The sequence below is a fragment of the Streptomyces sp. NPDC002520 genome (assembly GCF_053595235.1).
The window spans coordinates 1-49,149 of sequence record NZ_JBSFXG010000054.1; the positions used below are offsets into that span (position 1 = coordinate 1).

Here is a 49,149-nt window from a genome sequence, read left to right on the forward strand (position 1 = left end):
CCACGCCGCGCCCGCTGCCGCCGCGCCCCCCGCCGCCTTGCCCGGTGTCGATGCGACCCGCGTCGCCGCGCCCGCTGCCGCCGCGCCCCCCGCCGCCTTGCCCGGTGTCGATGCGACCCGCGTCGCCGCGCCCCCCACCGCCTCGCCCCATGCCGGCGCGACATCCCGTTCCCGCCGCGTCCGCCTGAGCCCCTCACGCCCCTCACGCACCTCACGCACCGCACGCGCCCCGCGTCGCCCGCGTCCCTCGCGGATCCGTCCCGCAGCCGCCGCGGCGGCGCTCCTCGCGTTCTGTCTTCTCGGCGGGGCCCACCTCATGCGCCCAGCCCCCTACGGCGACCGCCTCACGACCAGCCGGCCGGCGCCCGCGCCGCCGCACCCCGACGACGGTTCGCCGCGGGTCCGGGGAGACGCCGTCGAGGCCCACGACCCCCGCACCGGGGCACTGCGCTGGCGCTACGCGCGCGCGGGACAGCGCCCGCTCGCGGTGGTGCCCGCGGGCGGGCGGACGGTCACGCTCTGGGACGACGGTCTCGTCACCGGTACCGACGGCAGCGCCGTGCGCTGGCACCGCGCGCTCCCCGACGCGGCCGGCTGGCTCGCCCGACAGGGCGGCGCCGGCGTCCTGCGCCCCCTCGGCAAGGGCATCCTCGCCGTCGTCACCCCGCACCGCGTCACCGCGTACCGCACCGGCGACGGCGACCTGCGCTGGGTGCTGCCGGCCCACCCGGACTGCGTCTTCGCACCCGAACGTGCGGTACGCCACACCGCGGCCCTGCTGCTCGCCCAGCCCTGCGCCGAAGGCGCCTGGACGGAGCAGGTCGTGGCCCTGGACGACCTGGGCCGGATCGCCCCGGACCGCACACCGCTGGGCAACGAGCGCCCGGCCGGCCGGTCCGAACAGGCGCGCGTAGAAAAACCGCTTGCCCGGCCCCGTTAGACTTGGCCCCATGGCCATTCTCCTCGCGCATTAGACGGCGGGAACGTCCTCAGCCGCCCACCGCCCCTCTGTACGCCCTGGAGCCTGTCCGTGATCTCCGCCTCCGGTATCGAGCTGCGCGCCGGTGCGCGCGTCCTCATCGAGAACGCAACCTTCCGCGTCGCCAAGGGCGACCGCATCGGCCTCGTCGGCCGCAACGGCGCGGGCAAGACCACCCTCACCAAGTGCCTGGCCGGCGAGGGCATCCCGGCCGCCGGCCAGATCGCCCGCACCGGTGAGGTCGGCTACCTCCCGCAGGACCCGCGCACCGGTGACCTGGACATCCTCGCCCGCGACCGCATCCTCTCCGCGCGCGGCCTCGACGTACTGATCCGCAAGATGCGCGACAACGAGCAGCGCATCGCCAACGGCCTGGGCGCCACCCGCGAGAAGGCCCTCAAGCAGTACGAGCGCCAGGAGACGGAGTTCCTCACCAAGGGTGGGTACGCCGCCGAGGCCGAGGCCGCCACCATCGCCGCCGCGCTCAACCTGCCCGACCGCGTCCTCGGCCAGCCGCTGCACACGCTCTCCGGCGGTCAGCGCCGCCGTATCGAGCTGGCCCGCATCCTGTTCTCGGACGCCGACACCCTGCTGCTCGACGAGCCGACGAACCACCTCGACGCGGACTCGATCATCTGGCTGCGCGACTACCTGAAGACGTACCGCGGCGGCTTCATCGTGATCTCCCACGACGTCGACCTGGTCGAGACGGTCGTCAACAAGGTCTTCTACCTGGACGCCAACCGCGCCCAGATCGACGTCTACAACATGGGCTGGAAGCTCTACCAGCAGCAGCGCGAGGCCGACGAGAAGCGCCGCAAGCGTGAGCGTGCCAACGCCGAGAAGAAGGCCGCCGTGCTCAACGCGCAGGCCGACAAGATGCGCGCCAAGGCCACCAAGACGGTCGCCGCGCAGAACATGGCCCGCCGCGCCGACAAGCTGCTCTCCGGCCTGGAGGCCGTCCGGCAGTCCGACAAGGTCGCCAAGCTCCGTTTCCCGGATCCCGCGCCCAGCGGCAAGACCCCGCTGATGGCCGAGGGCCTGTCGAAGTCGTACGGCTCCCTGGAGATCTTCACCGACGTCGACCTGGCCATCGACAAGGGCTCCCGGGTCGTCATCCTCGGCCTCAACGGCGCCGGCAAGACCACCCTGCTGCGCCTGCTCGGCGGGGTCGAGAAGCCCGACACCGGCAAGGTCGTCCCCGGTCACGGACTCAAGCTCGGCTACTACGCCCAGGAGCACGAGACCCTCGACCCCGAGCGCACGGTCCTGGAGAACATGCGCTCGGCCGCCCCCGACATGGACCTGGTCGAGGTCCGCAAGGTGCTCGGCTCGTTCCTGTTCTCCGGCGACGACGTCGACAAGCCGGCCGGTGTCCTCTCCGGCGGCGAGAAGACCCGCCTGGCCCTCGCCACGCTGGTCGTCTCCTCCGCCAACGTCCTGCTCCTGGACGAGCCGACCAACAACCTCGACCCCGCCAGCCGCGAGGAGATCCTCGGAGCCCTGCGCACCTACAAGGGCGCGGTCGTCCTGGTCACCCACGACGAGGGCGCCGTCGAGGCGCTCCAGCCGGAGCGGATCATCCTGCTGCCGGACGGCGTCGAGGACCTGTGGGGATCCGACTACGCGGATCTCGTCGCCCTGGCTTGATCGAAAGAATGATCCACTGCGTATGGATCATTCGGCCGATCCGTGATCCATCATCTGTGTGAGATCTCCTCGTACCGAGGTGTGTCGTACATCGATTTCGCGGCCGATCCCTTGACTCCCAAGGGATCGGCCGTTTTGCGTCCCTGACCTGGCACTTCGCGAATCCACCCGTTCGGCCCCGCGGGCGCCACACGCTGGAACCATCAATTCCGCATGTGGGGATGCGCTCCTGTCGTCACAACGATGTCTCACGGACCTTGCCGAATGGGTGGCCATCACGCCCGGGAGGGGTGATCATGAGGAGACCAGAGCGCACTTCCCATGAGGAGGCACGGGTGGCCGAGACTCTGAAGAAGGGCAGCCGGGTGACCGGCGCCGCGCGCGACAAGCTCGCGGCAGACCTGAAGAAGAAGTACGACTCCGGTGCGAGCATCCGGGCGCTGGCCGAGGAGACCGGCCGCTCGTATGGCTTCGTGCACCGGATGCTCAGCGAGTCGGGCGTCACGCTTCGTGGGCGTGGCGGAGCGACCCGGGGCAAGAAGGCCGCATCGTCCTGACCCCGGGCGGCCCATCGGCTTCGATGGTGGCCACCCGGTCGGTGATGTGATCGACCGGGTGGTTACTGTGCAGTCGCTTAGCATGTCTTAAAGGCAATGCGTGACGACCGCACCCCTCGGAGGCGCTCCATGGCTTCGCTCGACCAGGACCTCACTCCTGCACTCGACAAGGACGGCGTACGGCTCACCGTCGACGACGCACTCGCCACGGTGACGCTGACCAACCCGGCCAAGCGCAATGCGCAGAGCCCCGCGATGTGGCGGGCGTTGGCCGAAGCGGGCCGGCTGCTGCCGGGCTCCGTACGCGTCGTAGTGCTGCGCGGCGAGGGCCAGTCCTTCTCCGCCGGGCTGAACCGCCAGATGTTCACCCCGGAGGGAATCCCGGGCGAGTCGACCTTCGTGGATCTCGCGCGCCTTGACGACGCCGGGATCGACGGGGCCATCGCCGAGTTCCAGGAGGCGTTCACCTGGTGGCGACGCAGCGACATCGTGTCCATCGCCGCCGTCCAGGGGCATGCCATCGGTGCCGGCTTCCAGTTGGCGCTCGCCTGTGACCTGCGCGTCGTCGCGGACGACGTGCAGTTCGCCATGCTCGAGACCAGCCTGGGTCTCGTCCCCGACCTGACCGGCACACATCCGCTGGTCGGCCTCGTCGGGTACGCCCGCGCGCTCGAGATGTGCGTCACCGGGCGCTTCGTCCAGGCGGAGGAGGCGGTCGCCACCGGGCTGGCCAACCTCGCCGTGCCCGCCGACGAACTCGACGGCGCCGTACGGGACTTGGCCATCGCGATGCTGGCCGCGCCGCGCGACGCCGTGGTGGAGACCAAGGCGCTGCTGCAGGGCGCCGGCGACCGGACCTACGACGAGCAGCGCGCTGCCGAGCGCGGCGCCCAGGCCCGACGCCTGCGGGACCTGGCAGGCCTGGGCGAATGAGCCGCGTGCGGAGGCTGAGCGGCCCGCGTCCGTGAACGCGCCGGAACGCGCCGGCCGCTTGACCCGTGTCACCGAAGCCGGTCACCCGACGGGCCGGGCATCGGTCACCCACGGCCGGTCCGGTCGCCCGACGGGCCGGGCATGGGTCACCCACGGCCGGTCCGGTCGCCCGACGGGCCGGGCATGGGTCACCCACGGACGGTCCCGGTCGCCCGACGGGCCGGGCATGGGTCACCCACGGCCGGTCCCGGTCACTCGACGGGCCGGACATCCGTCACCCACGGCCGGGTCCCGGTCACCCCACAGCCGTGACCAGTACCGCCACCGTCGGGTGATCGTCCAGCGCGTCCCCGACGGCCGCACGTACCCGCCGGGCCACCTCGACGGCCCGGTGGTCCGTGCTCGTCGCCACCTCCACGCGCACGTGCCGGCGCGGCAGGGAGGCTGCCTCGGCCCCCTCCGCGTCCTCCGTGCGCCACTCGATGCGCACCGCCCGGCCCAGGCCGCCCAGTGAGCCGGTCAGCCCGGTCACCCCGGGTACGGAGAGCGCTGCGGTGGCCGCGAGGGACTCGTCTGGGTCAGCGGCCTCCCGGGCGCGCGGCGGCCGCGGTGCTCGTACCTCCGCGGGCGGCACGTCCGCCGCCTCCAGCAGAGCCGTCACCCGCAGATCCACCTCCGTGACCCGCAGACCCAGACGCCGCGCGGACGCCGCCAGGGCCGCGCGCAGCCGCGACGCCGTCGCCGGCAGCGGCTCGGCCGCGGTGGCCGCGAAGTCCGCCGTCACCCGCAGCGCACCCGGCGCCAGCGCGCTCGGCGGCGGCGGTACGACTGCCTCGTGGACCTCCTCCGGCTCCTCCGGATCGGCGAGGGTGATCCGCAGTGTCCCCAGCCGGACGTCCGGCACCTCCCGGGTCACCGCGTCCTCCAGGACCGCCCGGGCCGCTCCCTCCGCGATCCACGCCCCGTCCCGCGGGCCGCCCAGCGGCAGCAGCCTGCCCAGCCCCAGTTGCTGTCCGACTTCCCGCGCCCACCGGTCCGACGTCGACGTCATTCCTCCAGCCTGCCGCATACCTGCGCGCAACCCGGCAAGCTTGCATACGGTGGGCGCAGGACGACCACCGAAAGGGACGTACGGCGATGACCGAGATGACGACGACCCCAGACGGCGACAACGAAGCGAACGAATCACCGGTGTCGACCCGCAAGGCCACCCGGCGCGGCGGCGGTGACCCGGCGACCCGCGGCCGGACGACCATCGCCGACGGTGTCGTGGAGAAGATCGCCGGCATGGCGGCCCGGGACGTGCTCGGTGTCCACGCCATGGGCAGCGGTCTGGCCCGCACCTTCGGGGCCGTGCGCGACCGTGTGCCCGGCGGCGCGAAGTCGGTGACCCGGGGTGTGAAGGCCGAGGTCGGTGAGGTGCAGACCGCGCTCGACCTGGAGATCGTCGTGGACTACGGCGTCTCCATCGGCGATGTCGCCCGCGCCGTGCGGGAGAACGTCATCGCCGCCGTGGAACGCATGACCGGACTCGAGGTCGTCGAGGTCAACATCGCGGTGAGCGACGTCAAGCTCCCCGACGAGGAGGAAGAGGAGCCCGAGCCGCCCCGCATCCAGTGAGACGGGCGGGGCGACGGCGACCGGCACGGCACGCCCGACGAGTGACGAGCGACGAGCACAACCGGCACAGCACGCCTGACGAGAAGAGGAGCGCCGCATGAGCATGGCCGTGGTCGGCATGATCGCCGGAATGGCGCTGGCATTCGCCGGGTACTTCGGCGGGTTCGGAGCCTTTCTGCTGGTGGCGGCGCTGGGGGCCATCGGGTTCGTCGCCGGCCGGTTCCTGGAGGGCGACCTGGAACTGGGAGACTTCTTCCGCACCCGCGACGACCGGCGCGACCGGCGGCGGTGAACGCCGTGAGCGCGGACACCGGCGCGCGACGACAGCCCCCGGCCCTCGTTCCGCCGGGCGAGCGCGGCGCCCTGCGGATCGCCGACCGCGTCGTCGCGAAGATCGCCGCACAGGCCGCACGCGAGGCCCTCGCCCCGCTGCCCGAGGGCGCCGCACCCCCGCACGCCACGGTCGTCGTCCTCCCCCACTCCCGGCAGCGCCCGAGCGGGGGGAGCGCCGTCGCCACCGTCCGCGTCCGCGTCGTCCTCGAACTCGGTTACCCCGCCGACATCGGTGCCCGTTGCGCCGCCGTGCGTCGCCAAGTGGTGGAGCGGGTAGGCGCGTTGGTGAGCATGGAAGTGCCGGAGGTCACCGTGCAGGTCGAGCGCCTGCACCTGACACCGGCACCCGGCGCGCCCCACGGGAGGACGCCATGAGCGAGCCCCGGCCATCCGGCACCACCCATCGACTGCCCGTCCTCGACACCGAGAAGCCCTCCGACGATCCACCGGCCCCGCCGGCCGCCGGCAGCGGCCGCTTCTGGTCGCCGCGCCGGGTCCCCGCGGCCCTCGTCGCCCTGGTCCTGCTGGCCGGCGCGGGTCTCCTCATGTACGACATCGCCGCCGTACGCGCCCACCGCCCGGCGATGCACTGGCGCCGTGCGCTGGCCCGGCAGCTCGCCGAGCGGCCCCTGGACGACACCTGGGTGCTGGCCGGCGCGGGCGTCGCCGCCGCCCTCGGCCTCTGGCTGATCCTCCTCGCCGTCACCCCGGGGCTGCGCCGGTTGCTGCCCATGCGGCGCCCGCACCCCGACGTCCGCGCCGGTCTGCGCCGCGAGGCCGCCGCCCTGGTGCTGCGCGACCGGGCCATGGAGATCTCCGGCGTACGCGCGGTACGGGTGCGGATGCGCCGTAAGCGGGCCGCCGTCGATGTGGTCTCGCACTTCCGCGACCTGGACGACGTACACGCGGACCTGGACACCGTGCTCGCCGACGCGGTCCGCGGGTTCGGTCTCGACCACCCGCCCGCGCTCTCGGTACACGTGCGCCGGCCCGGACGGAAGAGGTGAGCGCCGTGCGCAGGGGTGCCGTCAACCGCGTCCTGCTCGCACTCGTGGGCCTGGTGCTGCTCGCCCTCGGCGGCGCGGTACTCGCCGTGGGCCTCGGCGCGCCGCCGCCCCACTGGTGGCTCCACTCCGGCCCGCACGACGTCCTGCTCAGCAGCGCCGAGCGCACCCGCTGGCGGGAGGCCGGCTGGTGGTGGCCCGCGGTCGTCGCGGCGCTGGCCGTGCTGCTCCTGCTCGCCCTGTGGTGGCTGACATCCGCGCTGCGCTCCCGCCGCCTGGCCGAGATCCGGATCGACACCGGCGACGGCGGCAGCGCCCTGCTGCGGGGCCGGGCCCTGGAGTCCGTCCTGGCCGTCGACACGGCCCGGCAACAGGGCGTGGCCCACACCGAACTCCTGCTGACGGGCCGCGGTACGGCCCCCGTGGTGCGTGCCTGGCTCCAACTGGAGCCCCACGTCGACCCGGCGACGGCCCTGTCCGAATTCACGGCCCGGGCACTGACGCACGCGAGGGAGTCGGCGGCTCTGCCGTCACTTCCGGCCGAGGTACGCCTGCGAGAGGTCGGACATCGTGCGGAGAGGGTGACGTGAGAGCCCCCACGAGGCCGCCCGATTGGCGGGCGCGGGGAGCCACGCGCCCCGCCCCCACCGTCCGCCCCCACGCCCCGCCCCCACCGTCCGCCCCCACGACCCGCCCCCGCAGACGGGCCCTCAGAACCCGTGCCTCATGCCCCCGTCCACCGGCACCATGATCCCCGTCAGGTAGGAGGCCGCCGGAGACAGCAGGAAGGCGGCGACCCGCCCGAACTCCTCCGGCGCCCCGTACCGGCGCAACGGGATCCGGGACTCGTTCGCCGCCCGGGCGGCCTCGGGATCCGCGGACATGCCGTCCAGCTCGCGCACGCGATCCGTGTCGATGCGCGCCGGCAGCAGTCCCACCACCCGGATCCCGCGCGGCCCCAGCTCGTCCGCGAGGGACTTGGCGAAGCCGGCGAGCCCGGGGCGCAGTCCGTTGGAGATCGTCAGCCCCGGAATCGGCTCGTGCACCGAGCCGGACAGCACGAACCCGATGACACCGCCCGCCCCCAACTCGGCCGCCGCTGCCCGCGCGAGGCGCACCGCGCCCAGGAAGACGGACTCGAACGCGCCCTGCCACTGCTCGTCCGTGTTGTCGGCGACGAACCCGGTCGGCGGCCCGCCGACGCTGACGAGGATGCCGTCGAAGCCGCCGAAGTGCTCCCGGGCGGCAGCGATCAGCCGCTCGGGAGCGCCCGCGTCCGCGTTGTCGACGGCCACGCCCACCGCGTTCCCGCCCAGTTCGGCGGCCGCGTCGGCCACCCGCTTCTCGTCGCGGCCGGTGATGACCACCTTCGCCCCGTCGGCGACCAGCTCCCGCGCGGCGGCGTTGCCCAGGCCGCGCGTAGCGCCGGTGACGATGTACACCTGGTCCTTCAGTCCAAGATCCATGGCCCCTATCCTGCCCCGAGCGTGAGCGCCTCGTCGCCGAACAGGGTGAGGGCGGTGTTCACCAGCGCGATGTGGCTGAACGCCTGCGGGTAGTTGCCCAGCTGCCGGCCCAGGTCCGGGTCGTACTCCTCGGCCAACAGCCCCACGTCGTTGGTGACGTCCAGCAGCCGCGCGAACAGCTCCCGGGCCTCCTGGGTACGGCCCGTCATGTGAAGGGCGTCCGCGAGCCAGAACGAGCAGGCGAGGAAGGCGCCCTCGCCGCCCGGCATGCCGTCCACGCCGACGGCGTCGGTGTCGTAACGGCGGACGAAACCCCCGTGGCCGAGGTCCGCGCGGATCGCGTCGACCGTGCCGACGACCCGCGGGTCGTCCGGCGGCAGGAAGCCGACGCGGGGGATCAGCAGCAGGGAGGCGTCCAGCTCGCGTGATCCGTAGTACTGCGTGAAGGTCTTGCGCAGGGGGTCGTACCCCTTCTCGCACACCTCCCGGTGCACCTCGTCGCGCATCGCCCGCCAGCCCTCCCGGTCCCCCTTCATGTGCGGATGCTGTTCCAGCGTCCGTACGGCGCGGTCGGCGGCCACCCACACCATCACCTTCGAGTGCACGAACTGGCGCCGGCCGCCGCGCACCTCCCACAGCCCCTCGTCGGGCTGTCGCCATGCCGTCCGCAGGAAGTTCATGAGCGCGCACTGCAGCGCCCACATGTGCGGCTTGGTGCTCAGGCCCGAAGTGCGGGCCAGCGACAGTGCGTCCATGACCTCGCCGTACACGTCCAGCTGGAGCTGGTCCACCGCGCCGTTGCCGACCCGTACCGGCATGGAGTCGGCGAAGCCGGTCAGCCAGGGCAGCTCCCACTCCGGCAGTCGGCGCTCGCCCGCCAGGCCGTACATGATCTGCAGGTCCGCCGGGTCGCCCGCGACCGCGCGCAGCAGCCAGTTGCGCCAGGCCGCGGCCTCCTTCTGGTAGCCCGCCGACAGCAGGGCGCCGAGGGTGAGGGTGGCGTCGCGCAGCCAGCAGTACCGGTAGTCCCAGTTGCGCACCCCGCCAAGCTCCTCGGGCAGCGAGGTCGTCGCCGCGGCGACGATCCCGCCCGTGGGCGCGTAGGTGAGGGCCTTGAGCGTGATCAGGGAGCGTACGACGGCGTCCCGGTGCGGCCCTTTGTAGCTGCAGCGCGCCGCCCACTGCTGCCAGTCGCGGGTACTGGCCGCCAGCGCCTGGTACGGGTCGACGAGCGGCGGACGCTGCTCGTGCGAGGGATGCCAGGTGAGCACGAACGCGACCCGTTCGCCCGCGGCGACGGTGAACTCCGCCCGGGTGCTGAAGTCCTCGCCCCAGACGCGCACGGCCGGCTCGCTGCGCAGCCACACCGAGTCCGGGCCCGCGACGGCCACCCGGTGACCGTCGGAGCGGCGCATCCACGGCACGATCGAGCCGTAGTCGAAGCGCAGCCGGAGCGTGCTCCGCACGGTGACGCGCCCGCTGACCCCCTCCACGATGCGTACGACGTCGGGGGCGCGGTCGCGCTGCGGCATCAGGTCGGTCACCCGGACCGTGCCCTCGGGGGTCTCCCACTCGGTGTCGAGGACGAGGGTGTCGGGCCGGTAGGCGCGGCGCGTGCAGGTGTCCGCTCCCGCGGGAGCGATCCGCCAGTGGCCGTTGTCCTCACCGCCCAGGAGCTTGGCGAAGCAGGCGCCCGAGTCGAAGCGGGGCAGGCACAGCCAGTCGATCGAGCCGTCCTTGCCGACCAGAGCCGCGGTCTGCTCGTCCCCGATGAGGGCGTAGTCCTCGATGCGCGCGTTCACGGGATGCGGGTTCCCGCCGGGCCACAGGGCGAACCAGGTGGTGCGCCGGGGGAGTGACGTCCCTCGCCGGGACCGCTGCCGTCACACTTCGGGGCGACCGGTGCCGACCTCCCCGGGGCGACCGCCGTCAGACGGCCGCCGGTTCCGTCTCCTCGGGCTGCTCCTCGGCCGGGGCCTCCTCGCGGTCCCGGATCTCCCGCCGGACCAGGAACCACCAGCCCACCGGGACGCCCGCGGCGAACAGCCACCACTGGATCATGTACGCGTAGTTCAGCGGGGCGTCCTCGCTGCCGGGGCTGGAGATCTGCTCCGGCGAGCCGTCCTTCGACTCCGGCGCGGTCTGCTCGACGTAGCCGCCGAGCACCTTCGCGCCCAGCCGGCGCGCCTCCTCCGCGCTGTTGATCAGCATGATCTGCCGGTCGGGCAGGCCCTCGACGTTCTTGATGCCGCTCGCCGCGGTGGTCTCGTCGGCCTTCAGTCGCCCGGTGATGGTGGTGCGGCCCGCCGGTGGCGCGGGGATCTTCGGGAAGGCGGTCTGCACCCCGTTCGCGGGGATCCAGCCCCGGTTGACCAGCAGCACCTTGCCGTCCGTCAGGACCAACGGGGTCAGGACGTGGAAGCCGACCTCGTCGTCGGCGTTGGTCCGGCGCCGGACCACGACCTCGCGGGAGGTGTCGAAGGTGCCGGTCGCCGTGACGGTCCGGTACTTCTCGGTGCGGGTCACGGCGTGCCCGGGGGAGGTGAGCCGCTCCACGGGCACGGGCTCGGCGTGCAGCGCGGCGGAGACCAGGTTGTTACGGGCGGTGCGCTCTTCGTACCGGTGCTGCTGCCAGAAGCCGAGCCTGATCATCGTGGGGATCAGCGCGATCGCGAAGAGGGTGAGGATCACCCACTGGCGGGTCAGCAGGAAGCGGTAGCGGTGCACCCCACGAAGGTACCTCCGGTCCGTGGGGTGCATTCGGGCGGGTACCGGTCACACGCGGTCCACCACCCCCGTCCGGCCCTCGGCGCGGGCGCAGTGGGCGCCGCAGTACCAGTGGCCCTCCACCTCCACGCCCTGGCCGATGATCTGCACCCGGCAGTGCTCACAGATAGGGGCCATACGGTGGATCGCGCAGGAGAAGCAGTCGAACACGTGCACCGCGCCCTGCGCGTGGACCTCGAAGGTCATTCCGTAGTCATTGCCGCAAACTTCACACGTCGCCATGCGGCACAGCGTGAGCCGTCGCCGACGTCCGGGCGAGCGGGCGCCGGGCGAGTCGCGGGGAATCACCCGTCCGTACGGTCGGCTGCGGGCGGGGCCGCGGGGGCGGGCGTCCGGTGGCTCGCCGACGGGCTCCGTGGGGGCGTCCGGTCGTTCGCCTCGTTCGCCGGCGGGGCCCGGTGGGCGTGAGGCCCGTCAGTCGTCGGCCGGCTCGACATCCCTCAGCAACTGCCCGAACGCTGCCTCGTCGAGGACCGGCGTGCCGAACTGGCGGGCCTTGACCACCTTCGAGGTGCCCGAGTCGGGGTCGTTGGTGACCAGCAGGCTGGTCAGCCGGGACAGGCTCGTCGCCACGTGCAGCCCGGCCTCGGTCGCCCGGTCCTCCAGCAGCTCCCGCTCGGTGGAGGTGTCCCCGGAGAACGCCACCCGCATGCCCTGTTTGAGACGTTTGCCGTCTTCGTAGCGGCCCGGGTTGGGGTGAGGGCACGCGGGCCGCTTCCGGGACGGGCGCCAACTGCTCGTCCGGTAGCCGCCGTAGCCCCCGCTCGCCTGCCGGCCGATCCGGGGCGTGTCCGACCACTCCGTCAGCGGCCGGCACTCCAGCAGCGGCAGCCGTACACCGCCCGCCGCCGCGGCCCGCAGACTGGGCCGGAACGCCTCGGCGAGCACGCGCGCGTCGTCCAGCGCGTGGTGCGCCCGCTGCTGTACGACCCCGAAGTGCGCCGCGAGCGACTCCAGCTTGAAGTTGGGCAGCGGCAGCGCCAGCTCCTTGGAGAGGGCGATGGTGCACAGCCGCTGACGCACCGGCGCCTCGCGCTCGGCGCGCGCGTACTCCCGGGCGATCATCTGCCAGTCGAAGACCGCGTTGTGCGCGACCAGCACCCGGCCCTCCAGGCGGGCCGCGAACTCCTCCGCGACGTCCGCGAAGAGCGGCGCGCCCTCGAGCACGTCGCTCGTCAGACCGTGTATCCAGACGGGTCCCGGATCACGCTCCGGGTTGACCAGCGTGTACCAGTGGTCCTCGACCTCGCCGCGCGCGTCCAGCCGGTAGACGGCCGCCGAGATGATCCGGTCGTCCCGGGCCAGGCCGGTGGTCTCCACGTCAACGACCGCGTATCCCTTCGGATACGCGGCCGGCCACTGGGTGGGGGAGGACACTGCGGTCGCACGGTCTTCGAGCATGGTCATTGAGGATACGGGCCACGACCGACAGTGCCGTCCCGCGTCCGCCCTCCTGCTCGGCCGCCGCACGCGCGTGCGTGCGGTACGGCCGCGAACTCGGCCGGTGGCGGGACCAGTTCGCGCGGGGTCGGCCGGGGAGGGGGAGGAGGGGGAGGAGGGGGCGTGCCGCGGGCGGCGAGTCCCCTGGTGGCTGGGGGCGGCGGTGCGGGCCGGGTGGCCGGACGGGACGGGGCGCCTCTGTGGTGCCGCCGGGGGGGGCGGGACGGGTGCGGTGCGGGTGCGGTGCGGGTGTGGTTGCCTCCCGGGGGGTCGGTACGGGTGTGGTGGCCTTCAGGGTGCGATCCTCCGTCATGTGACGGAACCAACCCATGACGAGGCCCACCAAGGCGGGCTCGGCTCGCGACTGAACTGGCTGCGCGCTGCCGTGCTGGGTGCGAACGACGGCATCGTCTCCACCGCGGGCATCGTCGTCGGAGTCGCCGGCGCGACGGGGGACCGGGCCACCCTGCTCACCGCGGGCCTCGCCGGGCTGCTCGCCGGCTCGATGTCCATGGCGGCCGGTGAGTACGTCTCCGTCTCCACCCAGCGCGACTCCGAGTTGGCCGCGCTGGCCATGGAGAAGCGCGAGCTGACGGAGCAGCCGGAAGCCGAACTGGTCGAGCTGACCGAGCTGTTGGAGTCGCGCGGCCTGTCCCGGGAGGTGGCCCTGGAGGCCGCCGAGCAACTCACCGCGCGGGACGCGCTGAGGGCCCACGCGCGCGTGGAGCTGGGAATCGACCCGGACGAGCTGACCAATCCCTGGCACGCGGCCTGGGCGAGCTTCCTGTCCTTCACCGTGGGCGCGCTGCTGCCCCTGCTGGCCATCGTGCTCCCGCCGGCCGACTGGCGGCTCCCCGTGACCGTGGTCTCCGTCCTGGCCGCCCTGGTGCTCACCGGGTGGTGCAGCGCCCGGCTGGGAGCCGCGGACACGAAGCGGGCGGTGCTGCGGAACGTGGTGGGCGGCGCGCTCGCGATGGGGGTGACGTACGCGGCGGGCAGCCTGCTGGGAGCGGCGGGAGTGTAGGCGCGGCGCGGGGCGGGTCCTGCGGGGGCCGGGCCGGCAGCCGTCGGCCCGGGGCACCCTCGGCGAGCGGCCCGGTGGTGCGGCGACGTACGGTGAAGTGCGCTCGACCACCCCCTGAGCGCCCCGACAGCTCCGCACGAGAAGGATGCTCGCCATGCGCGCCACCACCATTCACGCCCCGTACGACATGCGCGTGGAGGACGTTCCCGAGCCTGTGGTGCAGTTGCCCACCGACGCCGTCGTGCGTGTGCTGCGCGCCTGCATCTGCGGCAGCGATCTGTGGGCCTGCCTACCGCGGTGAGGCGGCCCGGCAGCCCGGTCAGCGCATCGGGCACGAGTTTCTCGGCGTCGTCGAGGAGACCGGCTCCGAGGTGGGCACCGTGCGGCGCGGTGACCTCGTGGTCGCGCCCTTCATGTGGTCCGACGGCGTCTGCGAGTACTGCCGCGAGGGCCTGACGACCTCCTGCGAGCACGGCGGCTTCTGGGGCTCGGTCGGCTACGACGGTGGCCAGGGCGAGGCCGTGCGCGTTCCGTTCGCCGACGGCACCCTGGTCCAGTTGCCCAAGGAGGCGGCCTCGGACGACCGTCTGCTGTCCGCCCTGCTGACCCTCTCCGACGTCATGGGCACCGGCCACCATGCCGCCCTCGGCGCGGGCGCCCGCCCGGGCGCCACGGTCGCCGTGGTCGGTGACGGCGCGGTCGGCCTGTGCGCGGTGCTGGCCGCCAAGCGGCTCGGCGCCGAGCGGATCATCGCACTGGGCCGCCACGAGGTCCGCACCGACATCGCGCGCCGCTTCGGCGCCACCGACGTCGTCGCCGAGCGCGGGGACGCGGCCGTCGAGGCCGTCCACGCTCTCACCCGCGGCCAGGGCGCGCACGCCGTGATCGAGGCGGTCGGCACCGAGCAGTCCATGCGGACGGCCGTGAACATCACTCGCAGCGGCGGCGCGATCGGCTTCGTGGGCGTCCCCCACGGCAGCGGCACCGGCCTCGACCTCGGCGTCATGTTCGACCGGAACATCGCCCTGCGCGGCGGCGTCGCCCCGGTCCGCGCCTACATCCCCGACCTGCTGCCCGACGTCCTCGACGGCACGATCGACCCCAGCCCTGTGTTCGACATGACCGTCGGCATCGAGGGCGTACCGGACGGCTACAAGGCGATGGACGAACGCACCGCGCTCAAGGTGATGGTCACCAACGACTGAATCAACTCGACCGAATCAACTCGACCGAATCAACCCAATGGTTGTTCGGGTCCGGGAGAGTCGATCAGTCGGTTGGTCACGTCCAGGTGGGCGCGTCCGAGCCCCAGGGCACCGGCGGGCGCGCCCAGCCGGCCGGGCCGCCCGTGAAGGACACCGGTGGCCGGGCGTGCCGCAGCCGGCCGAGGCGGCTGTCCGTCTCGGCCAGCCAGGCGTCCGGGCCCTCGTACGGGGAACCGGTGTCCGGGACCGGCCGGATCCCGTCCGTCAGCCAGCGCGCGGTCCGGGCGAGCGCCAGCCGCACGCTCCGGCCGTGTCCGTCGTACGACCGCTCGGTCAGCGCCCGCAGCACGGCCGCCGCCAGCAGATAGCCGGTGCCGTGGTCCAGGGCCTGGGCGGGCAGCGCACCGGGCTCTCCGGCCGAGCCCTCGGTCACCGCGATGCCGGTCGCGACCTGCACCAGGCTGTCGAAGCCGCGCCGCCCGCCCCAGGGCCCGTACGCGCCCCACGCCGAGACCTGTGCCACGACCAGTCCCGGGCGCCGCTCGGCCAGCGCCTCCGGGGACAGCCCGAACCGGTCCAGGGCGCCCGGCCGGTAGCCCGTGACCACGACGTCCGCCGAGGCCAGCAGCTCCTCGAAGGTGTCCCGGCCGGCGGCCAGGCCGAGGGTCGCCGACCGCTTGCCGAAGCCCGTGTCCGCGTGCTGGTCCGGGAGTTCGGGCAGCTGCGGGGCGTCCACGCGCAGGACGTCCGCGCCGAGCAGCGCGAGGGTGCGGGTGGCGACGGGCCCGGCCAGCACGCGCGTCAGGTCGAGGACACGGAGCCCGGCGGCGGGCAGCAGGGCAGCGGCGGCCGGGTCGAGCGGCGGGAGCACGCGCGCGTGTGCCGAGTCCGGCCGCGCGCGCTCCACCAGCGGCCGTGCGGCCACCTCGGCGGCCTGCGGGTGAGCCGCCCACTCCGCGGGCGTGCGCAGGGCCACGGCGAGGCCACCGGCGCCGTACACCGCCTCCTCGGCATCCAGAGCGGAGCGTTCGGCGAGCCGGTCGGCCACGTCCTGCGCCGAGGCGCTCGCGGGCAGGCCCAGCGCCCCGAGCAACCGGGCCCGGTGGTGCGGGTAGTTGGCGTGCGTGCGCACCCAGCCGTCGGCCGTCCGCCAGAACCGGGACAGCGGCGCGAAGGCGACCGGCTGCCGCCCGTCGACGTGCAGCAGCCGCTCGCTGTGGAAGGCGGCGGCGACCGCGCCGTCGTCCACCTGCGCCTGCGGCACCTCGGCGAGCCCGGCCCGCAGCGCCCCCAACTCGGCCGCGGCCAGCGCACACGCGCCGACGCACGCACGCGCCAACTGCCGCACGGGCAGGCGCGCTTCCAGGGCTCCCGGGCGCTCGACAGCAGCCACACGTGAAACCAGGGCGGGATCGCCGCCCAGTGCAGTCCATGCGAACTCGATGTCTGTCATGACTGCACTATGCATTATTGATTCAATCAACCTATGGGTGGGCGATCCGGCCGCTCACCGGCTCGCCCACCCGCGGATCCTGCTCGGCCCGCATCAGTCCTGTTCGGCCCTCACCGGACCTACTTGGTCACCGCGGCCAGCGCGTCGACGACACCGAAGCCGTAGAAGCCGTTGACGCGCTTGCCGCCGACGCAGGTCGCGTCCACGACCCCGTCGCCGTTCCCGTCGTAGGGCGCGCTCGGGCAGCCCGGGTTGTCCGCCTGGGCCTTGAGGAGGGCCTGCAGCTGGTCGGGCGTGGCGTGCGGGTGGGCCGACTTCAGCAGCGCGGCCACGGCGGCCACGTGCGGGGACGCCATCGACGTGCCCTGGAGGAAGCCGTACTGGTCGTTCGGCAGCGTGGACAGGATGCGGCCGTTCTTCGACGGCGTGTCCGGGATCTGGTATTTGTCGCCGCCGGGCGCCGCCACGTCGACGACACCCTGGCCGTAGCTGGAGTAGTACGACTTGGCGCCCTTGACGCCCACCGCGCTCACGGTGACCACACCGGGCAGCTGGGTCGGCACGTCGAAGCACTTGTGCGGGTCGACCGTGCGGGGCACGGCGGTGGAGTCGTCGGGGCTGGAGTCGTCCGTGAGCGCGTCCGCGTCCAGGTCGTCGTTGGAGTTGCCCGCCGAGGCCACATTGAGCGTGCCCTTGTGCTGTGCGTACAGCTGGGCCCTGTTGACCGCGTCGACGATGGCACGTTGATCGGGGTCGTCCATGCAGTTGTACAGCCACGGGTCCACGTAGTAGCTGTTGTTGGTGATCTCAATGCCGTGGTCGGCGGCGAACACGAAGGCGCAGACCACGCTTTCGGGGTAGAACAGCGAGGTGGCGTCCGGCTGGGCCACGGTGATGCTCGCGACCTTCACCCCCGGCGCCACACCCGCCACGCCTATGCCGTTGCGGGCCGCGGCTATCTCGCCCGCCACGTGCGTGCCGTGGTAGTGGTCGGCGTCCACCGGCCGCCAGGCGCCGTAGGTCGTGTCCGCCTTGCCGCTGACACAGTTGGCGCTCTGCGAGGCGGAGAAGTTCGGGGCGATGTCCGGGTGGGTGTCGTCGACGCCGGTGTCGATCACGCCGACGGTCACGTTCCTGCTGCCCGGGTTGACCGTGGCGGCCTTGTCGGCGCCGATCGCCCGCAGATCCCACTGGTCGGCCTCGAGGGGCTCCTCGCCCGCCGTCGCGGCGCGGGCGGCCTTCGCCGCCTCCGCCTTCGACAGGACCTGAACCGCGCCCTCGTCCGTGGTCCCCGCCGCGGTCAGCGGAGCGGTCCGCGTCGCACCGGCCGAGTCCACGCCCCGCACGGCCCGCATCCGCTTGCCGAAGTCGGGGTTCGCGGAGTGGACGACGATCACGCCGATCCTGTCGTAACTCGCCACCACGGTGCCGCCGTTGCGGGTGATGGCCTGCCGTACCGTCTCGATCGTGCGGCCGTCCGCCTTGGTGTTGACCACGTACGCGAGGCCGGGGCCGTCCGCCGCCCGCGCCGCCGCGACCGCCGGGCTTGTCGCCGCCGAGGCCGCCGTGGGCAGGAAGCCGAGGGAGGCGGTCAGCGACAGCACGACCGGTACGGCGAGCGCGAGCCGACGTCTGGAGCTCAGATGAGCCATGGGATCTCCACATCATCCGGATACGAAACCGCCCGAGACACACAGGTGGTGCTCGGGCAGGTGCATGACGGTTGGTGGTGACGCTAATCCCCGCAGGGTGATCTTTGGAAGAGTCCGGCGGACTTGAACCGCTCCGCGCGTGGCGCCGTGACCGTGGAAGGAGGGGCCACAAGGATCGTGCCCCCCACTGGAATCACGGACTGGAGTCGAGTCATGACACCAGGTCACGTGGTTCCTGTCCTGTGAGGTCAAAAGCGCATGCCCGTGATGCGAGGAGACTCCGTGGCAACCGAGACACCACCCCCCGCGAAACCCCAGGCCCATCTTCCGTCCACCGAGGAGTTCGTCCAGGTACAAGAGAGCGCGGAGTTCGGTGAACTGCGTCGCGCCCACCGCTCCTTCGCCTTCCCGCTGACGATCGCCTTCATCGCCTGGTACCTGCTGTACGTCCTGCTCTCCAACTACGCGGGCGACTTCATGGGCACCAAGGTCGTCGGCAACGTCAACGTGGCTCTCGTCCTCGGCCTCGCCCAGTTCCTCACCACGTTCCTCATCGCCTGGTGGTACGCGCGGCACGCCGCCGCCAAGCTCGACCCCAAGGCCGAGGCCATCAAGTCCCGGATGGAGGGCGGCGCATGAGCCCCGCACCGCACACCCTGCTGGCCGCCGGCGAGGCGAGTCAGCACCGGCCGCTGATCATCACCCTGTTCGCGGTGTTCGTCGCCGCGACCCTGGTCATCACCGTCTGGGCCGGCCGCCAGACCAAGGACGCGGCCGATTTCTACGCCGGCGGCCGCCAGTTCACCGCCTTCCAGAACGGCCTCGCCGTCTCCGGCGACTACATGTCCGCCGCGTCCTTCCTCGGCATCGCCGGCGCCATCGCCCTGTTCGGCTACGACGGCTTCCTGTACTCCATCGGCTTCCTGGTCGCCTGGCTGGTCGCCCTGCTCCTGGTCGCCGAGCCGCTGCGCAACTCCGGCCGCTACACCATGGGCGACGTGCTGGCGTACCGCATGCGGCAGCGCCCGGTCCGCACGGCCGCCGGCACCTCCACGATCGTCGTGTCGATCTTCTACCTGCTCGCCCAGATGGCCGGCGCGGGCGTCCTGGTCTCCCTGCTGCTCGGCATCACCAGCGACGGCGGCAAGATCGGCATCGTCGCCCTGGTCGGCCTCCTGATGATCGTGTACGTCACCATCGGCGGCATGAAGGGCACCACCTGGGTCCAGATGGTCAAGGCCGTCCTGCTCATCCTCGGCGCCCTGCTGCTGACCTTCATGGTGCTGCTGAAGTTCCACTTCGACATCTCGGACCTGCTCGGCAAGGCCGCCGACAACAGCGCCAAGGGCTCGGCGTTCCTGGAGCCCGGCCTGAAGTACGGCGCCACCGGCACCACCAAGCTGGACTTCATCTCCCTCGGCATCGCCCTGGTCCTCGGCACCGCGGGCCTGCCGCACATCCTCATCCGCTTCTACACGGTCCCGACGGCCAAGGCCGCCCGCAAGTCCGTGATCTGGGCGATCGGCCTGATCGGCGCCTTCTACCTGATGACCCTCGCCCTCGGCTTCGGCGCCGCGGCGCTGATCAAACCGGACGAGATCATCGCCTCCAACAAGGCGGGCAACACGGCGGCGCCCCTGCTCGCCCTGCACCTCGGCGGTGTGGACTCCAACTGGGGCGCGATCCTGCTCGCCACCATCTCCGCGGTCGCCTTCGCGACCATCCTCGCGGTCGTCGCGGGCCTGACCCTGGCCTCTTCGTCGTCGTTCGCGCACGACATCTACGCGAACGTCATCAAGAAGGGGCAGGCCACCGAGAAGCAGGAGATCAACGCGGCCCGCTACGCCACCGTCGGCATCGGCGCCGTCTCGATCGTCCTCGGCGCCCTCTCCCGCGACCTGAACGTGGCCGGCCTGGTCGCCCTCGCCTTCGCGGTCGCCGCCTCCGCCAACCTGCCGACCCTCCTCTTCAGCCTGTTCTGGAAGCGGTTCACGACCACCGGCGCCCTGTGGTCGATCTACGGCGGCCTGGTCACCGCGGTCGGCCTGGTGCTGTTCTCGCCGGTCGTGTCCGGCAAGCCCACCTCGATGTTCCCCGACGTCGACTTCCACTGGTTCCCGCTGGAGAACCCCGGCATCATCTCGATCCCGGTCGGCTTCCTGCTGGGCGTCGTGGGCACCCTGCTGTCGAAGGAGGCCCCGGACGCCGGCAAGTACGCGGAGCTGGAAGTGCGGTCCCTGACCGGCACCGGAGCGCACTGAGGTTTCGTACGGACGGCCGCGTCGTCAGGGATCGTACGGTCCTACGACGCGGCCGCGTCGTACTCGTAAGATCAAGCGGCTGTCGTTGTCGGTGCTCTCGCGTAGGCTCACAGGTGACGGAAGAAGAGTTTTCCGCACGGAGGATCGAGGGAGGGGGCCCGCGTGCTCATCGACACCTACGGCCGAGTGGCCACCGACCTGAGGGTCTCGCTCACCGACCGGTGCAATCTGCGCTGCACGTACTGCATGCCCGAGGAAGGGCTGCAGTGGCTCGCCAAGCCCGACCTGCTCACGGACGACGAGATCGTCCGCCTGATCGACATCGCGGTCCGCCTGCTCGGTATCGAGGAGGTCCGTTTCACCGGCGGCGAACCGCTGCTGCGGCCCGGCCTGGTCGGCATCGTCGAGCGCGTCGCCGCTCTCGCCCCGCGCCCCCGGATGTCCCTCACCACCAACGGCATCGGCCTCAAGCGGACCGCGGCGGCCCTCAAGGCCGCGGGCCTGGACCGGGTCAACGTCTCCCTGGACACCCTCCGCCCCGACGTCTTCAAGACCCTCACCCGCCGAGACCGCCACAAGGACGTCATCGAAGGCCTCCAGGCCGCCCGCGACGCGGGCCTCACCCCGGTCAAGGTCAACACGGTCCTGATGCCGGACCTGAACGCCGACGAGGCCCCGGACCTGCTGGCCTGGGCCCTGGAGCACGCGTACGAACTGCGCTTCATCGAGCAGATGCCCCTGGACGCCCAGCACGGCTGGAAGCGCGAGGGCATGGTCACCGCCGGGGACATCCTGGCCTCCCTGCGCACCCGCTTCGACCTCACCCCCGAGGGCGCCGGCGAACGCGGCTCGGCCCCCGCGGAACGCTGGCTGGTGAACGGCGGCCCCCAGCGGGTCGGCGTGATCGCCTCGGTCACCCGCCCCTTCTGCGCGGCCTGCGACCGCACCCGCCTCACCGCCGACGGCCAGATACGCACCTGTCTGTTCGCCACCGAGGAGACCGACCTGCGCGCCGCCCTGCGTTCCGGTGCCCCCGACGAGGAGATCGCCCGGATCTGGCGTGTGGCGATGTGGGGCAAGAAGGCGGGAGCGGGACTGGACGACCCGTCGTTCGTGCAACCGGACCGTCCGATGTCCGCGATCGGCGGCTGAGCAACCGACCCCGAACAGGCCGTCCTCAGCCCTGAGTCGCTTCCCAGTCCTCGAACGCGACCACGTCCTTCAGGAACCCCCGGACGCCGAGGAACTGGGCGAGATGTTCGCGGTGCTCCTCACAGGCGAGCCATGTCTTGCGCCGCTCCGGCGTATGAATCTTCGGGTTGTTCCACGCCAGCACCCACACGGCGTCGGCACGGCAACCCTTCGCAGAACAGATAGGACTCACAGGCTCGTCTCACAAAAACGCGTGCAAACAAGGCGACGCCGAGCAGCCACGGGGGGAGCTGCCCGGCGTCGGTCCGTCGCTCCGACGGGGGATGCGGAGCGCGTACGCAGTATGTCACGGGTGACCCGCCGCCCGGCACCGGAACTGCACGATTGATCTGAGGTTTTCTTGAGGTTGGCGGGATGCCGGCTTCCGCTCTTTCCGCTGTCACCGTGGTCAGGCCGACCCGGACCGTTCACCGTGCGCACCGCCCGCCGGACTCGGAGGGACGTCTTGTGGAGCGGTCCTCTCCTCGCTCTCCTCCGTGCGCGGCGGCGCGATCATCGGCCGCGTCGGGCCCGCCACGAAGGTCGACGGAAGAGAGGGCGGCCGCTCCCGGCCGGCGTTCGCGAACACCACCGCGACGTAGGGAAGCACCGCACCGAGCACCAGCGCCACGATGGCGACGTACCGCTCCACGTTCCACAGCGAGACGGCGAGGATCACCGAGGCGGTGCGGATCGTCATCGAGATGACGTACCTCCGCTGCCGGCCCCGTACGTCCTCGGCGAGCCCGGTCCGGGCGCCGGTGATCCGGAACACCTGGGCGCTTCCGCCGTGCTGCTTGCGCATCACATTCCACCATCCGCCCGCATCGGACTCTCCCCGGCCCGCACCTCGTCCGGGCCTGGCGGGGAACCGGTCCCGAACACCTTCCACGGTACGCCGCGCCGTCCTCGCCCACGAGAGTGGGGTCGCCTCCTGCCTGCGTGAACGTGGCCTGCGGGGGCGCACACGGGGTGCCCGGAATGCGCCGAACGGCGGATCGACCCAGACTGGCCGTAATGCTCACGTCGAGCCGTTCGAGGAGGCAGCCATGGGCTGGTTGTGGGCGATCATCGTGGGATTCGTGCTGGGGATCATCGCGAAGGCGGTCATCCCGGGCAGGCAGCACAGTCCCCTGTGGCTGACCACCATCTGCGGCATGCTCGGCGCCATCGCGGGCAACGCGATCGCCCGCGGGCTCGGCGTCGCGGAGACCCGGGGCATCGACTGGAGCCGGCACGCCTTCCAGCTCGTCGCCGCGATCATCATCGTCTTCGCCGTCGACACGCTCTACATGGCCACGCTCGGCAAGAGGAAGCAGCAGCAGCGGGTCTGAGCCTCGGTTCGCCCCGGTTCGAAGCGCTCCCCGAGGGGCGTGGCCCGAGGGGCGTGGCCCGAGGGGCGTGGGGTCACCCCGGCAGGCGGCTAGGCCGAGACCGGTACGTGGCTCCGCCGCGATCGCCGTGCCACGCCGCCGTGCCACACCGGCGCGGCCGGCATGCCACCCCGTCGCGCGGGCACGCGCGGCCACGGCGAACCCGCAACCGCAGCCGCACACACCCCGCGCGTTCACGCCCTGCGGCGCTACGCGGACACGACCTCCACGGCGGCGAGGTTCTTCTTCCCTCGTCGCAGCACCAGCCACCGCCCGTGCAGCAGGTCCTCCTTGGCCGGCACGGCGTCCTCCGCGGCGACCTTCACGTTGTTCACGTAGGCGCCGCCCTCCTTCACGGTCCGCCGCGCGGCGGACTTGCTGGCGACCAGCCCGACCTCGGCGAACAGGTCGATCACCGGAGCCGGCTCGGCGACCTGGATGTGCGGCACCTCGGACAGGGCCGCGGCGAGCGTGTTCGCGTCCAGCTCCGCCAGTTCGCCCTGGCCGAACAGCGCCTTGGACGCGGCGATCACGGCGGCCGTCTGATCCGCCCCGTGCACCAGCGTCGTCAGCTCCTCGGCGAGCGCGCGCTGCGCGGCCCGCGCCTGCGGGCGTGCCTCCGTCTGCTCCTCCAGCTCCTCCAGCTCCTCACGGGACCTGAAGGAGAGGATCCGCATGTACGTGGAGATGTCCCGGTCGTCCACGTTCAGCCAGAACTGGTAGAACGCGTACGGCGACGTCATCTCCGGGTCGAGCCAGACGGCGCCGCCCTCGGTCTTGCCGAACTTGGTGCCGTCCGCCTTGGTCATCAGCGGGGTCGCCAGGGCATGCGCCTCGGCCTCCGGCTCCAGACGGTGGATCAGGTCCAGGCCCGCCGTGAGGTTGCCCCACTGGTCGCTGCCGCCCTGCTGCAGCGTGCAGCCGTACCGCCGGTACAGCTGCAGGAAGTCCATGCCCTGCAGGAGCTGGTAGCTGAACTCGGTGTAGCTGATGCCCTGGTCGGACTCGAGGCGGCGGGCCACGGAGTCCTTTGTCAGCATCTTGTTGACGCGGAAGTGCTTGCCGATGTCCCGCAGGAACTCGATCGCGGACAGGCCCGCGGTCCAGTCGAGGTTGTTGACCATGACCGCCGCGTTCTCGCCCTCGAAGGACAGGAACGGCTCGATCTGGGCGCGCAGGGTGCCCACCCAGCCGGCCACCGTCTCCGGGTCGTTCAGCGTGCGCTCGGCGGTCGGGCGCGGGTCACCGATCAGGCCCGTGGCGCCGCCGACCAGCGCCAGCGGCCGGTGCCCGGCACGCTGGAGCCGGCGCATCGTGAGCACCTGCACCAGGTGTCCGACGTGCAGGGACGGCGCGGTCGGGTCGTAACCGCAATAGAACGTGACGGGACCGTCCGCGAGCGCCTTGCGCAAAGCGTCCTCGTCGGTGGACAGGGCGAACAGCCCACGCCACTTCAGCTCGTCGACGATGTCCGTCACGGTTCTCGTGTCTCCTTGATGATCAGTCGGCAGTCGGGTGACAGCCGACTACGAGGTTATACGCCCTGACTGACAGAGCTCATATTGAAATCCGGGATCCGCAGCGCCGGCATCGCGGCCCGGGTGAACCAGTCGCTCCACTCCCGCGGCAGCGTCTTCTCCGTGCGGCCCGCCTCCGAGGCCCGCCCCAGCAGGTCCACCGGCGACTCGTTGAACCGGAAGTTGTTCACCTGTCCGGTCACCTCCCCGTTCTCCACGAGGTAGACGCCGTCCCGGGTGAGGCCCGTGAGGAGCAGCGTCGCCGGGTCGACCTCGCGGATGTACCACAGGCAGGTCAGCAGCAGCCCGTACTCGGTGTCCGCGACCATCTCCTCCAGGGAGCGGTCCTGCCCGCCGTCCAGGATCAGGTTCCCGGGCGCCGGGGCGACCGGCAGCCCGGTCAGGCCCGCGCTGTGCCGGGTGGTTGTCAGGTGCGTGAGGACGCCCTCGCTCACCCAGTCGGTGGCGTGCGCCGGCAGCCCGTTGTCGAAGACCGACTGATCGCCACCGGAGGAGTGGGCCACGACGAAGGGCGCGGACTCCAGCCCCGGCTCGTTCGGGTCGCTGCGCAGGGTCAGCGGCAGCTCGCTCAGCTTGTCGCCGACGCGGGTGCCGCCGCCCGGCTTGGAGAACACCGTCCGGCCCTCGGCCGCGTCCCGGCCCGAGCCCGACCACAGCTGGTAGATCAGCAGGTCCGCGACCGCGGTCGGCGGCAGCAGCGTCTCGTAGCGGCCGGCCGGAAGCTCCACGCGCCGCTCGGCCCAGCCGAGCCGGACGGCCAGCTCCGCGTCCAGGGCGCCGGGGTCGACGTCCTTGAAGTCCCGGGTGGAGCGGCCGGCCCAGGCGGAGCGGGTGCGGTCCGGGGACTTGGCGTTGAGCTCCAGCGTGCCGGTGGGCTGGTCGTGCCTCAGGCGCAGCCCGGTCGACGTGCCCACGTAGGTGGAGACCATCTCGTGGTTGGCGAAGCCGTACAACTCCCGGCCGCCCGCACGCGCGCGTGCGAAAGCCTCGCCGAGCGCGGGGGCGAAGTCCGCGAACACCGCGGAGGAGGTCTCGGCCGGCGCGTCCGCGAAGTCGGGCGCCTCCGGCACCTCGGTGACCAGCGGCTGTGCGTCCTCGGCCGGCCCGACGCCGCGCGCCGCGGCCTCGGCGGCCCGTACCAGCGGCTCCAGGTCCTGCGCGGTCACCGCCGACCGCGACACGACTCCGGAGGCCGTGCCCTCCTGGCCGTCCACGGTCGCGATCACCGTGAGGGTACGGCCGCGGGTCACGCCGTTGGTGGTGAGCGCGTTGCCCGCCCAGCGCAGGTTGGCGGTCGAGTGCTCGTCGGCGATGACGACACAGCCGTCGGCCCGGGACAGCGCGAGGGCCTGCTCGACCACCTCGTGCGGCTTGTTGGTGCGCGCGCTCATCGACCGGCCTCCTGCGTGGTGTTCAGAATGTTGACGCCCTTGAAGAGGGCGGAGGGGCAGCCGTGGGACACGGCGGCGACCTGGCCCGGCTGAGCCTTGCCGCAGTTGAAGGCGCCGCCCAGCACATAGGTCTGAGGTCCGCCCACGGCCGCCATCGAGCCCCAGAAGTCGGTGGTCGTGGCCTGGTAGGCGACGTCCTTCAGCTGCCCGGTGATCCGCCCGTTCTCGATCTTGAAGAAGCGCTGACCGGTGAACTGGAAGTTGTACCGCTGCATGTCGATCGACCAGGACCGGTCGCCGACGACGTAGATGCCCCGGTCGACGCCCCCGATCAGGTCCTCGGTGGACAGCCCGCCGGGGTCCGCCTGCAACGACACGTTGGCCATGCGCTGCACCGGCACATGCCCGGGGGAGTCGGCGTACGCGCATCCGTTGGACCGGTCGAACCCGGTCAGCTTCGCGATCCTGCGGTCCAGCTGGTAGCCGACGAGCGTGCCGTCCTTCACCAGGTCCCAGGACTGCGCCGCGACGCCCTCGTCGTCGTAGCCGATGGTCGCGAGACCGTGCTCGGCGGTGCGGTCACCGGTGACGTTCATCAGCTCGGAGCCGTACCTGAGCTTGCCCAGCTGGTCGAAGGTGGCGAAGGAGGTGCCGGCGTAGGCGGCCTCGTAGCCGAGGGCGCGGTCCAGCTCGGTGGCGTGGCCGATGGACTCGTGGATGGTCAGCCACAGGTTGGACGGGTCGACCACCAGGTCGTACAGGCCCGCCTCCACGCTCGGCGCCCGCATCTTCTCGGCCAGCAGGTCCGGGATCCGCTCCAGCTCGGTCTCCCAGTCCCAGCCGGTCCCCGTCAGGTACTCCCAGCCGCGCCCGACCGGCGGCGCCAGGGTCCGCATCGAGTCGAACTCGCCGCTGGACTCGTCCACCGACACGGCCGTCAGCTGCGGGTGCAGCCGTACCCGCTGCTGGGTGGTCACGGTGCCCGCGGTGTCGGCGTAGAACTTGTTCTCGTGCACGGTGAGCAGCGAGGCGTCCACGTGGTTCACGCCCGGCGCCGCCAGCAGCCGGGAGCTCCAGTCCGCGAGCAGCGCGGCCTTCTCCTCGTCGGGCACCGAGAACGGGTCGATCTCGTACGACGAGACCCACGTCTTCTCCTCGTGCACCGGCTCACCGGCCAGCTCCACCCGCTCCTCGGAACCGGCCGCCCTGATCACCTGCGCCGAGAGCTTCGCCATCGCCACCGCCTGCGAGGCGACCTTCGCGGCGGCGTCCAGGGTCAGGTCCACACCGGACGCGAAGCCCCACGTGCCGCCGTGCACGACCCGCACCGCGTACCCCAGGTCGGTGGTGTCGGACGACCCGGCGGGCTTGGCGTCCCGCAGCCGCCAGGACGCGCTGCGCACCCGCTCGAACCGGAAGTCCGCATGCTCGGCCCCCAGCGCACGCGCGCGTGCGAGCGCGGCGTCGGCCAGGGCCCTTAGCGGAAGCGCCGTGAAGGCTTCGTCGATCGTATGAGGCACGGAGGTCTCCCTGCTGTCGTCGCCTGTCGGGTCCGATCATGTCGTGGGAGTGGGCCCGTGGACCACAGGTTTGAGCCTCGGCGCGGGCCCTTTCTGTAGGGATCCGACAGCGACACTCTCGAGCCACTGTCGGTGCCCGCTTGCCCTGGGACGCGACGCTACCGATAGGTTTTCGGTGAAGCCGCCTGTCATCGAGGTGTTCGGGCGGGTTGTCGGAACGCATCAGACCGCTATCGAAAGGGTGATCCGTTGAGCCGCTCGGTTCTCGTCACCGGAGGAAACCGGGGCATCGGCCTCGCCATCGCCCGCGCTTTCGCCGATGCCGGCGACAAGGTCGCGATCACATACCGCTCGGGCGAGCCGCCGGCCGGCTTCCTCGCCGTCAAGTGCGACATAACCGATCCGGAGCAGGTGGAGCAGGCCTACAAGGAGATCGAGACCCAGCACGGCCCGGTCGAGGTTCTTGTCGCCAACGCCGGCGTGACCAAGGACCAGCTCCTGATGCGCATGTCCGAGGAGGACTTCACCTCGGTCATCGACACCAACCTCACCGGCACCTTCCGCGTCGTCAAGCGTGCCAACCGCGGCATGCTGCGCGCCAAGAAGGGCCGCGTCGTCCTGATCTCCTCCGTGGTCGGCCTGCTCGGCTCGGCGGGGCAGGCGAACTACGCCGCATCCAAGGCCGCCCTGGTCGGCTTCGCGCGTTCCCTCGCCCGTGAGCTGGGCTCGCGCAACATCACCTTCAACGTCGTCGCGCCCGGCTTCGTCGACACCGACATGACGCGTGCACTCAACGACGAGCAGCGCACCGGCATCCTGTCGCAGGTGCCGCTCGGCCGTTACGCACAGCCGGAGGAGATCGCCGCGACGGTGCGGTTCCTCGCCTCGGACGACGCCGCGTACATCACTGGAGCCGTCATTCCCGTTGACGGCGGACTGGGAATGGGTCACTGATCACCATGAGCGGAATCCTCGAAGGCAAGCGCATCCTGATCACGGGTGTGCTGACGGAGTCCTCCATCGCCTTCCACGCGGCCAAGCTGGCCCAGGAGCAGGGCGCGGAGATCATCCTGACCGCGTTCCCGCGGCCCACCCTGACCGAGCGCATCGCCAAGAAGCTGCCGAAGCCCGCCAAGGTCATCGAGCTGGACGTCACCAACGACGAGCACCTGGCCCGCCTGGCCGACATCGTCGGCGAGGAGCTGGGCGGCCTCGACGGCGTCGTCCACTCCATCGGCTTCGCCCCGCAGGACGCGCTCGGCGGCAACTTCCTCAACACGCCGTTCGAGTCGGTCGCCACCGCCATGCACGTCTCGGCGTACTCCCTGAAGTCGCTGACCATGGCCTGCCTGCCGCTGATGCAGAACGGCGGCTCGGTCGTCGGCCTGACCTTCGACGCGCAGTACGCCTGGCCGCAGTACGACTGGATGGGCCCGGCCAAGGCCGCCCTGGAGGCGACCAGCCGCTACATCGCCCGCGACCTGGGCAAGCAGAACATCCGCTGCAACCTCATCTCGGCGGGCCCGCTCGGCTCCATGGCCGCCAAGTCCATCCCGGGCTTCAGCGAGCTGGCCTCCGTGTGGGACGACCGCGCCCCGCTGGAGTGGGACCTCAAGGACCCGGAGCCGGCCGGCAAGGGCGTCGTCGCCCTGCTGAGCGACTGGTTCCCGAAGACCACGGGCGAGATCGTCCACGTGGACGGCGGTCTGCACGCCATCGGCGCCTGATCCCTGCCGCTCCCGCCGCAGCGAAGGCCGAGGCCCGCACCCTGTCGAGGGTGCGGGCCTCGGCCCGTTCCTGGGCTCACCCGTTCGGCCCACCGGCCGGGCCGTGACCGTCCCCACGGCGCACCCTGGAGGCAGCGTCCACCTCGCGCATCCCTCCGCAGCCCGGCCCAGGAGGTCCCCTTGTGCGTCTGTCTCGCAGCCTGGCCCCGGTGACCGTCGCACTGGCCCTCGTTCTGTCCCTGCCGTGCGACGCGATGCCGCACGCGCGCGTGAACGACGGCAAGCCACCCGCGCCGAACCTGTTCGGCGCCGCCTGCCGTACGGCTGTGAACGGATCCCATGTGGTCGCCTACTGCCACAACCCGTACGTCGACACCGACCGGGTACGCCTGCACATCGAGTGCGCCCGGTGGTGGGACATCGACACCGACAGCGCCCCCGCGGACACGGGGCCCGCCATGACCGTACGGCTGACCGGACGCTGCTGGAAGGAGGTCCGCTCGGTCTGGATCAGCCACCAGAAGGGTCACTGAGCCGGCCCGGACGGCACAGGAACGGATAGCTCGCGGCCTCCGCGGCCGCCGCCTGGGCGTCGCCCGCGCGGATCGCGTCCAGCAGCCGGGTGTGATCCATGGGCGTCTCGGGCGACAGCTCGGCGCCGACGCCCGCGCGCACCCCGTCCCGCAGCACCTCGCCGAGGTCGGCGTACATCGCCGTGATGACGTCGTTGTGGGACGCGGCCACCACGGCCAGGTGGAAGGTGGAGTCGGCCGACACGAAGGCCTCCGCCTCCCCGGCCTGCCAGGCCTCGTCGCGCCGCGCCAGCAGGGCGTCCAGCTGCTTGAGGTCCTTCTCGGTGCGCCGCTCGGCGGCCATCTTCGCCGCCGCCGACTCCAGCGTGGAGCGCAGTTCGGCGATGTGCCGGGGGTCGGCGCCGGCGAACCTGCGGTGCATCACGCCGGCCAGCTCGCTCGTCGCCACCACATAGGTGCCGGAGCCCTGGCGGATGTCCAGCAGGCCGTTGTGCGCGAGCGCCCGGACCGCCTCGCGGACGGTGTTGCGGGCGACGCCGAGCTGCTCGACGAGCTCGGGCTCGGTCGGGATGCGTGAGCCGACCGGCCACTCGCCGGAGGTGATCTGATTGCGCAACTCGGCGATGACCTGCTCGGACAGCACCGAACGACGCGGGTGGGTCAGAGGCATGGCACACCTTCGCACGGGAGGTCCGGGGGGTGGACCTCCAGGAATGGACAACCAATCATCCCATGATTCTATGATGGTCCTATGGCTAGCGAGGAAACCAGGACCGCGGAAACACATATGGAGTCACCTACGACATCGTCTTCGGTGCCTCCCGAGCGTGGCACGACCACCTCGGGGGGCGCCCGGAACACGCCCGCGCGCGCGTGGACGACACGGCTGGTCGTCGCCGGCATCGTGCTGGCCGCGGTGAACCTCCGCCCGGCCATCACCAGCCTCGGCGCCCTCCTGGAGGAGGTCCGCGACGGCCTCGGCATGAGCGGCAGCGTGGCCGGGCTGCTCACCTCGGTACCCCCGCTCTGCTTCGCGATCTTCGGTGTCACCGCGCCCCGCCTGGCCCGCCGCTTCGGCCCCGCCGCCGTGGTGTGCGCCGGCATGGCGGCCATCACCGCAGGTCTGCTGATCCGGCCCTTCGTCGGGAACACGGCCGGGTTCCTGGCCGCCAGCGCCCTCGCCCTCATGGGCATCGCCGTCAGCAACGTGCTGATGCCGGTCATCGTCAAGCGCTGGTTCCCGGACCGCGTCGGCTCCATGACCGGCCTGTACTCGATGGCCCTCGCCCTCGGCACCTCCCTCGCCGCGGCCGTCACCGTGCCCATGACGGATGCCCTGGGCGGCAGTTGGCAGTCCGGGCTCGCCGTCTGGGCCGGGCTCTCGGCCGCCGCCGTCGTGCCCTGGCTGCCGCTCGTGCGCGACCGGGGCACCACCCCCGCCCGGCAGGCCACGCCCGCCGCGCAGGAGCCGCAGGCCCCGCTGCGGATCACCCGGAGCCGCACCGCCTGGGCCCTCGCCGTCTTCTTCGGACTTCAGGCCACCGCCGCCTACATCACGATGGGCTGGATGGCGCAGATCTTCCGCGACTCCGGCGTCCCGGCGAGCACCGCGGGCCTGCTGCTCGCGGTCACCATGGTGATGGGCGTGCCACTGGCCTTCGTCATCCCGCGGCTCGCCACCCGGCTGCCCCACCAGGGGCCGATCGCGCTCGCCCTGGGCGTCTGCGGCCTCGCCGGATACGCCGGTCTGTACTTCGCGCCGGCCGCCGGCGCCTGGGCCTGGGCCCTGCTGCTCGGCGTCTCCAACTGCGCCTTCCCGCTCGCCCTGACGATGGTCGGCATGCGCGCCCGGACCGGTCCGGGCGTCGTCCAGCTGTCCGCGTTCGCGCAGAGCACCGGCTATCTGATCTCCATTCCCGGTCCGCTGCTGGTCGGCGTGCTCTACCAGCAGAGCGGCGGCTGGGGAGTGCCGATCGCCCTCATGGCCGGCCTGATGCTGCCCCAGATGGCCGTCGGCTTCCTGGCGGGCCGGGACCGCACGGTGGAGGACGAGGCGGCACAGCAGGACAGGTCCTAGCCGCGCCGCGCCGGCCCGAACGACCCGCCTGACCCGACCGGCGCGGCCGACGCGCCGGACGCGCGCGACCCGCGCGATCCACGCGGGACGAAGGGTGCGAGACTGGGCGCATGGAGCCTGTCCTCGACCCGAACCCGCAGAACGGCCAGAAGAAGATGCTCGTCGTCTTCGGTTCGTTCTTCGCCATCTTCGTGATCATCGCCATCGTCGCGACGATCGTCTCGCCCTGACCGGGCCGGTCCGGCACCTGCGGCCCGGCCGGTCCGGTCCGGGCCGTCCGGCATCCGTGGTGGGGTTGTCCCGCCCCTGCCGGTGGGGTTGTCCCCCCGTCCCCTAGGGGGTCAGGGTCAGGGTCAAGTGGGTGGATCTCCGGATGGGGTGACGGCACGGGAATCCGTACCTTCGAAGTGTGACCGCGGCGACGGCCACGGACACCACTCGAAGCCCCACGGAGGCGACCATGCCGGCCCGCACGCACACCCGGACCCACCCGGTGACCACGGGCGGCGTCGACATCCGGCTTCCCTGGTGGGCTCTCGCCCTGCCCGCGCTGGCCTTCGCCGCCCTGCTCATACTGATACTGAACCCGTCGGACGCCCACGCGGCGAGCGGCGATCCGGCGGTCACACATCTCTTCGAGCGCCTGCAGCAGTTCCTCGCGCACTGACCCGGATGCCGCCTCTGACGGTGAATCCGCATGTCAACTCCCTGCGCCGGGTGGCCTGTTTCATGCGAAGCTGGGACCCATGAGCGTCGCAGAACCCCGCAAGATCGTCCTCTTCCGGCATGCGAAAGCCGACTGGCCCCAGGTGTCCGACCATGAGCGCCCTCTCGCGGAGCGGGGCCGCAAGGACGCCGCCGTCGCCGGCCGCAAGCTGGCCGACACCGGTATCACCTTCGACCTGGCCCTGTGCTCCACCGCCGTCCGCACCCGCGAGACCTGGAAGCTCGCCGTCCACGAACTCGAGCACCGGCCGAGGACCGTCTACGAGGAGCGGGTCTACGAGGCCTCGCCCGGCGAGCTGATCGCCGTGCTCAACGAGACCCCCGACGACGTGCGGAACGTGATCCTCATCGGCCACAACCCCGGCGTGCACGGCCTGGCCGACATCCTGTCCGGCGACTCCGAGGGCGACGCCGGCGAGCGGATGCACCGCCGCGGCTTCCCCACCGCGTGTTTCGCACTGCTGTCCTTCGACGGCGGCTGGAAGTCCCTGGAGCCGGGCACGGCCACGCTGGCGGACTACTGGGCACCTTCCGACTGAGCGCGCACATGGCAGGAGGGCCCGGCACCGCAGCGGTGCCGGGCCCTCCCGTCATCTGCGGCTGACCGCTGACCGCTGACCGCTGACGGCTGACGGCGTACGACCGTCCGGGCCGGCTCAGCCCTCGTCGTGCGTCTCCGCCGCCTCGACCTCTTCACGGGTGACACCCAGCAGGTACAGGACCGTGTCGAGGAAGGGGAAGTTCACCGCCGTGTGCGCGGCCTCGCGGACCACCGGCTTGGCATTGAACGCGACACCGAGACCGGCCGCGTTCAGCATGTCCAGGTCATTGGCGCCGTCGCCGATCGCCACCGTCTGCGAGAGCGGTACCCCGGCCTCCGCGGCGAAGCGGCGCAGCAGCCGCGCCTTGCCCGCCCGGTCCACGATCTCCCCGACGACCCGGCCGGTCAGCTTCCCGTCGACGATCTCCAGCGTGTTGGCCTGCGCGAAGTCCAGTCCCAGCCGTTCCCTCAGATCGTCCGTGACCTGGGTGAACCCGCCGGAGACGACGCCGACTTGGTAGCCGAGCCGCTTCAGGGTGCGGATCAGCGTGCGCGCGCCCGGCGTCAGCCGGACCTCGCTGCGCACCTTCTCCACCACCGAGGCGTCCAGCCCCTTCAGCAGCGCCACGCGCGCGTGCAGCGACTGCTCGAAGTCCAGCTCCCCGCGCATCGCCGCCGCCGTCACCTCGGCGACCTCGTCCTCGCACCCGGCATGCGCGGCGAACAGCTCGATGACCTCGTCCTGGATGAGGGTGGAGTCCACGTCCATGACCACCAGCCGCTGGGCACGCCGGTGCAGACCGGCGGAGACCACCGCGATGTCGACACCCAGTGCCGCCGCGTCGGACGCCAGGGCCGTGCGCAGCGGCTCGGTCTCCACGCCGGAGACGGCGAACTCCACCGCGGTCACCGGGTACTTGGCGAGGCGGAAGATACGGTCGATGTTGCCGCCGGCCTTCGCGATCCGGGCGGCGACGGCGGCCGTCGACTCGGCGGTCAGCGGGTGGCCGAGAACGGTCACCAGGGAGCGCCCGATGCCACGCGGGCGGTTGTCGCCATGACCCGAGATGATCTCGGCCTGCATCTTCATCGACTCGGCCCAGCTGTGCACCGTCGCCCGCAGGTCGCCCTCGACGTCGGCCGGCGGCTGTGTGATCAGCGCGCACAGCACCAGGCGGCCTCGCGTGACCACCTGCTCGATGTCGACCACGTCGACGAGGTAGGCGGCAAGGGTGTCGAAGAGGCCGGCCGTGATGCCCGGCCTGTCCTTGCCGAAAATCTTGACGAGGAAAGTGGGGACCTCGGAGGTCTGCGAAGCGCTCATGGTGTCACCACCGTATCCGGCACTCAGTGCCCGGCGCCCGGGAGGTCCGCCTGACGGACACGGAACAATGCGTGTCCGGCCGGTGTCGGGGATCTTGCCTCGAAGCGACGCCCGGATCGGCCGAGATGTGCCGAGATCTGCCGTACGACCTCGGCCCTACCCCGACTGTGCCACGGGGGCGCCCCGACGTGCAGCTCCGCACGAGCGCAGCGGCCGGAGCCCGGAGCTCACCGCCAGGGGCTACCCGTCCGGGGCTCACCGTCCGGGGTTCACCGTCCGGGGTTCACCGTCCGGGCCGCTTTCCCGGCGGATGCGGTTGTGGGGGCGGTGGTGGTGGCGGCGGTGGTGGCCACTCCTACGACGCGTTCGGTGAGCGGCCACGGGGGCGTGCGCCGGGACGGCCTCGGGGCGAGGGCCCGGGGCCGTACAGCGGGCGGGCGATGGTCGGGGCGCCGGACACGTCGTCCCCCACGTCGTCCCCGGCCGACGGCGACGCGCGTCCTCCGGCTCCCGCACCTCGCGCAGATCCTCCGGCACCTGGACGTCCGGCGCCCTGAGGTTTCGCACCTGGAGGTAGGGGTTCGTGTCGGGATTCGCCGGCCGGTACGGCCGGCTCCGCGTGTACGGCCCGCCCCGGCCGCCGTGCTCGCCGAGCCCACCCCTCTCGTCGTACCCCGACGCCCCTCCCTCACCTTCCGCGTCGCCGCACCCACCACCGCACCCCGCCCCGGCCCCACCACCCGGGACCTCGCGGCTCCGGTCGCCCGGGCGACCAACGCGCCCGCCGCCCCCGCTCCCCACACGGCGCCCAACAGCAGCGCCGCGCCGAGGCGGCCGTGCAGCCCGATGCCCGCACCGAAGGCGTCGAAGCCGAGCACGGAGAGCGAGGCGTCCACCGAGACGTCCGTCAGCCAGACGAGGAAGGGCAGCGCGAGCGCCGTCGCGACGCCGAGCCGCAGCGCGCAGCGGTCGCGCTTGTCCTCCTCGTGGGGGATCACCACTCTCCGGCCCGGTCTCAACCCCCGTCAACGGGGCGGGCGGAAGCGCGTGCGGGCGCCTGTCACAAGGCCCGACTTTCGGTCACGGGGCCGAGCCTGAAATAGTTCCCCACGATGTTCGACATCCCTAGACTCCCTGTGATGGGGGTAGCTCGGGGGACAAATCATGGGGCATGGAGTGCCGGAACTCGTACTGGAATCAAACGGACGGACCTGGACGCTCGACCCGTCCAGGACCTACACCCTCGGCCGCGATCCGCAGGGTGACATCGTCTTCGACGACGCCAGGGTGTCCTGGCGGCACGCCACGGTCGGCTTCAACGGCCACAGTTGGGTCATCGAGGACCACGGCAGCACCAACGGCACCTATGTGCAGGGCCAGCGGATCCAGCAGGTGCAGCTCGGACCCGGGGCGGCGGTGAACCTCGGCAACGCGACCGACGGACCGCGCGTGAACCTGTCCGGCGCCGCCGTGCCCGCTCAGTCCCCACAGCAGGCGGCACCGTACGCCGCCCAGGCCGCGGGCGTCGGCTGGTCCCAGCAGCCCCCGCAGCAGGCCCAGGCCCCGCACCAGCCCGTCGCACAGCAGGCACCGCAGCAGGCTCCGCACCAGGCCGTCGCCCCACAGGCCCCGCAGGCCGACTGGCAGCAGCCGCAGCAGCAACAGGCGCACCAGCCGCCGGCGTTCCCGCAGCAGCAGGGCGGTCCGGGCGAGCAGTTCGCGCAGAAGACGCCCGGTGGTGCCGCGGGGGCACCGCCGGTCTACGGCGACCGCAGCCCGACCACGTTCCACCAGTTCGCCGCCGGTCGTGTGATGCGTATCGGTCGTGCCCTGGAGAACGAGCTGGTCGTCTCCGACCTGCAGGTCTCCCGGCACCACGCCGAGTTCCACTCGACGCCGGACGGCCGCTTCGAGATACGCGACCTCGGCTCGCACAACGGCACCTACGTCAACGGTATGCCGATCGCCAAGGGCGGCTCGGTGCTGCTCGGCCCGGCGGACATCGTCGGTGTCGGTCACTCCACCTTCCGGATCGTCGGCGACCGCCTCGAGGAGTTCGTCGACACCGGTGAGGTCTCCTTCTCCGCGCGCCACCTGACCGTCACGGTCGACGGCGGCAAGCAGATCCTGAAGGACGTCTCCTTCGGCGTCCCGGAGAAGTCCCTGATCGCCGTCATCGGCCCGTCGGGTTCCGGCAAGTCGACCCTGCTCAAGGCGCTCACCGGCTACCGGCCCGCCAACCAGGGCGAGGTCCTGTACGACAACCGGAACCTGTACAAGCAGTTCGCCGAGCTGCGTCAGCGCATCGGTCTGGTCCCGCAGGACGACATCCTGCACAAGGAGCTGACCGTCAAGAAGGCCCTGAAGTACGCGGCCAAACTGCGCTTCCCGGCCGACACCACCGCCCAGGAGCGCGACGCCCGTATCGAGGAGGTGCTGCGCGAGCTGAAGCTCGACGTCCACAAGGACAAGAAGGTCACCTCCCTCTCCGGCGGCCAGCGCAAGCGTGTCTCGGTGGCCCTGGAACTGCTCACCAAGCCGTCGCTGATCTTCCTGGACGAGCCGACCTCCGGCCTCGACCCGGGCATGGACCGCGATGTCATGCAGCTGCTGCGCGGCCTCGCCGACGACGGCCGCACGGTCCTCGTCGTCACCCACTCGGTGGCCGAGCTGGCGATCTGCGACAAGCTCCTGGTGATGGCGCCCGGCGGCTCGGTGGCCTACTTCGGCCCGCCGGAGGAGGCGCTGAACTTCTTCGGCTACGACAGCTGGGCCGACGTCTTCTCCGCCTTCGAGAACTACCGCGACTACGACTGGGCGGGCCGCTGGAAGGGGTCGCAGCACTACCAGATGTACGCCGCTGACGTCGACGCGGTCGCCCCGCAGTCCGTACCCGTGCAGATGCCTCCGATGCAGGCCATCAGACCGCCCAAGCCGCAGCCCTGGGGCTCGCAGCTGATGACCCTGATCCGGCGCTATGTGTCGGTGATCGTCTCCGACAAGGGCTTCCTGGCGCTGACGGTGATCCTGCCGGCCGTGCTCGGCGCGGTCAGCCTGCTGATCGACCACAAGCGGGGCCTGCTCGTCAACGAGGCGATCAACCCGCGTACCGGCGCGCACGTCCCGAACGGCACGGCGACCACGGTGCTGCTGATCCTCGCCGTCGGCGCGTGCTTCGCGGGCGCCGCGAACTCGGTCCGTGAGCTGATCAAGGAACGGGTCATCTACGAGCGGGAACGCGCCACCGGCCTGTCCCGGTCGGCTTACCTGATGTCGAAGGTGGTCGTCCTGGGCGCGGTCACCGTGCTCCAGGGCCTGATGGTCGGCCTGATCGGCTTCTCCAGCCGGGAGATCCCCGACAAGGGGCTCGTCCTCGGCGGCTCGACGCTGTTCGAGCTGTGCCTGCCGATCATGGCGCTCGGCTTCACCTCGATGATGTTCGGTCTGGTGATCTCCTCGCTGGTGAAGACCGCCGAGAAGACCATGCCGCTGCTGGTGATGTTCGCGATCATCCAGGTCGTCTTCACCGGCTGCCTCTTCACCCTGCACGGCACCCTCGGTGTGAACGAGTTCTCGTACCTGATGCCGTCGCGCTGGGCGGTGGCCGCCGCGGGCACCACGCTGGACTTCAACAACATCGCGCCGAACACCGACGACCCGGGCAGCACGGACCCGCTGTGGGACCACGCGGCCTCGGCCTGGGGCATGGACATGGCCGCCCTGATCGCCCTCGGTGTGGTCTGCGGCTTCTTCGTGGCCCGCTTCCTGCGCCGGCACGAGCCGGAGGTCATGCGGAAGTAACCGCGCCCGTACGACGTGAAGGGCGGCACCCCTCGTGGGGTGCCGCCCTTCCGCGTCAGGTCAGAGGTCCGCGCAGGCCTCAGTACGCGCTGTTCACGTTGTCGATGGTGCCGTACCGGTGGGCCGCGTAGTTGGCGGCGGCGGTGATGTTGGCGACCGGGTTGTAGATGTCCCAGGAGGTGCCGGCGACGTGGTACGTCTTGAAGGTCGGCGGGATGACCTGGAGCAGGCCCTTCGACGGGATGCCGTTGATGGCGTTGATGTCCCAGTTGTTGATGGCCATCGGGTTGCCGGAGGACTCACGCATGATGTTCTTGTACAGGCCGTGGTAGCTGCCCGGGATGCCCTTGGCCCGCATGATGTCCAGGGACTGGCGGATCCAGCCGTCGAGGTTGTTGGCGTAGGTCTTCGCGGCGACCGGCTGCATCTGCAGACGCTGCACGGAGCGGCTCGCGGTCTCCTTGGCGGCGCGGTCCTGGGCGGCCTTCTTGACGACGGCCTGGACGACGGCCTGCTTCTTGACCTCGGCCTGCCGCGCGGCGTCGACCTGGGCCTTGTTCTTCGCCGCGATGGAGTCGAGCTTGACCGCGTCGGCCGCGAACTGGTCGGTGACCGTGCCCTTGACGTCCTTGACGGCGGCGCTGTCGTACTGCGCGGGGGCCGCGGCGGCCGGGGCACCGGTCGTGAAGGTCGCGGCGTTGCTGGGCGCGGCCGAGAAGGCGAGAGTGGCGGCGCCGAGCACGCCGGCACCGGCAATCGCGATCTTGTGCTGCTTGGTCAGCACACGACTATGGCGACGCTTGAGGATGTTCTTGGGCATGGCTGATGGACCTCTTCGATAGCGCGGAGGTCGCTCCTGCGTCCGCCGGGGGAATCGGCTCCTCCCACACGAACGCCGAGGGGAGAACCCCTGGGCGCTGAGCGACGGGAGCAATTCTTAGCGGCCGCAAAATGTCGTGGCAAAGGTGTGACGTACTATCCCCGATAGTGGATCAGGGAAAGGCAAAACGGGACAGACTTGACCATCTGCCCCGTTCATCTCGGGGACACCTCGGGTGTTTTATCTCCTATGTCCGTTCGTACGTGATGTGCGCCCTATGCGCGGGCTCACAGTCAAAGCGGGACGTTCTTACCAGGAGTTGCCGTCGCAACGCTCTGCGTAAGGGGTTTTTGCCGGGAGGACGAGGCGGACGTCCCCGAACTCGTGCCACAGGTAGAGCCCGCGCAGTGCCTCCTCGTAGCCGCGGTCGACCGCGGCCCGCCCCGCCACCGCGTCGAGCATCAGCAGATGCGAGGCCTCCGGCCCGGTCAGCAGTCCGTCGACCACGCGCACCCCGCGCTCGCGCGTCACCACCAGATCCGTCCACCCCTCGGCCGCCCGCACCACCCCGTCCTGACCGGCGGCCGACTCCACGGCCCGCACGGCCGTCGTCCCGACCGCGATCACCCGGCCGCGATCACCCGGCCGCCCGACTCGCTCCCAGTCGAGCCGCAAAGCGCCCGAGCCCTTCGGCGTACGCCGCCGTCCGCGGACCTACCTCGCCCGCCGGGCGTCCGGGGACCCAGCCCTGCCGCCGAAGGCGCGGGGACCTACTCCGTCCGGCCTAGGCCCACCGGCCCGCGTCCGGCCGTCACAGGTCCGATCCGCGCTGTCACACCCCGCCGGTACCGTGAGGACATGAGTCACGGCCCCCGGTCCGGCCTCGCCGCGGTGAGTTCCGCGCTCCTGGCCATGAGCAGGCACCTCGAGGTGCGCGACGTCCTCAAGACGATCGTCGCCTCGGCCCGCGAGCTGCTCGACGCGCAGTACGCCGCCCTGGGCGTGCCGGACGACCACGGCGGCTTCGCCCAGTTCGTCGTCGACGGCGTCAGCGGCGCCCAGTGGAAGGCCATCGGCCCGCTGCCCCGCCAGCACGGCATCCTCGCCGCGATGCTGCACGAGGCCCGCCCCGAGCGCCTCGCCGACGTGCGCAAGGACCCGCGCTTCGAGGGCTGGCCCGCCGCACACCCGGAGATGTCCGACTTCCTTGGCCTGCCTGTCCGCGACGGCGACGAGGTCATCGGCGCGCTCTTCCTGGCCAACAAGAACTGCTCCAAGCCGGACGGCAGTTGCGGCTTCACCGCGGAGGACGAGGAACTGCTGTCCATCCTCGCCCAGCACGCCGCCATCGCCCTCACCAACGCCCGCCTCTACGAACGCAGCCGCGAGCTGACCATCGCCGAGGAGCGCTCCCGCCTCGCCCACGAACTGCACGACGCGGTCAGCCAGAAGCTCTTCTCCCTGCGCCTGACCGCCCAGGCCGCGGCGGCGCTCGTCGACCGCGACCCCGCCCGCGCCAAGGGCGAACTGCACCAGGTGGCCGCGCTCGCCGCCGAGGCCGTCGACGAACTACGCGCGGCCGTCGTGGAGTTGCGCCCCGCCGCCCTCGACGAGGACGGTCTGCTCGCCACCCTGCGCACCCAGACCCAGGTCCTCGACCGCGCCCACACCGCGCGCGTGACGTTCGCCAGCTCCGGCTTCCGGGCCCTGCCCGCGGCCCAGGAGGAGGCCCTGCTGCGAGTCGCCCAGGAAGCCCTGCACAACGCCCTGCGCCACTCCGGCGCCGAGCACGTCGACGTGAGCGTCGACCGGCGCGGCGGCGGAGCCGTCCTGCGCGTCGTCGACGACGGCGGCGGCTTCGACCCGGGCGCGGTCCGCCGCGCCGGACGCCACCTCGGCCTGGTCTCGATGCGCGACCGGGCGAGCGGGGTCGGCGGCACGCTGACCGTGGAATCGGCGCCCGGCAAGGGCACCACGATCGAGATGGAGGTCCCCGGTGGCTGACGCAATCAAGGTGCTGCTCGTCGACGACCACCAGGTCGTCCGCCGGGGCCTGCGCACGTTCCTGGAGGTGCAGGACGACATCGAGGTCGTCGGCGAGGCCGCGGACGGCGCCGAGGGAGTCGACCGCGCCGAGGAACTGCGGCCCGACGTCGTCCTCATGGACGTCAAGATGCCGGGCATGGACGGCATCGACGCCCTGCGCCGGCTCCGCGAACTCGGCAACCCCGCGCGCGTGCTGATCGTCACCAGCTTCACCGAGCAGCGCACGGTCGTCCCGGCCCTGCGCGCGGGCGCCGCCGGATACGTCTACAAGGACGTGGACCCGGACGCGCTCGCCGGTGCCATCCGCTCCGTGCACGCCGGGCACGTCCTGCTGCAGCCCGAGGTGGCCGGCGCCCTGCTCTCCCAGGAGGAGGCCACCTCGGGCCAGGGGAGGGGCAGTTCGCTCACCGACCGGGAGCGCGAGGTGCTCGGCCTGATAGCCGACGGCCGCTCCAACCGCGAGATCGCCCGTGCGCTCGTGCTGTCCGAGAAGACCGTCAAGACGCACGTCTCCAACATCCTGATGAAGCTCGACCTCGCCGACCGCACCCAGGCCGCGCTGTGGGCCGTACGCCACGGCGTGACCGGCTGAAGCGCCCGCACCGACACCGCACCCACGGCAATTCGGAACCTTCCGCTCCGGGCTGAGATTCATACCGTCGTGGGAATGTCACCCGGATGGCGCATCCTCCGGCGATCTCCGCCGTTCTCCAGTGCGTGCCGCGGCGAACCGCCGCGGTGAACGCCTAGGAGGGGTTGGAAAGTGAAGAACCTGAAGAAGGCGGCGGCCGTGACGATGGTGGCCGGTGGTCTGGTGGCCGCCGGCGCGGGCATGGCCTCCGCCGCCACCGGCTCCTGGGCCGGCGGCGAGGCGAGCCACTCTCCGGGTGTCGGCTCCGGCAACGTCGTCCAGGCCCCGGTCCACGTCCCGGTGAACGCCGTCGGCAACAGCGTGAGCGTCATCGGTGTGCTGAACCCGGCGTTCGGCAACCTCGGTCTCAACCACTGAGCCGACGCCGACCACGTCACAGGCCTCCCGGGTCCACCGGGAGGCCTGTCGCGCTGTCTCTCCCCCCGAGGCCGGTCGTGGTGACGGCCACCGGGACGTCTGTCCGGTTGTCATGCGACTGGACCGAACGGGGTCTCGCCCCCTGGCGGCCCGCACCCCTCGGAGTACTCCGGCGTTGATCAGCGCATGACCCACGGCCGGGTCGCACACTCACCCGCAGGAGGAATCCGTCCCATGAAGATCGTCAAGAAGGTCACTCTCGCCGTGGCCGTCGCGGGTATCGCGGCGGGCGCCTGCGCCGGTACCGCCGCCGCCGACTCCGGTGCCGTCGGCGGCGCCTCGAACTCCCCGGGCGTCGGCTCCGGCAACGTCGTCCAGGTCCCCGTCCACGTCCCGGTCAACGTCACCGGCGACAGCGTGAACGTCATCGGTGCTCTGAACCCGGCGTTCGGCAACGCCACGGCCAACCACTGAGGCATCCTGCCGAAGCGTGAGCCCGGGGCTGGCCCCGAGCTCCCGCTTCGGCACCGGCACCGGCACCAGCACCGGCCGCCGGAACGCCTTCGGTCAGCGCGTTCCCCGCTCCCGCTCCTCCACCATGGAGTTGTACGCCGCCACCTGCGCCCGCCGAGCCGTCCGCTCGACCGGCCGCAGTGCCTCGGACCGCGCCGCGATCTCCGCGGAGCTGACCGCACCGCCGTGCCCGTTGCCGTACGCCAGAGACACCAGCAGCCCCACCCGCTGCGCCATCTCCAGCACCCGCACCGCACGCGGCGGATACCCCGGCGCCAGGAACTCCCGCCCGCGCTCGGCCCGCGCCCGGTACGCGTCGATCGCCGCCTCCGCCACCGGACCCGACGCGGCGACGTCCAGCTTCGACAGCACCACCGTCGCCTCCCGCATGGCCTCCGCCAGCTCCCGCTCTGCCTCGCCCAGCGAGGGAACGTCGGCGGGCGGCGCCTCCCGCACCGGCAGCACATGCCAGACCACCTCGGCATGCACATCACCGGCCGGCCCGGCCTCGTACGCCTCCGGCACCATGCCGAACGCTGCACCGAAGCAGACCACCGCCTCCTCGGCCTCCAGCGCCCGCGCATTGAACTCCGGAGGACCGCTCAGCCCCAGCGGATGCCCCGGCGCCGGCAGCGCCACCCGCAGACCGGTCACCCCCAGCGTCCGCAGCCGCCCCAGCGCGAGCGTGAGCCCGACCGGCGCGGACTCGCCGGGCAGCCCCTCCACCCGGTGCACCGTGTCCTCGCCCACGATGGCGAGCGCGGCGTCGTCCGGAGAAGCAAGTCCGGCCAAAAGGGCATTTCCCCAAGCGGCGAGGCGTCCTGAACGCGGTTCCGAGAGCATGCCCCCACCCTAAGGACCGGACCGATGGAATGAGGCGGTGTGCTCGTGGCGTAGATTTCATGACGGGCTGCGCCCACCGGCGCGGCGGACCGAGCCACAGGCGTAAGCGACAGCCGAGACCGGCACACTGCAAGGGGAGACAACGCGCTCATGAGCGATGTTCTGGAACTTCAGGACGTATCCGTGGTCCGTGAGGGCCGGGCCCTGGTGGACGGGGTCTCCTGGTCGGTGAAGGAGGGCGAGCGCTGGGTCATCCTCGGTCCCAACGGCGCCGGCAAGACCACCCTCCTCAACGTCGCCTCCAGCTACCTCTTCCCCAGCAAGGGCACCGCCACCGTCCTCGGCGACACCCTCGGCAAGGTCGACGTCTTCGACCTGCGCCCGCGCATCGGCGTGGCCGGCATCGCCATGGCCGAGAAGCTCCCCAAGAGCCAGACCGTCCTGCAGACCGTCCTCACCGCCGCCTACGGCATGACCGCCGGCTGGCACGAGGAGTACGACGAGGTCGACGAGCAGCGCGCCCGCGCCTTCCTCGACCGACTCGGCATGACCGACTACCTGGACCGGAAGTTCGGCACCCTCTCCGAGGGCGAGCGCAAGCGCACCCTCATCGCGCGCGCTCTGATGACCGACCCCGAGCTGCTCCTGCTCGACGAGCCCGCCGCCGGCCTCGACCTCGGCGGCCGCGAGGACCTGGTCCGCCGCCTCGGCCGGCTCGCCAGCGACCCCATCGCCCCCTCGATGATCATGGTCACCCACCATGTCGAGGAGATCGCCCCCGGCTTCACCCACGTCCTCATGATCCGCCAGGGCAAGGTCCTCACCGCGGGCCCGATCGAGCTGGAGCTCACGTCCCGCAACCTCTCCCGCTGCTTCGGCCTCCCGCTCGTCGTCGAAGAGGTCGGCGACCGCTGGACCGCGCACGGCCTGCCCCTGTCCTGACACCGCCCCACTCCCGTTCGCGCCCTGTCCGTTGCCCGACCCACGGTCCTACCATGACCATGTGGACGACATCGGCGCATGGGTGTGGTGGCTCGTCGGCGCGGCGGCGCTCGGAATCCCGCTCGTGGTCACCGCGATGCCGGAGTTCGGCATGCTCGCGGTGGGCGCAGTGGCGGCCGCGGTCGGGGCGGGCCTCGGCTTCGACGCCGTGGTCCAGGTCCTGACCTTCGTCATCGTCTCGGTCGCCCTCATCGCCGTCGTCCGCCCCATCGCGGCCCGACACGGTCGACAGCGCCCCCGACTCGCCACCGGCATCGAGGCGTTGAAGGGCAAACAGGCAGTCGTCCTGGAACGCGTCGACGCGTCCGGCGGACGCATCAAACTCGCCGGAGAGATCTGGTCGGCCCGCTCCCTCGACACCGGCCGCGCCTACGAGGTCGGCCAAGAAGTGGACGTCGTGGACATCGAAGGGGCCACCGCGATCGTCATCTGAGGCATCCGGCCCACGAGTTGCTCGACGTTCTGTCAGACTCGACCAGCAAGATCTTCAACAACCATAAGATCTGCCGAAGGTGCCGAAGCCGAGAGGGGTACGGGGAACACGATGGAACCGGTCATCATCGTCCTGATCATTCTGGTGGTGTTGGTCTTCATCGCCCTGATCAAGACCATCCAGGTCATTCCACAGGCCAGCGCCGCCATCGTCGAGCGCTTCGGCCGCTACACACGCACCCTGAACGCGGGCCTGAACATCGTGGTCCCGTTCATCGACACCATTCGTAACCGCATCGACCTGCGCGAACAGGTCGTGCCGTTCCCGCCCCAGCCGGTGATCACCCAGGACAACCTGGTCGTCAACATCGACACCGTCATCTACTACCAGGTGACCGACGCCCGGGCCGCGACCTACGAGGTCGCCAGCTACATCCAGGCCATCGAGCAGCTGACGGTCACCACGCTCCGCAACATCATCGGCGGCATGGACCTCGAACGCACCCTCACCTCCCGCGAGGAGATCAACGCGGCCCTGCGCGGCGTCCTCGACGAGGCGACGGGCAAGTGGGGCATCCGCGTCAACCGCGTCGAGCTCAAGGCCATCGAGCCCCCGACCTCCATCCAGGACTCGATGGAGAAGCAGATGCGCGCCGACCGTGACAAGCGCGCCGCGATCCTCACCGCCGAAGGTACGCGCCAGGCCGCCATCCTCACCGCCGAAGGTGAGAAGCAGTCCCAGATCCTGCGCGCCGAGGGTGAGGCCAAGGCCGCCGCCCTGCGTGCCGAGGGTGAGGCCCAGGCCGTCCGTACGGTCTTCGAGGCCATCCACGCCGGCGACCCCGACCAGAAGCTCCTGAGCTACCAGTACCTCCAGATGCTCCCGAAGATCGCCGAAGGCGACGCCAACAAGCTCTGGATCGTCCCCAGCGAGATCGGCGACGCCCTCAAGGGCCTCTCCGGCGCGATGGGCAACTTCGGTCCCCTGGGCGGCAACAACGGCTCATCGGGCCAGGGCAACGGCGGCACCGAGCGCCGCGAAAAGCCGCAGATCGACTGACGCCGGCTCTACGACACCGAGTTCCGCCGCGCCCCCCAGGGGCGCGGCGCCGTGTCGATATGCGGCTCCGCCGCGTGGGCGTGAGGAAGCACGTACGCCCCGCGGCCGACGACCGACACACACAGCCCTGCGGCGACCGGTCAGGCCGCGTCCCGAGCGAGCCACTCAGGAAGCGCGGCCAAGTCCTCCTGGCCCAAAGCCAACAGCATCGCATCCGCCGGCGTCGGCTCGAACGGCTCCCGCAGCAGCGCCATCCCCGCCTCGTCCGGAGTCCGGTTCGCCTTGCGGTGATTGTCCTGCGCACACGCGGCGACCGTGTTCAGCCACGTGTCCTGCCCACCCTGCGACCGCGGCAGCACATGGTCCACGGTCGTCGCCCTGCGCCCGCAGTACGCGCACCGGTGCCGGTCCCTGACCAGCACACCCCTTCGCGACCACGGAGCTTGTCTTCGGAAGGGCACCCGTACATACCTGCACAGCCTGATCACCCGGGGCGCGGGTATGTCCACCTCGGCACCGCGCATGCGCAGCTCGGGGTGGGCCTGCTCGACGACCGCCTTGTCCTGCAGGACCAGGACGACGGCTCGGTTCAGAGTCACCGTCGACAGCGGCTCGAAGCTCGCGTTCAGGACCAACGTGTCACGCATCCAACCCACCTCCCGTGCGCACCTGCCCACTCCACGGCGGGCTTGGATCAACTCTGGACGGGCGCGCCGAGATGGACAACGCAATAAAAAATGCCCGCCCCCGATCACTTCCAAGACCGGAGGCGGGCAAACGTTCAATGAACGCTCGGCTGAATCAGCGCGCTGCGTCAGCGCACCGCATCAGCCCTGTGCGGGGTTCTCGTACTCCCCGATGAGCTGCGCACGCGCGAGCGTGTGGAAACGGAGATTGAAACCGACGACGGCAGGAGAAGCGTCCGAATCCGGACCGAGCTTTTCCTGGTCCACCGCGTACACCGTGAAGACGTACCGGTGCGGACCGTCCCCGGGCGGCGGGGCGGCACCGCCGAAGTCCTTCGTCCCGTAGTCGTTGCGCGCGTGCACCGCACCGTCGGGAAGACCCTTGAACGCGCCACTGCCCGCACCCTCCGGCAGCTCCGTCACGGAGGCCGGGATGTCGAACAGCACCCAGTGCCAGAACCCGCTGCCGGTCGGCGCGTCGGGGTCGTAGCAGGTCACGGCGAAGCTCTTGGTCTCCGCCGGGAAGCCCTCCCAGCGCAGCTGCGGCGAGATGTTCCCCTCCGCGTGGACCTGGGCGCTCTTCAGCGTCGCGCCCTCCTCGATGTCCTCGCTCGTCACCGTGAACGACGCCACGGGCGGATGGAAGTCATGGGGGAGCGGCCGTCGCTTGAGCTCGGTCACCTCGGTACCTCCTGATCGATTCCGTTCAGAGGGTCCGAGCCTAGAACCAGTTGCGCTTGCTGCCGACCTCGGAAAGCCACTGGTTCAGGTAAGCCGCCCAGTCGGTCCCCTGGTAGTCGTGCAGACCCACCTGGAAGGACCGGTAGGTGTCCGAACCCTCGCTGAACAGACCCGGCTTCTTGTCCATCTCCAGGACGACGTCCATGGCGTGCTCGTCGGCCACGAAGCTCAGCTCGATCTGGTTCAGACCCCGGTACTGCGACGGCGGGTAGAACTCGATCTCCTGGTAGAACGGCAGCCGCTGCCGGGTGCCCCGGATGTGGCCGCGCTCCATGTCCGCGTTCTTGAAACGGAAGCCCAGCCGGATGAACGCGTCCAGGATGGCCTGCTGCGCCGGCAGCGGGTGCACGTTGATCGGATCGAGGTCGGAGGAGTCCACGGCACGGGCGATCGCCAGCTCGGTGGTCACACCGATGTGCATGCCGCGCAGCGTCTGCCCGTCGATCATCGTGACCGGCGTCTCCCAGGGGATCTCCAGCCCGAACGGCACCGCGTGCACGGCCCCTGCCTGGAGCTCGAAGGCACCACCGAGCCGCACCTTTGTGAACTCGATGTTCTGCTTGTACTCCTCGTCGCCGCTCTCCACCTCGACCCTGGCCTGCAGACCGACGGACAGCCCCTCGATGTCCTGGTTCACGGAACCGCCCTGGATCCGCACCTCGCCCTGCACGACCCCACCGGGCACGACGTTGACCTCGGCCAGCACGGTCTCGACCGAGGCCCCACCGGCACCGAAGCTCGCGAGCAGCTTTTTGAACGCCATGACTCTCCCTTTACGAATGGATCCTTGACCCGTACAAACGCGATCCGGCCGCGACCGGTTCCGCCCTGGCACCGTCACCGCTGGACTACGCTCGGAGGGCATGATCACGCCACCGGACCGTACGCCACTGTCCCGCGAGTTCTTCGACCGGCCCGTTCTCGAGGTGGCCCCCGACCTCCTCGGCCGCATCCTGGTCCGAACGACACCGGACGGCCCGATCGCCCTCCGCCTGACGGAGGTCGAGGCGTACGACGGCCCCAACGACCCCGGCTCACACGCCTATCGCGGACGCACAGCCCGCAACGGCGTGATGTTCGGACCGCCTGGACACGTATACGTCTACTTCACCTATGGCATGTGGCACTGCATGAACCTGGTCTGCGGACCCGAGGGCACGGCGAGCGGCATCCTGCTCCGCGCCGGCGAGGTCGTCGAGGGCGTCGAGCTGGCTCGCAAACGTCGATTTTCAGCCCGCAATGACAAAGAACTGGCCAAGGGTCCGGCCCGCCTTGCCACCGCCCTGGAGGTCGACCGCACCCTCGACGGCACCGACGCCTGCGCCCCCGGAGCCACCCCCCTGCGCATGCTGACCGGCACACCCACCGCCCCCGACCAGGTACGGAACGGTCCCCGCACGGGAGTCTCCGGCGAGGGCGGAAACGGCGATGTCCATCCCTGGCGCTTCTGGGTGGCCGGCGACCCGACCGTGAGCCCCTATCGGCCCCACGTTCCGCGGCGTCCCTCAAGTTGACGCGACCTTGGCGGATGCGTAAAGTCTTCCAAGCCGCTGAACCGGGTACAGCAATCGCCAACAGCCGGAGCGGCCACCCCACTACCCAGCTACAACCCTCAACAGGGTCGATTTCGGCGTGCCCGCATGCCTGAATTCGAACTCGCGAGACTCGATTATGAGTATCGGAGGGAATCGGCTAGCGTAGTGAATGTCGAAAGGCCAGCGGCGAGAGCCAAAAGCCCGGAAACAATCCCGCCGACCGGGAATCAGACGCCGAAAGGATCTGATAGAGTCGGAAACACCGAAGGGAAGCCCGGAGGAAAGCCCGAGAGGGTGAGTACAAAGGAAGCGACCGTTCCTTGAGAACTCAACAGCGTGCCAAAAATCAACGCCAG

At 71.3% G+C, this 49,149-nt stretch carries 51 protein-coding genes and 2 pseudogenes; 31 read left to right on the forward strand and 22 right to left on the reverse strand.

Annotation, left to right across the window (positions count from 1 at the left end; all coding sequences use genetic code 11):
- From ACWD5D_RS41080 to ACWD5D_RS41095, 4 genes are all read left to right on the forward strand, one after another.
- The coding region (locus ACWD5D_RS41080) for a hypothetical protein (RefSeq protein ID WP_451377867.1) at nucleotides 1-940 on the forward strand (940 nt) is incomplete at its 5' end.
- Between the two features lie 90 nt (nucleotides 941-1,030).
- Nucleotides 1,031-2,629: an ABC-F family ATP-binding cassette domain-containing protein gene (locus ACWD5D_RS41085; protein WP_451377868.1), complete on the forward strand. Its 1,599-nt coding sequence runs from the start codon at nucleotides 1,031-1,033 to the stop codon at nucleotides 2,627-2,629.
- A gap of 335 nt (nucleotides 2,630-2,964) precedes the next feature.
- Nucleotides 2,965-3,186 carry a helix-turn-helix domain-containing protein gene (locus tag ACWD5D_RS41090; RefSeq protein ID WP_004002281.1) on the forward strand — a complete coding sequence of 74 codons (222 nt, stop codon included), beginning with the start codon at nucleotides 2,965-2,967 and terminating at the stop codon, nucleotides 3,184-3,186.
- A 129-nt stretch (nucleotides 3,187-3,315) separates the two neighbouring features.
- Complete coding sequence (locus ACWD5D_RS41095) at nucleotides 3,316-4,119, forward strand: enoyl-CoA hydratase/isomerase family protein (protein ID WP_451377869.1); 804 nt, start codon at nucleotides 3,316-3,318, stop codon at nucleotides 4,117-4,119.
- 295 nt (nucleotides 4,120-4,414) lie between these two features.
- Here ACWD5D_RS41095 and ACWD5D_RS41100 read toward each other — a convergent pair whose 3' ends face one another.
- Nucleotides 4,415-5,170, reverse strand: a complete 756-nt coding sequence (locus ACWD5D_RS41100) for a nucleopolyhedrovirus P10 family protein (RefSeq protein ID WP_451377870.1) — start codon at nucleotides 5,168-5,170, stop codon at nucleotides 4,415-4,417.
- An 86-nt stretch (nucleotides 5,171-5,256) separates the two neighbouring features.
- Between ACWD5D_RS41100 and ACWD5D_RS41105 the strand changes: the two genes are divergently transcribed.
- From ACWD5D_RS41105 to amaP, 5 genes are all read left to right on the forward strand, one after another.
- On the forward strand, nucleotides 5,257-5,739 hold the full coding sequence (locus tag ACWD5D_RS41105; protein WP_451377871.1) for an Asp23/Gls24 family envelope stress response protein: 483 nt from the start codon (nucleotides 5,257-5,259) through the stop codon (nucleotides 5,737-5,739).
- Between the two features lie 97 nt (nucleotides 5,740-5,836).
- Entirely contained in the window at nucleotides 5,837-6,031 is a 195-nt protein-coding gene (locus tag ACWD5D_RS41110) for a hypothetical protein (RefSeq protein ID WP_451377872.1), read from the forward strand.
- Nucleotides 6,028-6,447, forward strand: coding sequence for a hypothetical protein (locus ACWD5D_RS41115; protein ID WP_451377873.1), 420 nt, complete (start codon nucleotides 6,028-6,030; stop codon nucleotides 6,445-6,447). The genes ACWD5D_RS41110 and ACWD5D_RS41115 overlap by 4 nt, the downstream gene beginning before the upstream one ends.
- A complete protein-coding gene (locus tag ACWD5D_RS41120; protein ID WP_451377874.1) occupies nucleotides 6,444-7,079 on the forward strand; it encodes a DUF6286 domain-containing protein in 636 nt (211 codons plus the stop codon). The genes ACWD5D_RS41115 and ACWD5D_RS41120 overlap by 4 nt, the downstream gene beginning before the upstream one ends.
- A complete protein-coding gene (gene amaP / locus ACWD5D_RS41125; protein ID WP_451377875.1) occupies nucleotides 7,076-7,666 on the forward strand; it encodes an alkaline shock response membrane anchor protein AmaP in 591 nt (196 codons plus the stop codon). The genes ACWD5D_RS41120 and amaP overlap by 4 nt, the downstream gene beginning before the upstream one ends.
- A gap of 120 nt (nucleotides 7,667-7,786) precedes the next feature.
- Here amaP and ACWD5D_RS41130 read toward each other — a convergent pair whose 3' ends face one another.
- The 5 genes from ACWD5D_RS41130 to ACWD5D_RS41150 all read right to left on the reverse strand — a co-directional run bounded on the left by ACWD5D_RS41130 (nucleotide 7,787) and on the right by ACWD5D_RS41150 (nucleotide 12,730).
- On the reverse strand, nucleotides 7,787-8,542 hold the full coding sequence (locus tag ACWD5D_RS41130) for an SDR family oxidoreductase (protein ID WP_451377876.1): 756 nt from the start codon (nucleotides 8,540-8,542) through the stop codon (nucleotides 7,787-7,789).
- Between the two features lie 5 nt (nucleotides 8,543-8,547).
- The gene (locus tag ACWD5D_RS41135; RefSeq protein WP_451377877.1) at nucleotides 8,548-10,344 is read right to left on the reverse strand and encodes a glycoside hydrolase family 15 protein; all 1,797 of its coding nucleotides are present in this window, start codon (nucleotides 10,342-10,344) and stop codon (nucleotides 8,548-8,550) included.
- Nucleotides 10,345-10,471: 127 nt separating this feature from the next.
- Nucleotides 10,472-11,269 carry an SURF1 family cytochrome oxidase biogenesis protein gene (locus ACWD5D_RS41140; RefSeq protein WP_451377878.1) on the reverse strand — a complete coding sequence of 266 codons (798 nt, stop codon included), beginning with the start codon at nucleotides 11,267-11,269 and terminating at the stop codon, nucleotides 10,472-10,474.
- A gap of 48 nt (nucleotides 11,270-11,317) precedes the next feature.
- Nucleotides 11,318-11,551: a hypothetical protein gene (locus ACWD5D_RS41145; RefSeq protein ID WP_356943068.1), complete on the reverse strand. Its 234-nt coding sequence runs from the start codon at nucleotides 11,549-11,551 to the stop codon at nucleotides 11,318-11,320.
- A 192-nt stretch (nucleotides 11,552-11,743) separates the two neighbouring features.
- Nucleotides 11,744-12,730: a DEDDh family exonuclease gene (locus ACWD5D_RS41150; protein ID WP_451377879.1), complete on the reverse strand. Its 987-nt coding sequence runs from the start codon at nucleotides 12,728-12,730 to the stop codon at nucleotides 11,744-11,746.
- Between the two features lie 352 nt (nucleotides 12,731-13,082).
- Here ACWD5D_RS41150 and ACWD5D_RS41155 point away from each other — a divergent pair, with 352 nt between their 5' ends.
- Nucleotides 13,083-13,793 carry a VIT1/CCC1 transporter family protein gene (locus ACWD5D_RS41155; protein WP_451377880.1) on the forward strand — a complete coding sequence of 237 codons (711 nt, stop codon included), beginning with the start codon at nucleotides 13,083-13,085 and terminating at the stop codon, nucleotides 13,791-13,793.
- 154 nt (nucleotides 13,794-13,947) lie between these two features.
- Nucleotides 13,948-14,998, forward strand: a pseudogene (locus ACWD5D_RS41160) (zinc-dependent alcohol dehydrogenase family protein).
- 76 nt (nucleotides 14,999-15,074) lie between these two features.
- On the opposite strand, the gene ACWD5D_RS41165 reads toward ACWD5D_RS41160, so the two are convergent.
- Together ACWD5D_RS41165 and ACWD5D_RS41170 are read right to left on the reverse strand one after the other, a co-directional pair.
- Nucleotides 15,075-16,451: a CoA transferase gene (locus ACWD5D_RS41165; protein ID WP_451377881.1), complete on the reverse strand. Its 1,377-nt coding sequence runs from the start codon at nucleotides 16,449-16,451 to the stop codon at nucleotides 15,075-15,077.
- Between the two features lie 119 nt (nucleotides 16,452-16,570).
- Nucleotides 16,571-18,103, reverse strand: a complete 1,533-nt coding sequence (locus ACWD5D_RS41170; RefSeq protein WP_451377882.1) for a S8 family peptidase — start codon at nucleotides 18,101-18,103, stop codon at nucleotides 16,571-16,573.
- 282 nt (nucleotides 18,104-18,385) lie between these two features.
- Between ACWD5D_RS41170 and ACWD5D_RS41175 the strand changes: the two genes are divergently transcribed.
- The 3 genes from ACWD5D_RS41175 to moaA all read left to right on the forward strand — a co-directional run bounded on the left by ACWD5D_RS41175 (nucleotide 18,386) and on the right by moaA (nucleotide 21,516).
- Entirely contained in the window at nucleotides 18,386-18,742 is a 357-nt protein-coding gene (locus ACWD5D_RS41175) for a DUF485 domain-containing protein (RefSeq protein ID WP_451377883.1), read from the forward strand.
- Nucleotides 18,739-20,364 carry a solute symporter family protein gene (locus tag ACWD5D_RS41180; RefSeq protein ID WP_451377884.1) on the forward strand — a complete coding sequence of 542 codons (1,626 nt, stop codon included), beginning with the start codon at nucleotides 18,739-18,741 and terminating at the stop codon, nucleotides 20,362-20,364. Before ACWD5D_RS41175 ends, ACWD5D_RS41180 begins: the two co-directional genes overlap by 4 nt.
- 162 nt (nucleotides 20,365-20,526) lie before the next feature.
- Nucleotides 20,527-21,516 (forward strand): GTP 3',8-cyclase MoaA, encoded by a 990-nt coding sequence (gene moaA / locus ACWD5D_RS41185; RefSeq protein ID WP_451377885.1) that lies wholly within the window; start codon nucleotides 20,527-20,529, stop codon nucleotides 21,514-21,516.
- A 25-nt stretch (nucleotides 21,517-21,541) separates the two neighbouring features.
- Here moaA and ACWD5D_RS41190 read toward each other — a convergent pair whose 3' ends face one another.
- Both ACWD5D_RS41190 and ACWD5D_RS41195 read right to left on the reverse strand, forming a co-directional pair.
- Complete coding sequence (locus ACWD5D_RS41190; protein WP_451377886.1) at nucleotides 21,542-21,748, reverse strand: hypothetical protein; 207 nt, start codon at nucleotides 21,746-21,748, stop codon at nucleotides 21,542-21,544.
- A 216-nt stretch (nucleotides 21,749-21,964) separates the two neighbouring features.
- Nucleotides 21,965-22,360: a DUF3099 domain-containing protein gene (locus ACWD5D_RS41195; protein WP_451377887.1), complete on the reverse strand. Its 396-nt coding sequence runs from the start codon at nucleotides 22,358-22,360 to the stop codon at nucleotides 21,965-21,967.
- A 244-nt stretch (nucleotides 22,361-22,604) separates the two neighbouring features.
- On the opposite strand from ACWD5D_RS41195, the gene ACWD5D_RS41200 reads away from it, so the two are divergent.
- Entirely contained in the window at nucleotides 22,605-22,889 is a 285-nt protein-coding gene (locus ACWD5D_RS41200) for a GlsB/YeaQ/YmgE family stress response membrane protein (RefSeq protein ID WP_451377888.1), read from the forward strand.
- A gap of 248 nt (nucleotides 22,890-23,137) precedes the next feature.
- Here ACWD5D_RS41200 and tyrS read toward each other — a convergent pair whose 3' ends face one another.
- The 3 genes from tyrS to ACWD5D_RS41215 are packed head-to-tail and all read right to left on the reverse strand — an operon-like array spanning nucleotide 23,138 to nucleotide 27,377.
- A complete protein-coding gene (gene tyrS, locus ACWD5D_RS41205; protein ID WP_451377889.1) occupies nucleotides 23,138-24,406 on the reverse strand; it encodes a tyrosine--tRNA ligase in 1,269 nt (422 codons plus the stop codon).
- A gap of 56 nt (nucleotides 24,407-24,462) precedes the next feature.
- The gene (locus tag ACWD5D_RS41210; RefSeq protein ID WP_451377890.1) at nucleotides 24,463-25,857 is read right to left on the reverse strand and encodes a metallopeptidase TldD-related protein; all 1,395 of its coding nucleotides are present in this window, start codon (nucleotides 25,855-25,857) and stop codon (nucleotides 24,463-24,465) included.
- Complete coding sequence (locus tag ACWD5D_RS41215; protein WP_451377891.1) at nucleotides 25,854-27,377, reverse strand: TldD/PmbA family protein; 1,524 nt, start codon at nucleotides 27,375-27,377, stop codon at nucleotides 25,854-25,856. The genes ACWD5D_RS41210 and ACWD5D_RS41215 overlap by 4 nt, the downstream gene beginning before the upstream one ends.
- A gap of 249 nt (nucleotides 27,378-27,626) precedes the next feature.
- Here ACWD5D_RS41215 and fabG point away from each other — a divergent pair, with 249 nt between their 5' ends.
- From fabG to ACWD5D_RS41230, 3 genes are all read left to right on the forward strand, one after another.
- On the forward strand, nucleotides 27,627-28,331 hold the full coding sequence (gene fabG, locus ACWD5D_RS41220) for a 3-oxoacyl-[acyl-carrier-protein] reductase (protein WP_451377892.1): 705 nt from the start codon (nucleotides 27,627-27,629) through the stop codon (nucleotides 28,329-28,331).
- A 5-nt stretch (nucleotides 28,332-28,336) separates the two neighbouring features.
- Entirely contained in the window at nucleotides 28,337-29,104 is a 768-nt protein-coding gene (fabI, locus tag ACWD5D_RS41225) for an enoyl-ACP reductase FabI (protein WP_451377893.1), read from the forward strand.
- 182 nt (nucleotides 29,105-29,286) lie between these two features.
- Nucleotides 29,287-29,637, forward strand: a complete 351-nt coding sequence (locus ACWD5D_RS41230; RefSeq protein WP_451377894.1) for a hypothetical protein — start codon at nucleotides 29,287-29,289, stop codon at nucleotides 29,635-29,637.
- On the opposite strand, the gene ACWD5D_RS41235 is transcribed toward ACWD5D_RS41230, so the two are convergent.
- Nucleotides 29,615-30,307, reverse strand: a complete 693-nt coding sequence (locus ACWD5D_RS41235) for a FadR/GntR family transcriptional regulator (protein WP_451377895.1) — start codon at nucleotides 30,305-30,307, stop codon at nucleotides 29,615-29,617. The two genes, ACWD5D_RS41230 and ACWD5D_RS41235, sit on opposite strands and share 23 nt — an antisense overlap.
- An 81-nt stretch (nucleotides 30,308-30,388) precedes the next feature.
- On the opposite strand from ACWD5D_RS41235, the gene ACWD5D_RS41240 reads away from it, so the two are divergent.
- The 4 genes from ACWD5D_RS41240 (at nucleotide 30,389) to ACWD5D_RS41255 (ending at nucleotide 32,979) form a co-directional block, all read left to right on the forward strand.
- On the forward strand, nucleotides 30,389-31,714 hold the full coding sequence (locus ACWD5D_RS41240; RefSeq protein ID WP_451377896.1) for a CynX/NimT family MFS transporter: 1,326 nt from the start codon (nucleotides 30,389-30,391) through the stop codon (nucleotides 31,712-31,714).
- 110 nt (nucleotides 31,715-31,824) lie between these two features.
- Nucleotides 31,825-31,944 (forward strand): SGM_5486 family transporter-associated protein, encoded by a 120-nt coding sequence (locus ACWD5D_RS41245; RefSeq protein ID WP_451377897.1) that lies wholly within the window; start codon nucleotides 31,825-31,827, stop codon nucleotides 31,942-31,944.
- Nucleotides 31,945-32,174: 230 nt separating this feature from the next.
- Nucleotides 32,175-32,381 carry a hypothetical protein gene (locus ACWD5D_RS41250; RefSeq protein WP_451377915.1) on the forward strand — a complete coding sequence of 69 codons (207 nt, stop codon included), beginning with the start codon at nucleotides 32,175-32,177 and terminating at the stop codon, nucleotides 32,379-32,381.
- 79 nt (nucleotides 32,382-32,460) lie between these two features.
- Entirely contained in the window at nucleotides 32,461-32,979 is a 519-nt protein-coding gene (locus ACWD5D_RS41255; protein WP_451377898.1) for a SixA phosphatase family protein, read from the forward strand.
- A gap of 117 nt (nucleotides 32,980-33,096) precedes the next feature.
- On the opposite strand, the gene serB is transcribed toward ACWD5D_RS41255, so the two are convergent.
- Nucleotides 33,097-34,305 (reverse strand): phosphoserine phosphatase SerB, encoded by a 1,209-nt coding sequence (gene serB, locus ACWD5D_RS41260; protein WP_451377899.1) that lies wholly within the window; start codon nucleotides 34,303-34,305, stop codon nucleotides 33,097-33,099.
- A 269-nt stretch (nucleotides 34,306-34,574) separates the two neighbouring features.
- The gene (locus ACWD5D_RS41265; RefSeq protein WP_451377900.1) at nucleotides 34,575-35,306 is read right to left on the reverse strand and encodes a streptophobe family protein; all 732 of its coding nucleotides are present in this window, start codon (nucleotides 35,304-35,306) and stop codon (nucleotides 34,575-34,577) included.
- Nucleotides 35,307-35,469: 163 nt separating this feature from the next.
- Here ACWD5D_RS41265 and ACWD5D_RS41270 point away from each other — a divergent pair, with 163 nt between their 5' ends.
- Nucleotides 35,470-38,106 (forward strand): FHA domain-containing protein, encoded by a 2,637-nt coding sequence (locus ACWD5D_RS41270; RefSeq protein ID WP_451377901.1) that lies wholly within the window; start codon nucleotides 35,470-35,472, stop codon nucleotides 38,104-38,106.
- A 79-nt stretch (nucleotides 38,107-38,185) separates the two neighbouring features.
- Here the strand turns inward: ACWD5D_RS41270 and ACWD5D_RS41275 are convergent, their stop codons facing one another.
- Both ACWD5D_RS41275 and ACWD5D_RS41280 read right to left on the reverse strand, forming a co-directional pair.
- Nucleotides 38,186-38,926 carry a transglycosylase SLT domain-containing protein gene (locus tag ACWD5D_RS41275; protein WP_451377902.1) on the reverse strand — a complete coding sequence of 247 codons (741 nt, stop codon included), beginning with the start codon at nucleotides 38,924-38,926 and terminating at the stop codon, nucleotides 38,186-38,188.
- A 309-nt stretch (nucleotides 38,927-39,235) separates the two neighbouring features.
- Nucleotides 39,236-39,559: pseudogene (locus ACWD5D_RS41280) on the reverse strand (S-adenosylmethionine:tRNA ribosyltransferase-isomerase); the annotation flags it as partial.
- A gap of 225 nt (nucleotides 39,560-39,784) precedes the next feature.
- On the opposite strand from ACWD5D_RS41280, the gene ACWD5D_RS41285 reads away from it, so the two are divergent.
- The 4 genes from ACWD5D_RS41285 (at nucleotide 39,785) to ACWD5D_RS41300 (ending at nucleotide 42,455) form a co-directional block, all read left to right on the forward strand.
- On the forward strand, nucleotides 39,785-40,930 hold the full coding sequence (locus ACWD5D_RS41285) for a GAF domain-containing sensor histidine kinase (RefSeq protein WP_451377903.1): 1,146 nt from the start codon (nucleotides 39,785-39,787) through the stop codon (nucleotides 40,928-40,930).
- Nucleotides 40,923-41,564 (forward strand): response regulator, encoded by a 642-nt coding sequence (locus ACWD5D_RS41290; protein WP_451377904.1) that lies wholly within the window; start codon nucleotides 40,923-40,925, stop codon nucleotides 41,562-41,564. The genes ACWD5D_RS41285 and ACWD5D_RS41290 overlap by 8 nt, the downstream gene beginning before the upstream one ends.
- A 171-nt stretch (nucleotides 41,565-41,735) precedes the next feature.
- Nucleotides 41,736-41,981, forward strand: a complete 246-nt coding sequence (locus tag ACWD5D_RS41295) for a chaplin (protein WP_451377905.1) — start codon at nucleotides 41,736-41,738, stop codon at nucleotides 41,979-41,981.
- A 234-nt stretch (nucleotides 41,982-42,215) separates the two neighbouring features.
- A complete protein-coding gene (locus tag ACWD5D_RS41300; protein WP_451377906.1) occupies nucleotides 42,216-42,455 on the forward strand; it encodes a chaplin family protein in 240 nt (79 codons plus the stop codon).
- A gap of 93 nt (nucleotides 42,456-42,548) precedes the next feature.
- Here ACWD5D_RS41300 and ACWD5D_RS41305 read toward each other — a convergent pair whose 3' ends face one another.
- Nucleotides 42,549-43,337, reverse strand: coding sequence for a hypothetical protein (locus ACWD5D_RS41305; RefSeq protein WP_451377907.1), 789 nt, complete (start codon nucleotides 43,335-43,337; stop codon nucleotides 42,549-42,551).
- Nucleotides 43,338-43,487: 150 nt separating this feature from the next.
- Here ACWD5D_RS41305 and ACWD5D_RS41310 point away from each other — a divergent pair, with 150 nt between their 5' ends.
- From ACWD5D_RS41310 to ACWD5D_RS41320, 3 genes are all read left to right on the forward strand, one after another.
- Nucleotides 43,488-44,279, forward strand: coding sequence for an ABC transporter ATP-binding protein (locus ACWD5D_RS41310; RefSeq protein ID WP_451377908.1), 792 nt, complete (start codon nucleotides 43,488-43,490; stop codon nucleotides 44,277-44,279).
- 61 nt (nucleotides 44,280-44,340) lie between these two features.
- On the forward strand, nucleotides 44,341-44,772 hold the full coding sequence (locus ACWD5D_RS41315; protein WP_451377909.1) for an NfeD family protein: 432 nt from the start codon (nucleotides 44,341-44,343) through the stop codon (nucleotides 44,770-44,772).
- Between the two features lie 111 nt (nucleotides 44,773-44,883).
- The gene (locus ACWD5D_RS41320; protein ID WP_451377910.1) at nucleotides 44,884-45,831 is read left to right on the forward strand and encodes an SPFH domain-containing protein; all 948 of its coding nucleotides are present in this window, start codon (nucleotides 44,884-44,886) and stop codon (nucleotides 45,829-45,831) included.
- A gap of 140 nt (nucleotides 45,832-45,971) precedes the next feature.
- On the opposite strand, the gene ACWD5D_RS41325 is transcribed toward ACWD5D_RS41320, so the two are convergent.
- The 3 genes from ACWD5D_RS41325 to ACWD5D_RS41335 form a co-directional block, all read right to left on the reverse strand.
- Nucleotides 45,972-46,478 (reverse strand): HNH endonuclease, encoded by a 507-nt coding sequence (locus tag ACWD5D_RS41325; RefSeq protein ID WP_451377911.1) that lies wholly within the window; start codon nucleotides 46,476-46,478, stop codon nucleotides 45,972-45,974.
- A 180-nt stretch (nucleotides 46,479-46,658) separates the two neighbouring features.
- Nucleotides 46,659-47,198: a YbhB/YbcL family Raf kinase inhibitor-like protein gene (locus ACWD5D_RS41330; RefSeq protein ID WP_451377912.1), complete on the reverse strand. Its 540-nt coding sequence runs from the start codon at nucleotides 47,196-47,198 to the stop codon at nucleotides 46,659-46,661.
- Between the two features lie 40 nt (nucleotides 47,199-47,238).
- Nucleotides 47,239-48,021, reverse strand: a complete 783-nt coding sequence (locus tag ACWD5D_RS41335; RefSeq protein WP_451377913.1) for a sporulation protein — start codon at nucleotides 48,019-48,021, stop codon at nucleotides 47,239-47,241.
- Nucleotides 48,022-48,121: 100 nt separating this feature from the next.
- Here ACWD5D_RS41335 and ACWD5D_RS41340 point away from each other — a divergent pair, with 100 nt between their 5' ends.
- Nucleotides 48,122-48,772 (forward strand): DNA-3-methyladenine glycosylase, encoded by a 651-nt coding sequence (locus tag ACWD5D_RS41340; RefSeq protein WP_451377914.1) that lies wholly within the window; start codon nucleotides 48,122-48,124, stop codon nucleotides 48,770-48,772.
- Nucleotides 48,773-49,149 lie beyond the last annotated feature (377 nt).

Coding starts and splice junctions, on each gene's coding strand:
- ACWD5D_RS41095 (WP_451377869.1), top strand. CDS start 3,316: ATGGCTTCGCTCGACCAGGACCTCACTCCTGCACTCGACAAGGACGGC.
- ACWD5D_RS41100 (WP_451377870.1), bottom strand. CDS start 5,170: ATGACGTCGACGTCGGACCGGTGGGCGCGGGAAGTCGGACAGCAACTG.
- ACWD5D_RS41105 (WP_451377871.1), top strand. CDS start 5,257: ATGACCGAGATGACGACGACCCCAGACGGCGACAACGAAGCGAACGAA.
- ACWD5D_RS41110 (WP_451377872.1), top strand. CDS start 5,837: ATGAGCATGGCCGTGGTCGGCATGATCGCCGGAATGGCGCTGGCATTC.
- ACWD5D_RS41120 (WP_451377874.1), top strand. CDS start 6,444: ATGAGCGAGCCCCGGCCATCCGGCACCACCCATCGACTGCCCGTCCTC.
- ACWD5D_RS41130 (WP_451377876.1), bottom strand. CDS start 8,542: ATGGATCTTGGACTGAAGGACCAGGTGTACATCGTCACCGGCGCTACG.
- ACWD5D_RS41145 (WP_356943068.1), bottom strand. CDS start 11,551: ATGGCGACGTGTGAAGTTTGCGGCAATGACTACGGAATGACCTTCGAG.
- ACWD5D_RS41150 (WP_451377879.1), bottom strand. CDS start 12,730: ATGCTCGAAGACCGTGCGACCGCAGTGTCCTCCCCCACCCAGTGGCCG.
- ACWD5D_RS41165 (WP_451377881.1), bottom strand. CDS start 16,451: ATGACAGACATCGAGTTCGCATGGACTGCACTGGGCGGCGATCCCGCC.
- ACWD5D_RS41170 (WP_451377882.1), bottom strand. CDS start 18,103: ATGGCTCATCTGAGCTCCAGACGTCGGCTCGCGCTCGCCGTACCGGTC.
- ACWD5D_RS41180 (WP_451377884.1), top strand. CDS start 18,739: ATGAGCCCCGCACCGCACACCCTGCTGGCCGCCGGCGAGGCGAGTCAG.
- ACWD5D_RS41195 (WP_451377887.1), bottom strand. CDS start 22,360: ATGCGCAAGCAGCACGGCGGAAGCGCCCAGGTGTTCCGGATCACCGGC.
- ACWD5D_RS41200 (WP_451377888.1), top strand. CDS start 22,605: ATGGGCTGGTTGTGGGCGATCATCGTGGGATTCGTGCTGGGGATCATC.
- ACWD5D_RS41210 (WP_451377890.1), bottom strand. CDS start 25,857: ATGAGCGCGCGCACCAACAAGCCGCACGAGGTGGTCGAGCAGGCCCTC.
- fabI (WP_451377893.1), top strand. CDS start 28,337: ATGAGCGGAATCCTCGAAGGCAAGCGCATCCTGATCACGGGTGTGCTG.
- ACWD5D_RS41235 (WP_451377895.1), bottom strand. CDS start 30,307: ATGCCTCTGACCCACCCGCGTCGTTCGGTGCTGTCCGAGCAGGTCATC.
- ACWD5D_RS41240 (WP_451377896.1), top strand. CDS start 30,389: ATGGCTAGCGAGGAAACCAGGACCGCGGAAACACATATGGAGTCACCT.
- ACWD5D_RS41245 (WP_451377897.1), top strand. CDS start 31,825: ATGGAGCCTGTCCTCGACCCGAACCCGCAGAACGGCCAGAAGAAGATG.
- ACWD5D_RS41250 (WP_451377915.1), top strand. CDS start 32,175: ATGCCGGCCCGCACGCACACCCGGACCCACCCGGTGACCACGGGCGGC.
- ACWD5D_RS41255 (WP_451377898.1), top strand. CDS start 32,461: ATGAGCGTCGCAGAACCCCGCAAGATCGTCCTCTTCCGGCATGCGAAA.
- serB (WP_451377899.1), bottom strand. CDS start 34,305: ATGAGCGCTTCGCAGACCTCCGAGGTCCCCACTTTCCTCGTCAAGATT.
- ACWD5D_RS41270 (WP_451377901.1), top strand. CDS start 35,470: ATGGGGCATGGAGTGCCGGAACTCGTACTGGAATCAAACGGACGGACC.
- ACWD5D_RS41275 (WP_451377902.1), bottom strand. CDS start 38,926: ATGCCCAAGAACATCCTCAAGCGTCGCCATAGTCGTGTGCTGACCAAG.
- ACWD5D_RS41285 (WP_451377903.1), top strand. CDS start 39,785: ATGAGTCACGGCCCCCGGTCCGGCCTCGCCGCGGTGAGTTCCGCGCTC.
- ACWD5D_RS41300 (WP_451377906.1), top strand. CDS start 42,216: ATGAAGATCGTCAAGAAGGTCACTCTCGCCGTGGCCGTCGCGGGTATC.
- ACWD5D_RS41305 (WP_451377907.1), bottom strand. CDS start 43,337: ATGCTCTCGGAACCGCGTTCAGGACGCCTCGCCGCTTGGGGAAATGCC.
- ACWD5D_RS41310 (WP_451377908.1), top strand. CDS start 43,488: ATGAGCGATGTTCTGGAACTTCAGGACGTATCCGTGGTCCGTGAGGGC.
- ACWD5D_RS41320 (WP_451377910.1), top strand. CDS start 44,884: ATGGAACCGGTCATCATCGTCCTGATCATTCTGGTGGTGTTGGTCTTC.
- ACWD5D_RS41325 (WP_451377911.1), bottom strand. CDS start 46,478: ATGCGTGACACGTTGGTCCTGAACGCGAGCTTCGAGCCGCTGTCGACG.
- ACWD5D_RS41335 (WP_451377913.1), bottom strand. CDS start 48,021: ATGGCGTTCAAAAAGCTGCTCGCGAGCTTCGGTGCCGGTGGGGCCTCG.
- ACWD5D_RS41340 (WP_451377914.1), top strand. CDS start 48,122: ATGATCACGCCACCGGACCGTACGCCACTGTCCCGCGAGTTCTTCGAC.